Raw genomic sequence first — 56,381 nt, forward strand, 5'->3', positions numbered from 1 at the left:
TGCGTCGGGACATCTTGGACATCGTGTACCTCGTGGCCGTCCGGATGGGTTGCCTGACGGAGGATCCGGGCGGAATGCCGGAGCGTGCACATCCCCCTGCGCCCTCGGCAAAAGGGGGTGCCGGCGTCCACCGATACCATGGCGAGCGCCCTCGGAAGTCGTGCGGTGATGGGGGGAGGTAATTAGGTGAAAATTTATTAATGTATTAACAGGGGCAACCTCATTGTCAAGGGAGGCCTCCGGGGATGGGGTCGGCCAAGCGCCGGGTGCCCGCGGTGCCGCTCCCCACGCCTTCTCACGGGAGGCGGCCGGTGGCCCGGCCGGGCGCGGTTGACAAATGGGAGCCGATCCCTAGACTTGCTAATAAATTAAAAAATTCAAATCGATGGCGGGGTTCCCATGGCAACGACGAGCGACTACTTGGTGCAGAGGCTCTACGATTGGGGTGTGCGGACGGTCTACGGCTTCCCGGGGGACGGGATCAACGGGGTGATGGGAGCCCTCAACCGGGAAAAGGAGAAGGTCACCTTCGTCCAGGCCCGGCACGAGGAAGAGGCGGCCTTCATGGCCTGCGCCCACGCCAAGTTCACCGGCCAGGTCGGCATCTGCATCTCCACCTCGGGGCCGGGGGCCATTCACCTGCTGAACGGGCTCTACGACGCCAAGCTCGACCACCAGCCGGTGGTCGCCATCGTCGGGCAGCAGGCGACCGCGGCCCTGGGGGCGGACTACCAGCAGGAGGTGGACCTCATCTCGCTCTTCAAGGACGTCGCCCACAACTACGTGCACATGGCGACCAACCCGTCGCAGATCCGAACCCTGGTGGACCGCGCCATCAGGATCGCCCTGGCCGAGAAGAGCGTCACCTGCATCATCCTCCCCAGCGACGTCCAGGAACTCGATGCGGTCACCTCGCCCGACCGAAAGCATGGCACCACCTTCACCGGGCTCGGCTTCACCCGGCCGGACATCGTCCCCGCCCGCGACGACTTGAAGCGTGCGGCGGATGTCCTCAACGCGGGGAGAAAGGTCGCCATGCTGGTGGGGGCGGGCGCCCTCGGGGCTTCCGAGGAGATCGCGGTGGTCGCCGAGATGCTTGGGGCCGGGGTCGCCAAGGCGCTCCTCGGCAAGGCCGCCATCTCCGACGATCTCCCCTACGTCACCGGCTCCATCGGGCTCTTGGGGACCAAGCCGAGCTACGAGATGATGATGGAGTGCGACACCCTGCTGATGGTCGGAAGCGGCTTCCCCTATTCCGAGTTCCTCCCCAAGGAGGGGCAGGCGCGCGGGGTGCAGATCGACATCAGTCCCCGCATGCTCGGCCTTCGCTACCCGATGGAGGTGAACCTCCAGGGGGATGCGACGCTGACCCTGCGGGCGCTGGTTCCCCTTCTGCAGCGCAAGGGGGACCGCCACTGGCGGGAGGGGATCGAGAAGAACGTCAAGGAATGGTGGGAGATCATGCAGGCCCGGGCCATGCTCCCGGCCAACCCGATCAACCCGCAAAGGCTCTTCTGGGAGCTCTCGCCCAGGCTTCCCGAGAACTGCATCCTCACCTGCGACTCCGGCTCGTCCGCCAACTGGTACGCGCGCGACCTTAAGGTGCGTCCCGGGATGATGGCTTCCCTCTCCGGCGGTCTCGCCACCATGTGCCCCGGGGTCCCCTACGCCATCGCGGCCAAGATGAACTATCCCGACCGGCCGGTGATCGCCATGGTGGGGGACGGTGCCATGCAGATGCTGGGGATCAACAACATGATCACCATCTCCAAGAACTGGAAGAACTGGTCGAACCCCCGCCTGATCATCCTGGTGCTGAACAACCGGGACCTGAACCAGGTGACCTGGGAGCAGCGGGTCATGAACGGCGACGCCAAGTTCAGCGGTTCGCAGGATGTCCCGGCCTTCCCGTACGCCCGCTACGCCGAGATGATCGGCCTGGAGGGGATCGAGATCAGCGCACCCGACCAGGTAGCGGCAGCCTGGACGGTAGCCCTCTCGGCGGACCGGCCGGTGGTGATCGACGCCCACTGCGACCCGGACGTCCCCCCGCTTCCCCCCCATATCACCTTCGAGCAGGCCAAGGGGTTCCTCACCTCGCTCATGAAGGGTGATCCCAACATGGGCGGGATCGTCAGCCAGTCGGCCAAGCAGATGATGTCCACCTTCCTGACGAGAAGCGAGAGGAAGGAGAAGTAACAAAAGCTGCCCTCACCCGGCCTTCAGCCACCCTCTCCCCCAAGGGGGGCGAGGGGACAAGAGGCAACGTTTCCCCTTAGAGTGAACAATAGGAAGGGCGCTTCGACCACCTCTTACGGGGGGCGATGCCCCCCCTCGCCCCTTCAGGGGAGGGGTGAGGGGTGAGGGAGGCCTTTCTTCTCGTAATCCGTGGTCGCTTTGAACCTTGGGGGGCCGAGCGGCCGGCGTAAGGTTCCCTCCCCTTCAAGGGGAGGGGCAGGGTGAGGATGGGGTGAGAAGCCGCAGGGGGAATCGATGACCGCAGCCAGCATCGACCGCATCGAAGTGGAGAGCTACCGGATACCGACCGAGCGGCGGGAGTCGGACGGGACCTACGTCTGGGAGGCGACCACCCTGGTGGTGGTGCAGATGAGCGGCGGAGGCGCCGACGGGATCGGCTACAGCTATGCCGATGCGGCATCCGCCGCCCTCATCCGGGGAAAGCTCGCCGAAGTGCTGCGCGGTCGCAGCCCCTACGATATCCCCGCCTGCTGGAAGGCGATGATCGGCTCCCTCCGCAACCTCGGCGAGGCCGGGATCGGGATGCTGGCGGTCTCCTGCCTCGATGTGGCGCTCTGGGACCTGAAGGCGAAACTCAGCGGCCTGCCGCTCGTCGACCTGCTGGGGGGAGCGCGGGAGTCGATTCCCATCTACGGCAGCGGCGGGTTCACCTCCTACAGCATCGAGGAACTCCAGCGCCAGCTCGTCGGGTGGGTGACGGAAGGGATCCCGCGGGTGAAGATGAAGATAGGCCGGGATCCCCAGGCCGACCCGGACCGGGTGCGGGCGGCACGCGAGGCGATCGGGGCGGAGCCGGACCTCTTCGTGGACGCCAACGGCGGCTACGACCGCAAGCAGGCCCTCGACGTGGCGGAGGTGCTGGGAGGCTATGACGTCTCCTGGTTCGAGGAACCGGTCGTCCACACCGATTTCGAGGGGCTTCGTCTCATGAGGGATCGGGCCCCTCCGGGGATGGAGATCTCGGCCGGGGAGTACGGTTTCAGCGTGGACTATTTCCGGAGCATGCTGCAGGCGGGAGCGGTGGACGTGCTGCAGGCCGACGCGACCAGGTGCGGAATCACAGGTTTCCTCACCGCCGCCTCCCTCTGCGAAGCATTCCACGTGCCGCTCTCCTCCCACTGCGCGCCCTCCCTGCATATCCCCCTCTGCTGCGCGGCACCGGCGGCGCGGCATCTCGAGTACTTCCACGACCATGCACGGATCGAGCGGATGCTTTTCGACGGTGTGGTGGAGCCGGCCCACGGCGAGCTGGCGCCGGATCGTTCCCGCCCGGGGCTGGGGATCGAGCTGCGAGAGGAGGAGGCCAAGGGCTTCCGGATCTGATGGACAACTCCTTCAGGAGGTAACAACCCGATGGCGCGACCCGAGGAGAGCGAGAAGTTCGTGGCCGACAACCTGAATGCGGGCGCGCTGGAGGCCGACCTCAAGTACGAGGTCGACGGCGAGGTCCGTTTCGACTCAACCAGCCGGGCACTCTACTCGACCGATGCGTCCAACTACCGCCAGATCCCGATCGGGGTGGTCATCCCCCGGACCAGGGAGGCGGTGGTCAAGACGCTGGAGATCTGCCACCGCCACCGCGCCCCCGTGGTCTCCCGGGGAGGGGGGACCGGCCTCTGCGGGCAGACCTGCAACGTCGCCGTGGTAATCGACCATTCCAAGTACCTCAACAAGATCCTCGAGCTCAATGTGGAGGAGCGGTGGGCCCGGGTGGAGCCGGGAGTCATCCTCGACCACCTGCGCGACCTCGCCGAAGAGCACCACCTCACCTTCGGGCCGGACCCGGCCACCCACAACCACAACACGCTGGGGGGGATGATCGGCAACAACTCCTGCGGGACCCATTCCGTCATGGCCGGCAAGACGGTGGACAACATCCTGGAAATGGAGGTGGTCACCTACGACGGTGTCCGCCTGACGGTGGGACCCACCTCGGAGCGGGAGCTGAAGGAGATCATCGCCGAAGGGGGGAGAAGGGGGGAGATCTATGCCGGCCTGAAGGAGATCCGCGACCGCTACGGCGACGAGATCCGGGCCCGCTACCCCAAGATCCCGCGCCGGGTCTCCGGGTACAACCTCGACGAGCTTTTGCGGGAGAACGACTTCAACGTGGCCCGCGCCCTGGTCGGCTCCGAATCCACCCTGGTGACCGTCCTGGAAGCGAAGGTACGCCTGGTGCACAGTCCGCCTGCCCGTTCCGTGCTGGTCTGCGGCTATCCCGACGTCTACAGCGCAGGCGACCATATTCCCGATCTCATGAAGTTCAAGCCGGTGGCGCTCGAAGGGCTCGACAACCTGCTGGTGGATTTCATGAAGAAGATGGGGGAGCATCTCGAGGACCTCACCCTCTTGCCGTCCGGGGGCGGCTGGCTGGTCGCGGAATTCGGCGGGGACACCAAGGAGGAATCGGACGGCAAGGCGAAAAAGGCCATGGAGGTCCTCTTCAAGGCGGACAACCCGCCGGCCATGAAGCTCTACGTCGATCCCAAGGAAGAGACGCGGATGTGGGAGATCAGGGAGTCCGGGCTGGGGGCGACCGCCAACGTTCCGGGACTGCCGCTCAGCTGGCCGGGGTGGGAGGACGCGGCGGTGCCGCCGGACAAGCTCGGGGGATACCTGCGGGAATTCAAGCAGCTCCTCGACGACCATAAGCTGATCGCCTCGCTCTACGGCCATTTCGGGGATGGCTGCATCCATTGCAGCATTTCCTTCGAACTCGCCTCCCATGCAGGGGTGAGCAGCTTCATGTCGTTTCTGGACAAGGCCTCCGATCTGGTGGTGAAGTACGGCGGCTCCTTCTCCGCCGAACACGGGGACGGACAGTCCAAGGCGATCTTCCTCAGGAAGATGTTCGGCGACGACCTCATCGAGGCGTTCAGGAAGTTCAAGTTCCTTTGGGACCCGCAGTGGAAGATGAATCCGGGGAAGATCGTCGATCCTTACCTCCCGGACCAGAACCTCCGCCTGGGGCTGGATTACAACCCCAGGCAGCCGGACACCTGGTTCAAGTACCCGAGTGACCAGGGGAGTTACGCCACGGCGTCGCTTCGCTGCGCCGGGGTCGGCAACTGCCGCCGGACCCACGACGCCTTCATGTGCCCGAGTTTCCTCGCCACCCGCGAGGAGATGCACACGACACGCGGCAGGGCCCGGGTTCTCTTCGAGATGATGCGCAACAGCTTCATCAAGGACGGGTGGAAGAGCAAGGAGGTGCGGGAGGCGCTGGAGCTGTGCCTTTGCTGCAAGGGGTGCAAGGGTGAGTGCCCGGTCAACGTGGACATGGCGACCTACAAGGCGGAGTTCCTCTCCCACTACTACCGGCATCGCCTCCGTCCGCTGGCCGCCTACTCGATGGGGCTCTTCGGAGTCTGGGGAAGGGTGGGCGCCAGGATGCCGCGCATCGCGAATTTCTTCACCCACGCACCGTTTTTCAGCACGGTGATGAAGGAGATAGGCGGCATCGCCGGCGAGCGTGAAATGCCGGTGTTCGCCACCGAGAGCTTCACCGACTGGTACCGGCAGAGGGAGAAGCAGCCGGACACCGGCCGGAAGGTGGTCCTCTATCCCGATATCTTCAATGACTGCTTTTTCCCGGAAACCCTCAGGGCGGCGCTGGAGGTCCTGGAACGCTTCGGCTACAGCGTGATCGTCCCGGACGACCCTCCCTCCACGGTCCGCCCGCCCATGGACTACGGGATGATCGCCTACGCTAGAAAGCGCGTGTTGAAGGTGGTCGAGCAGATGAGCACCTTCACCCGGCGGGGGATCCCGATCGTGGTCATGGAGCCGAGCACGGCGGCGGTCTTCCGGGACGAGCTTCCCAACCTCATGCCGACCCACGAGGACGGCAAGCGGATGACCGCCAACACCATGGTGCTCGCCGAATACATGAAGAAGGAAGGGCTGGAGGGGCCGAAGTTCCCGGCCAAGGCGCTGCTGCAGACCCACTGCCACCAGAAGGCGGTCCTCGACGGGGAGGCGGAGCGCGAGGTCTTGCGGAAGATGGGGGTGGATTTCAGCGAGCCGGAGCAGGGATGCTGCGGGATGGCGGGATCCTTCGGGTTTGAGAGGGACAAGTACGAGGTGTCGATGAAGATCGCGGAACAGAACCTTCTGCCGGCGGTGAAAGGGGCCCCCACCGAAACCTTCATCATCGCCGATGGCTTCAGCTGCAGGACGCAGATCATGCAGGGGACCAACCGGCAGGTGATCCATCTGGCCGAGTTCCTGAAGCTCGCCTTCGACCGGGCGGAGGAGGCCGGGATGGTCACTCCCCGCGATATCCCCCCTGCCCTTAACGTTTGAGTCCCGCAGCTGCCGGACCGCTTGTTACTCTTTGCGCCTATGGAGAGGAGAACCTTATGAACAAAGCTGGCAGCCGTGAAGTGGTGGTAGTCACCGGGGCCTCGGCGGGACTTGGGCGCGCGATCGCCCACGCCTTCGCACGCGAGGGTGCGCGGGTGGGGCTGATCGCCCGCGACCTGGAGAGGCTGGAGGCGGTCAAGCGCGAGGTCGAGGAGCTTGGCGGCGAGGCCCTGCCGCTGGTGGCGGATGTCGCCGCCCCGGAGCAGGTCGAGCACGCCGCCTCCCAGGTGGAAGACCAGTTCGGTCCCATCGACATCTGGGTCAACAACGCCATGACCACCGTCTTTGCCAACTTCCGCGACATCAGGGCGGAGGAGTTCAAGCGGGTCACCGAGGTGACCTACCTCGGCACCGTGTACGGCACCTCGGCGGCCTTGAGCCGGATGATCCCCCGCGACCGCGGCGTGGTGGTGCAGGTCGGCTCCGCCCTTTCCGAACGCAGCATCCCCCTCCAGTCGGCGTACTGCGGCGCCAAGCACGGTATCCGCGGCTTCACCGACTCCATCCGCTGCGAGCTTCGCCATGACCGGAGCAGGGTCCACATCACGATGGTCCAGATGCCGGCTCTCAACACCCCGCAGTTCAGCTGGGTCATGTCGCGCCTGCCGAAGAAGGCCCAGCCGGTCCCCCCCATCTTCCAACCCGAAGTCGCGGCCCAAGCGGTAGTCTGGGCGGCCCATCACCGGCGGCGCGAGCTTTTCGTCGGGATGTCGACCGTGAAGGCGATGTTCGGGAACCGGGTGATACCCGGCCTGCTCGACCGCTTCCTGGCGGGGAAGGGGTACGACGCGCAGCAGACGGAGGAGCCGGAAGATCCAAACCGGCCGAATAACCTCTGGCATACGGTCCCCGGCTCATTCGGAGCCCACGGCAGTTTCGATGACAAGGCCCATAGCCGAAGCCCGGAGCTCTGGATGGCGGAACGGAAATGGTGGGGAATGGGGCTCGCGGCGGCGGGGGTAGCGACGGCCGCTGCCCTGATGCTCAGGAAGAACGGCCGGATGGCCGGCCGCGCACGAACCTCGGAAAGGGGGGGCAGCCATGGGAGCGATGGTGATTGGTAAACGGCACTGGGCGATCGCGGAAGGTTACATCCCGAGCTGGAGCCATGGACCGGAACCGGAGATGACCAGCCATGAGACCGCCTGCTTCTTGAATGCGAACCACGTCGAGGCGAAGGTGGAGATCACCATCTTCTTCAGCGATCGGGACCCGGTCGGCCCGTATCGCGTGACGGTCCCGGCGCGGCGGACCCTCCACCTTCGTTTCAACAACCTGGTGGATCCCGAGCGGATCCCGAAGGGTGTCGATTACGCGTGCACCATCGATTCCGACGTCCCCATCGTCGTGCAGCACACCCGATTGGACTCCCGGGAAGCGGAGTCCACCATCATGACAACCATTGCGTATGCCGAAGACTGACCCTCGTCCTCACCCTGTCCCTCCCCTTGAAGGGGTGGGAACCTATGCCACGCCCGCGTTTCCTCCTCCCCATCAGCCAGGCTGCCGAAGGCACTTCTTAAATATACCCTCGCCCCTTTACCTTTAGGGTGGCCGAAGGCACTTCTAGATATACCCTCGCCCCTTTAGGGGAGAGGGTGGCCGCAGGCCGGGTGAGGGAAGATTCTAGCCCCCCCTCCCTCCCCCTAACCCTAACCCCGCTTTTTCGTTGATCCTGCCCGAGTAATCGGATACATTCCCGCCATCGCCTGGAAAGGAGAAGACATGGACGTCATCCTCAACGACATCGAGGTGCGGGTGCTTGGTTCCCTCATCGAGAAGGAGCTCACCACCCCGGAGTACTATCCCCTTTCTCTCAACGCGCTGGTCAACGCCTGCAACCAGAAATCCAACCGCGATCCGGTGATGAACCTGGACGAAAGCGAGGTCAGCAAGGCGCTCGATTCCCTGAGGTTCAAGCAGTTCGCGTTGATCTCCGGGGCAGGGGGACGGGTCGCCAAGTTCCGCCACGCGCTGGTCGAGAAGTTCCGCTTCTCTCCGGCCGAGCTGGCCATCATCTGCGAGCTCCTGATCAGGGGGGCCCAGACGGTCGGCGAGCTGCGGACCAGGTGCGAACGGATGCACGCCTTTGCCGACCTCTCCGACGTCGAGGCGGTGCTGAACGACCTGATGGAGAGCACACCCCCGCGGGTGATGAAGCTCCCGCGCCAGCCGGGGCGCAAGGAATCCCGTTACTGCCACCTCTTCTCCGGCGAGCCCGACCTGGCCGCCCTGGAGAGCGCCGCGGCGCGGGAGACCGGCGGCGGTCGCGGTGGCGCGGACGAGGAGCGGGTGGCCCGGCTGGAAGGGGAGGTCGCCGAACTCCGTCAGGAGATCTCCGCCCTTCGCCAGCTGTTGGAGGATTTCAGGAAAACTTTCGAGTAAAATCCCGGACCGCCAGGTCCGCCTTTTTGGAGAACGCTTGCCAATGACGGTTACCAAAGAAGAAATGGCCACCAAGATCGACATCACCGACTGGTTTTCCCTCCGCGCTCACCTCGAAAGGGGAGGGGTCATCCTGGTCGACCCGATGCTCGATCTCGCCGAGGTCGGCGTCAGGATGGCCGAAGACGACGTGAAGACGCTGGAGCGCTGGGTTTCCAGCGGCATGGTAGGGAAGCCTTCGGCGGAGCAGATCGGGCGCTGGGATGCGGAAAAGAAGAAGGGCTTCCGCTGCGTGATCGTTTCGCCCTTCGTGTTGGTGCAGGAAGAGTCACCCGAGAAAGGGTAAAGGAGGGGGTATGGAAAACGAAAACGTCGGCGCGGTCTCCTGCTCGCGCTGCAGTGCGGTCTGGCAGAAGAGCGGCACCACCAACTGCTGGAGTGGCGACCCCGAAACCGCCCCTCCCCGTCCCGGTAACTGCCCGGCCGGCACCTGTCCGGAGCTCATCCAGGATGCCGCCGAAATGATGAAGGGGGAAGCCGAGGATGCCAAGCTCGCCTACGTGGCCGCCCGCGTGGAAGGGCTCTGCTACCAGCCCACCCCCGGCTCGGACGCCATCGTCGCCCGCTGGACCCGGGTCGAGGACACCATCGCCCTCGCCAAGCTGATGGGGTACCAGAAGATCGGCATTGCCACCTGCATCGGGATGCTCGACGAGTGCGAGCGGTTGGTCTCCATCCTCAAGGCACAGGACCTCACCCCCTTCAGCGTCTGCTGCAAGGCGGGAAGTCTCGACAAGAAGGAGTTCGGCCTCAAGGAGGAGGACAAGGTCCGCCCCGGCACCTTCGAGCCGGCCTGCAACCCGATCGCCCAGGCCGAGATCTGCAACTCCATCGGGACCGACATGAACATCATCCTCGGCCTCTGCGTCGGCCACGACATGCTCTTCAACAAGTACTCCAAGGCCCCGGTCACCACCCTGGTCGTCAAGGACCGGGTGACCGGCCACAACCCCATCGCCGTCCTCTACGGCCAGAACTTCTACTACAAGAGGCTCCAGAAACAGAAGATGAAGGTGGAGTGAACCTAACACCGGATCTCGGGAACAGGGGGGACTGGCAATGATGCCGGCCCCCCTTTTTATTTGGCAACGCTCCAGGTGCTGCCCGTGACGATATTTTGACTCTTAGGCGGGAGGTATCCTAACCCACTTTTTTGACAGGCAGTTCTCGGCCGGGTGGCAGCGGGCCCGGCGGTCGACAAATGGGTGGGTGGGAGAGGGGTGAGGGGCGATTTTTCCCGGCGGCGAACAATTTTTTTTACGAATCCCGAAGGCGATCATTCATTGAATAAAGACGGTTGGTTACCTAATGAAACGGGGGGCGATCGGAAAACAGATGAGGGAGATGGAAGGTCTAAACCGGCGGGCGGCGCACGGGGATTGGCACGCATGCTGAATGGAGGGGTGCCTATCGGCCGCAGAAGGCACACCGGCTAGAATCGCCGGAACCCAAAATCCAAGGAAGGAGTAAGCAACATGACCGTTAGCGACATCTCTCTCACCGCAGGCATGAGGACCAACCTCATGAACCTCCAGAACACGAGCCAGCTTCTGAACAGAACGCAGCAGAGGCTCTCGTCAGGCAAGGCAGTCAATAGCGCGCTCGACAACCCGACCAACTACTTCGCTGCGCAGAATGCCAACCAACGGGCCAGCGACCTCTCCGACCGCAAGGACGGACTGGGTCAGGCGGTCCAAACCGTTAATGCCGCCAACGCCGGCATTACCGCCATCACCGGTCTCATCAGTGCAGCAAAAGGTATTGCGCAGTCCGCCCTTTCCACCAGCGACACCAACGTCCAGTCCAAGCTGGCAGGGCAGTACGACACCATCCGCAGCCAGATCGACAACCTTTCCTCCGACTCCGGCTACAGCGGCCTCAACCTGTTGAGCTCGGTCAACACCCTGACCGTCAACTTCAACGAGAACGGCACCTCCGCGCTCAACGTGGTCGGCTTCCTGGCCAACGCCACCGGGCTCAGCCTCACCGGTGCCAGCAACAACTGGCAGACCACCTCGGACATCACTTCCGATACGGCGAAGATGGACAGCGCGGTCACCACGCTGCGCACCAACACCCAGACTCTGGCGGCCAACCTGAACATCATCACCACCCGCCAGAGCTTCACTGACTCCATGATCAACACCCTTCAGACCGGTGCGGACAACCTGACCCTGGCCGACATGAACCAGGAAGGTGCCAACATGCTCATGCTGCAGACTCGCCAGAGCCTCGGTACCACCTCCCTCTCCATGTCCTCTCAGGCCGCCCAGGCCGTCCTCAAGCTGTTCTAAGACCCGCAGTCGATCCGGAGGGGCATACCCTCCGGATCGATTACTTTTGAAGCACCCCTCCTCACCCTTTCTCCTTAATTTCCCAGCCCAAGACATATTTTTGACTTCCCCAGTCGCCAAGCTCGCGGTTGCCGACGAGCCGAGTCAATATTATGGCGCCGCCCCCACCCCCTCCCCCGGAAGGAGGGGCGAGGGGGTGGGGGATGCCTCTCGGCGGCTCTTCTCGAAGGTGTTCCGGCATCTTCCTGGCGGGGCCCGGGATCACGAGCCTCGTTGCTGATCGCTGGCGGTATAAACGGCTTCCTGCGTATGGAGGGCGCCGTTTCGGGAGAGGGTGCTCGAGTAGAGGACGAAGCGGTCGACCTGGAAGGTGGGGCAGACGAGCTCGAGATGCTCCTTCTCAAAGCGCTCGACCGCGTTGGGGGGAGCGTCCTTGAGCCGGGCCAGGGTGATGTGCGGGGAGAAGGGGCGGTCCTCCGGCGGGATGCCGGTTCCGATCAGCACCGCCTCGATGAACCGTTGAAGGGAAAGTAGCGGCTCGCACCGCGCCATTCCGACCCAGACCACGCGCGGGTGGCGCCCGGGAGGGAAGTGCCCGATGCTGCGAAGGGTCAGGGGGAATGCCGAGAAAGTTACCTGCTTGAGGGCGAGGGCGATGGCCGCGAAGGTATCGTCGTCCACCTCCCCGATGAAGCGCAGGGTCAGGTGGAGCTGGTCCGAGCTCACCCACCTGGCCATCGGGAGCCCGGCCGGCAGGGGGGCGAGGAGTTCTTTTACCTGGTCGGGGAGGTCGAGGGCGATGAAGAGCCTGGTCATGTTGTCCGATCCTCTCACCACCGGCCCGGCAAGTCATAATGGATGGGATAAAAGTATCAGTACGGGAGGTTGTTGGCAAAAAAGCCCTTGACGAACCCCGGTCCGGATGCTAGACAGTATAGCTTTGGTAATCGCGAAGTAAAGGTGACCTGGATGCTCGACGTCAAATACATACGCGAAAATCTGGAAACTGTCGAAGCCCGTCTCAAGACCCGCGGCGAAGGGGTGAGCCTCGCTCCTTTCCGTGAGCTCGACGATCGTCGCCGCGAACTGCTCCAGCAGAGCGAAAGCCTCAAGGCCATGCGCAACAAGGCCAGCGAGGAGATCGCCCGCCTGAAGGACAAGTCCCAGGCCGAAGAGCTGAAGACCAAGATGCGGGAGGTCTCCCAGCAGATCAAGGGGATCGACGAGGAGCTGAAGGTCGTCGAAGAGGAGCTCCAGAGCTTCCTCCTCACCGTGCCCAACACCCCGAACCCGACCACCCCGGTAGGCAAGTCCGAGGCGGACAATCCGGTGGTGAGGACCTGGGGCGAGCGCGGCAACTTCTCGTTCCAGCCGAAACCGCACTGGGAGATCGGCGAAGAGCTCGGCATCCTCGACTTCGAGCGGGGCGCCAAGCTGACCGGCGCGCGCTTCACCCTCTACCGCGGCCTCGGCGCCCGCCTGGAAAGGGCTCTCATTAACTTCATGCTCGACCTCCACACCGGCGAGCACAATTATATTGAAATGCTCCCGCCCTTTATGGTAAATAGGGAGTCCATGACCGGTACGGGTCAGTTGCCGAAGTTTGAGGAAGATCTCTTCCACCTGGAAGGGGTCGATTTTTTTCTCATCCCTACCGCAGAAGTCCCCGTAACGAACATCCATCGCGGTGAAATCCTGAAGGGATCGGACCTCCCGATCAACTACGTCGCCTACACCCCCTGCTTCCGCAAGGAAGCCGGTTCCTACGGCAAGGATACGCGCGGGCTCATCAGGCAGCACCAGTTCAACAAGGTTGAGCTGGTCAAGTTTGCCGACCCGGCGACCTCCTACGACGAGCTCGAGAAACTGCTCGCCAACGCCGAAGAGGTGCTGAAAAGGCTCGGGATTCCCTACCGCGTGGTCGAGCTCTGCACCGGCGACATCGGCTTCTCGGCCGCCAAGACCTACGACATCGAGGTCTGGCTCCCCGGCCAGGATTGTTACCGTGAGATCTCGTCCTGCAGCTGTTTCGAGGATTTCCAGGCCCGCCGGGCCGGGATCCGGTTCAGGCCGGAAGAAAAGGCGAAGCCGGAATTCGTCCACACCCTTAACGGGTCAGGACTCGCAGTCGGAAGAACCGTGGTGGCGGTGCTGGAGAACTACCAGCAAGCCGACGGTTCGGTGCTGATCCCCGAAGCGCTCAGGCCCTACATGGGCGGGGTGGAACGGATCGGCTAGGACTTTGGAGGAATGGCCGAGTGGTTGAAGGCGGCGGTCTTGAAAACCGTTGAACGAAAGTTCCGTGGGTTCGAATCCTACTTCCTCCGCCAATAATGGTTCACAGGCAACAAGCGGTAGCGGTTGATACGGAGAGATGGCCGAGTAGGTCGAAGGCGCTCGCCTGCTAAGCGAGTATACTGGGTAAACCGGTATCAAGGGTTCGAATCCCTTTCTCTCCGCCACTTATCGCTGAAGGCCCATAGCAGTAGCGGAGGTGTGAGTGACGCGATTGATGAAACTGCTGGTTTTGTCACTGCTCGCTCTGGCTGTAGCAGGTTGCAACGAAAAGGAAAGTAAGCCGCCGCAAGTATCGCACCCGCAGCCGGTTAAAACCGCCTCAGTAGTTGTAGTACCCGACAGCGTCAAGGGAAAGTGGAAGGCGGTCAAGATCCAGGTCGCCGACAAGTTCGCCAAAAGGCAGCACGTCTACACGCTTCCCATCGGATCCGAGTTCAAGCTTCCCGGTTCCGACCTGACGCTCCTGGTGGCCAATTTCCTCCCCCACTTCGTCATGGAGGGGACCACCCTGACCTCGCAGTCGAACGAGCCGAAGAACCCGGCCGCTCAGCTGGTGATCAAGGAGAACGGGAAGGAAATCTTCCGGGGATGGCTCTTCAGCCTGTACCCGACCACCCACGCGTTTCAGCATCCGCAGTACGGTTTCACCCTGGTCGACTTCATACCGGCCAGTTGATAAAAGTTGCGCCCGTAGCTCAGCTGGATAGAGCACCAGACTACGAATCTGGGGGTCAGGAGTTCGAATCTCTTCGGGCGCGCCATACAGAAGGAAAAGGGTTACGAGATCACTCGTGACCCTTTTCCTTTTTCGGCCTGGCCGACCTCCTCTCCTTCTCTCCAACCCGCCATTTGTTCCCGAGCCTCCCCTTTCTAATAATTCGAACGTTCGAAGAAATCTTGTAACACCTTAGTATTGTTAATAAAAATGGAATTTTTTTTGGAGGGCTGATTCGGTTGACAAGGGGCCGCGGCGAGATACAGTTTACTGGTTTTGTGGTTAATGAAGTTTAATTTACATCCCGCGACAGGGTCCCGGCGTACGGGACGGGGAGGTGGCCATGGTGCAAGGAGTAAAGAAATATCAGAAGGGAAAGCTCTACCAGGTAAGCCCCGCAGAGCTGAGTCCCGACCCGGACCAGCCGCGCAAGTACTTCGACCCCACGGCGCTCGAGGAGTTGACGGAGTCGCTCCTGAAGCAGGGAGTGCTGCAGCCGATCCTGGCCCGCAAGGTGCCGCCGGAGGGGAAACTGGTCGTCGTTTCGGGGGAGCGGCGCTACCAGGCGGCGGTGAAGGGGGGGCTATCGACGGTCCCGGTCATCGTGACGGACGGGGAGCCGCTGGAGGTTTCCATCGTGGAGAACCTGCTGCGGGAAAATCTGACCGCCATCGAGGAGGCCGAGGCAATCGAGCGCCTGAAGAGCCGCAACGACTACCAAATCACCGATCTCGCCGCCATGCTCGGCAAGTCCCAGGCCAGCCTCTGTGAAATCCTCTCCCTCACGAAGCTTCCCGCCAGCGTGAAGGAAGATTGCCGCAACGAGCCCAAGACCCCACGGTACGTCCTCGTTCAGATCGCCAAGCAGCCGAGCAGCAAGAAGATGGAAAAACTCTACCAGAAATACAAGGAGAGCGGGCTGACGGTAGGGGCGCTCCGTTCGAGCGAGCGGGGGAAACTCGCCCCGGGCGCGGCCGCCGTGGACATCGCCTTCATCGCGGCCTTCCTGAAGAAGCTCGACGGCCTCGACGTGGCAAGGCTGGACCCGCAGCAGGTCGCCCAGTTGACCGAGCATCTCGGCAAGCTGCAGTCCGCGGCGCTGGCCAAGCTGGGAGCGGTCAGCTCACTTCCCGCAGGGGGGACGATCCCTTCTTAGTGTTTTCAAATAGTTGCCGTGGCGCCGCCCTTGCCTTCCGAGGCCGGGGCGGTGTACCATGGATTCATGAGAGCCGAAGAGATCCATGCACGTCTTCACAATTACAGCAGGGCCGAGGAACTGGCCAACTGCTTTACCCACGGACTCGGGGTGCTGCTGAGCATCTTCGGAGGGGTGGCGCTCATTGGCCTGGCCGCCGGGCAAAACGACCAGAACCGCTTCTTTGCCGCCTGCGTCTACGGCATCGCGGTGGTCGTTTTCTACTCCCTTTCCACCGCCTACCACAGTGTCAGGAAACCCTACGCCCGCTATATATTCCGCATCCTCGACCACATCGCCATCTACATCATGATTGCCGGGAGCTATACCCCCTTTGCCCTCGTAACTCTGCGGGGACTGGTGGGAAAGGTGCTTTTCGGCACGGTCTGGGGGCTCGGCGCGGTGGGAGCGATCCTGAAGATCTTCACCGTACACCGGATGCGGGTGGCCGGGCCGATCATCTACCTCGGCATGGGATGGCTCGCGCTGGTGGTTCTCAAGCCGCTGATGGCGGCCATGCCGGCCACCGCGCTCCTATTCTTCTTTCTGGGAGGAGCGGCCTACACCATCGGGGTGATCTTTTACCTCTGGGACCGCCTTCCCTTCAATCACGCCATCTGGCACCTCTTCGTCCTGACCGGCAGTGCCTGCCATTTCTGGGCGATCTTCCACTACGTGACCCCCCTGCACCTGTAGGGTCGCCACCCCCGTGCCCACGCGGTACCAGGTCCCATCCTCACTCCGCCCAGAGGGAGTGCCGGCTGAGTCCGGGGAAGAGGTGAAGGAAGCGGTTGGGCCTTGGCCAAGGACAAAAAAAGGGCGAAGGCCAATCAGGCCCTCGCCCCGCGGGGTCGCTTACGCGGCGATGCCTACTTCTTGTGGCAACCGCTGCAGCCGGTGGGGCCTTTACCCTTTTCCTGGTGGCACCCTTTGCAGGTCTTGTGGGCCCAATCCTTGCCGAGGGCCGCGATTTTCCCGCCTTTCTCGGTCTCGTGGCAGGCGGTGCAGGCCATCATTTCCTGATGCTTCTTGTGCGGGAAGGTGACGTCCCCTTTAGAGGCATGGAGGATTACCGTGGCCTCGCCCGCTGCCAGGGCGGTACCGGCGCAGAAAATGGAAAGGGCAACGGCGGCGATGATTTTCTTCATTTGAGATCTCCTTTACACTGCTGATTGATAAAGTAAGTGACAAGAGAATACCCGCTCTTGCCAATTTTGCAAATCCTAACAGGCACTTTGTGCCTTGACAACCGCGGCCTGACAGTAAAAAGTACCCTTTCAGCCAATGACGATGCGGTGACCGCATGCACCGCGCAGGAAAACGACCGCTCCTTTGATCCGTTACGGTTCCTGCTCCCCGGTACTCCCGTGAAGAACAAGACAGAGCACGCCATCATACTTTCCCTGGGGGACTTCGCCCTCCCCGTGCCGCGCACCGGCAACCTTGAGGCCCCCTCCGGCTACGGGCGCTCGACCGCGCAGGGGCAGGAGATCCACCAGCGGGTCCAGCGGAAACGGGCCAAGACGGATCCCCTGTACCAGGCGGAGGTCGCGGTCACCCGTACCCTCACGGCCGGTGGTTTCTCCTTCCGGATCAACGGGAGGATGGACGGCATCTTCCGCCACGACACCCCGCTCATCGAGGAGATCAAGAGCACCTTCAACCTCGGTGAGCTCAAGCGCCGGCTGGCCGGGGACCCGCTGGAGCATCCCTACTCCCTGCAGCTATTGACCTACGGCTACTTCCACTGGCTCGAGCACGGCATCGTTCCCGCCCTCTCCTTCCACCTGGTTTCCTCCCGTACCGGCCACAGCGCGGAACTCTCGCTCGAGCTCGACCTCGAGCGCTACCAGCAGTGGCTCGACCTCCGCCTCGACGAGCTGGTGATCGAGGCGGAAAAGGGGCGCAAGCAGGCAATCCGCAGGCGCAAGCTGGCGGCCGACTTCGCCTTTCCCTTCTCCGCACCCCGCCCCGGCCAGATTGGCCTCATCGAGGAGATCGAAGCGGGGATGCAGGAGGGGAGGCCGATGCTGATCCAGGCGCCGACCGGACTGGGGAAGACGGTCGGGGTGCTCCATCCGGTTCTCAAGGAGGCGCTCTCCCGGGGACAGCAGGTCATCTACCTGACCCCGAAGAACAGCCAGCACGCCGTCGCCGAGGATGCCGCCGAGCGCTTTCGCGAGGGAGGCTCGGCCGTCCGCTCCACCACCCTCACCGCCAAGGCCAAGATCTGCCTGAAGGAGGAGCCGCTCTGCACCCCCGAGTACTGCGAGTATGCCCGTGACTACTACGGGAAGCTCGGCCGTGAAGGGGTCATCGATATTCTGGCCAAGAAGAGAAAGCTCAAGGCCAAGACCTTCCGGGAGGTGGGGGAGCGCTACGAGGTCTGCCCCTTCGAGCTGCAGATCGACTCGGCCAAGCTCTCCGACCTGGTGATCTGCGATTACAACTACGTCTTCGCCCCCCGCTCGGCGCTTGGCCGCGCGCCGGGACTCGCGGTGGACCAGGCGGGAAAGCCCAACCTGGTGATCGACGAGGCCCACAACCTTCCCGCCCGCGCCATGGAGTATTACTCGCCCCAGCTTTCGAGCCAGGTGCTGGAGGGATTCCGCGAGCCGCTCAGCTCACTGCCGGAGCGTTTCGCCCGGGAGGGGGTGGAACTCCTCGACGGCTGCCTGGCCACCCTCTCCTCCTGCCGCAAGGGGGGACAACCGACCCGGATCGATCCCCCCTTGGCCCCCTTTCTGGAGCGCGATGCCGCCCTCAGGACCTTTCTCGCCCGCTACCTGGAGGCGGACCACGAGCTCAAGGGGGAAGATCCGGTTCTGCGGCTGGCCGGCTACTGGGGGGAGTTCGCCCAGATGCTGGAGCTCGCCGTGCGTTCCGAGCGCCAGGAATTCTTCGCCACCTTCCATCCCCACGGCGGCGGGGGGAGCCTCCGGGTCACCTGCTGCGACGCCTCGGCGATGCTTTCCGACTGCTACGGCAACTACCAGCAGATAGTCGGCTTCTCCGCGACCCTCAAGCCCTTTTCCTACTACGCCACCCTCTCCGGCCTCGATCCCGCCAAGGTCCGCACCGCCGAGTTCGCATCGCCCTTCTCGCGAGAGAAGCGAAAGCTCCTGGTCATCCCCCAGGTCTCCACCCGCTACTCCCGGCGCGAGCAGAACTACGGCAAGGTGGCCGAGGTCCTTCAGCGGGTGGTCTCGCTGCACCCCGGGAACTACCTCGCCTTCTTCCCGAGCTTCGATTTCCTGGAGCGGGTGGCCGCGCTCTTCCGTCCCCCGGAAGGGTTTGCCCTGTTCAAGCAGGAGAGGAACATGAGGCAGGCCCGGGTGGACGAGATCCTCGACCATCTCAGGGAAGGCTCCTCCCCCACCGTGCTTCTGGCCGTGCAGGGGGGATCGTTCGCGGAGGGGATCGACTACCCCGGCGAGATGGTGATCGGCGTCTTCGTGGTGGGACCGCCGCTTCCCACCTTCGACCTCGAGCGGGAGGAAATGCGCGGCTACTACCAGCGTCACTACGGGGCGGGCTTCGACTACGCCTATGCCATCCCCGCCATGGCCAAGGCGGTACAGGCTGCCGGCCGGGTGATCCGCTCCGAGCACGACCGTGGCATCGTCGTGCTGATGGACGACCGCTTCCTGGACACGGAGTACCGCTGTTCCATGCCCTCCGACTGGTTCGACTCCCACCCCTCCGAGCTCGTCTCCACCTCCATCCTCAGCGACCTCGCCGCCTTCTGGAGCGAGGAATAAAAAAGCCCCCGATCTCTTCAAGGGGATCTTGAAGCGAAAGGGGGCAACCGTTCGGCGCTCCTCCTGCACTCATGACGGGGGAGGCTATCTACACCGGTGGCTTAGCTACCGGGTCAGTTCGATGGTGGTGCGGTCCTGCTTTTTGCCGATCTTGGACGAGCTGTAGTTGAGGAGCGCCACCCCCTTGATGTCGCGGTTGGAGGCCTCGGCGTCGATGGCGATCGCCAGGCCGTTTTTTACCGGCGAGCGGAGCGAGAGCTTCCCGTCCTTGCAGCTTCCCTCCAGGGGGAGGTCGGCGCCGATCCTGGTGAAGACCATCTTCCCAGTCACCGCCTCCCGATCCTGCCTGAGGGTAAAGGCGAGGTCGGGGAGGGTGCTTCCCGTCGCCGCCAGCGTGATCTTCCCTTTCCACTCTCCCGACAGATCGCTCGACTTGGTGCATCCGGTGGCAATAACCAGCCCAGCCAGCACGAGAGCGATCCCTTTCCTGCGGTTTAACATTCACCTGCTCCTCAAGGTTAATAGCGGGGAGGGCGCAAAGGCCGCTCCCTCCCCGCTGGTCGATTTAGTTGCCCTGCCCGGCCGCCATGACCATGAACGGCCGCATCATGTCGTTCTCCTCGTGGGAGAGGATGTGACAGTGCCACATGTAGGTCCCGATCCTCGGGAAGGTCATCCGGATCTTGACGTAGCCGGGGTTGACCACCGTCCCTGGACCCGGGGTGCCGGCGGGAGGGACCATCACGATATCCTTCCAGATGGTTTTCTCGTTGTCCGCCAGCCGGTACAGGGAGCCGGCCGGGGCGGATCCCGCGGCCCCTCCGGGTTCGGCGTCGGGAACGAAGGCGGCCGGATTGGCGACCTTAGGCATGGCAATGCCGTCGGCGCGGGTAAAGACGCCGGGGAAGTTCACCGTGTCGAGGTATCCCTTTTCGACCACCTCGAACTTGACCAGGTGCACATGCATCGGATGGACGTCGGGCGTGGTGTTGATCATCACCCACTCCTCGGTACTGTTCAACTGCGGCATCTCCGTGATGGGATCGCTGAAGAGGCGGTCGTTGAGGAGCAACTGGATGCGGGGCATCGCCTGACCGGTGGTCGGATCCAGGAAGGAGAAGGCCGGATCGGGGCGCTCCTGGAAGTCGAGGTAGCGCGGACCGGCGGCGCGGTCCGGGGTCAGGTGCGGGAAGGTGCCGTAGGGGACCAGGGAGCCTGGCTGCATGATCGATCCGCTGCCGGTTTCCGCCACCAGCGGCGAAGGAGTTCCGACCGTGTTGGCAACCTTGAAGAGCATGATCTTGCCGGTGGTCTTCGCGTCGATGGTGGTCGGGTCCTCGGCATCGGGTCCGAACTGCCCACCGAAGGGGGCCGGGCAGTCGTTGCGGAGGACGATGTTTCTCCCTTTGAAGACGGGGTGGCCGAAGTCGATGATGATGTCGGCGCGGGCACCGGGGGGAACCAGCAGGCCGTTGTGTCCCGGGCCGGTCGCGACCTCGACGCCGTGGTCGGCGTACCCCTGCTCGGCGGCGATCTGCACCACCGGCCAATCGAGGGTCGGGGCCACCGATTCGGCAAGCTCGGGGGTAATGACCTCGCCGGTGTCCTTATCCTGCAGCCAGAGGTTGTAGACGCGGGAGTCGGAGCCGTTGAGGATACGGAAGCGGTAGGCCTGGGTCTTCACGTTCTTGTAAGGCCACGCCTTGCCGTTCACGGTGATGACGTTACCGAACATCTCGGGGCGCAGCGACGGAATGACGTTGCCGTTGGCGTCGTGCAGGGCGGCGTAGGTGTAGTCGCTCAGGTTGTTGAAGGTCGGGAAGACCAGCGAGCCGTCGTCGGCGAAGTCCTTGTCCTGGATCACGATGGGGAGATCGAACTCGTCCGATTGCAGGCTCGGCACCACCGGATTCGCATAGCGCCCTTTCGGGAGGTTGGCGAGGTTGCCGCTTCCTTCCACGGCGGGGTCCTTGATCAGGTAAAAGGCAGCCACGCCGGCGTAGGCGTTGAGCCGGGTGATCCCCATCGAGTGATCGTGGAACCAGAGGGTGCAGGCCTCCTGGCTGTTCGGATAGAGGTAGGGGGGCTGCTTGTTGGTCGAGGGGCGGCCCGGGAAGCCCATGGACGGGTCGGCCGGGGCGGCCCAGAGCGCCTGGACGGCGGGATCGTTGGCGACCCAGGCGTTGGGGTGCCCGTCCGAGGTCCATTCGACGTCGCCGCCGTGCAGGTGGGGGACCATCCGGCACTCGGGCTCGCCCATGTTGGTCCCGTCGATGGTCGGGTCGACCTGCAACAGGTGCTTGGTGAGGTACGGTCCGGTTCCCTTCTGGCCGTTGATCTCGGCGCGGAGGTCGTTGGAGTAGTTGAAGGTCAGCTGGGTCCCCTTGGTCGCCTCCACGGTCGGCCCGTAGATCCCGAGGAAGACGCCGTTGACGTCGTACCCCCAGGTGGTGGTCACGATCGGCTTCCCGGTGTCGGGATTGATGATCGGGGTTCCGTCCATGTTCCGCAGGCCGAAGTCCCAGCTCCCCTGACGCATCGAGACGTTGTAGGTGGTGGGGTTGCCGGGATTGACCGGTGCGATCGGGATCTCCACCAGCGGGTTGGCGAACTGCTGGAGTTTCTGCGGGGAGAGCGGGGCGCGCTGCGTCGTGCTTCCCGTCTGCTGGACCACCCCCGCCGCGGGGGTACCGTTACTGCACCCTTGAAAGAGCAGGGTGGCACTCGCGAGCAAAGCGAGTGCGGCGATTGTCTTGAGCTTTTCCATCCGTGACCTCCTGAGCCTCCCGGCCGATCATGTTGCTGACGGGCCGGATATCATGATGCCGGGCTTCTCCCTCACCGGATGGTGGAAAGCGCGCGGCTGGGATTGCATTGGTTTTACAAGGGGGACACAGAGGTAGCGTGCGGGTGCCGCTCTACCTAGAGCAGGTACCGTACCAATCGCGTAAAGATTGGTAACCGCTTGATCTGTGGAGGGAAAAAGGGGTATCGGAAAATTAACGTATGCAGGAAGGGGTGCTAATTAAATTACTCCCCCCTTGGAGGGGTGGCGGCTAAGGTGCCGGATTTCAGCCGGATTTCCTCCCTCGATGGCAAAGAACGTCCGGTTACTTTTTCTCACCCCTCCGGCAGAGGGAGAGATAGGCCGGATGGGGAGTGGCACGGGCAGGATAGGGCAGAGGTGAAAGGAGTGGGCAGCTGAGGTGGCTCCGGCGGATCGGGGGTGAGGTGGCTTCCGCGGGCTCTGGGGAATGGGGAGGCTCCCCGCGGTGGGGGAGCCGGTCTTTTCCTGCTGGGGAAATGAGAGACGCCGACCGGCGTCATCAGAACCTTCAGCCACCGCCCGAGGAGGGGCGGCAGGAGCCGGAGCCCGAGGCCGGGGCGGCGAAGGAAGACATCACCTTCCGGACCTCCGATGAGCCGCAAGCCGGGCAGGTAGCCGCCTCGCTACCTTCCGATTTGCAGAGTTTTTCGAAACGGTGATCGCAGGAGACGCACTGGAACTCGTAAATGGGCATAGGGTACCTCCAAAAGGTATATATCGATTTTCATATATAACCAGATGCGCCCCCGCTGTCAAGAAATCTCGCAGGGATTGAAGCCGCCGCGATCGAACGTACAATGCATGGAGGTACTTCCCGGCATCCCTTCGCGTGATAACGGTGAGGGGGAAGGAGGAAGCGATGAGCAAAGTGCCGCTGAAATGGGCTCCCCTGCTGGTCCTTTTGCTGCTGGCGGGTTCGGTCGCGGTTGGGCAGGCCACCTGGTCGCCCCCCCCGGGGCGGTCGGTCCCCTGGCAGGGGAACGTGGGGGTGCTGCACGATCTGCCGCTTCGCTCCGCCATCCACGCCACTTTGTATCCCTCCGGCGGGGACGACGCCCAGGCCATCCGAGGCGCCATCGCCGGTTGCCCCGCCGGGAAGGTCGTCATGCTCGGCCCCGGCGTCTTCTCGCTCGGCTCGGCGGTCTCCGTCACCTCCGGGGTCACCCTGCGGGGATCGGGGATGGGGATTACCGTTTTGAGGGGAAGGCGGGGGATGGCCGGCCCCTTCGTGGTGGGGATCGGCGACCCCGCCTTCGGCGAGGAGAGGGGGGTGCCGCTTCGGGGAGCCCTCTTCAAGGGTGGCGACACGGTCACCACGGCTTCCCCTCACGGCTGGCGTGCCGGCGATCTCGTCATGATCGACCAGCTGAACGACCCCAAGGGGGATCCGCCGGTCACCAACGTCGGGGTGGGCACCTCTTCCTGGAACGGCCGCGCACCTGACCGCTCCCTAGGCCAGCTGGTCTCCCTCAAGGAGGTGACCTCCACCACCGCCACCCTCGAGATCCCGCTCTACTGGAGCTTCGTCTCCCGCCTGCGGCCGGCGGCGGCCAGGATTGGCGGGGTCACCTCGGGAGCGGGGATCGAGGAGATCACCGTCGACAACGGGGAAAGCGGCAGTCCCGCCCAAAACGACAGCGGCGGAACCATCGTGATGAAGGGGGTGGCCAACTGCTGGCTCCACAGGGTGGAGGTGATCGGCTCCTGGCAATCCGCCGTCCGGGTGATCGCCGCCTACCGGAGCACGATCCGCTCCTGCCGCATCCACGAGGGGATTCCCGCCCTTCCCGCCGGCGGGCCGCAGTACGGCCCCCGCCGCGCCTACGGCATCTTCATCAGCCCCTACGCCTCGGCCAACCTCTTCGAGAACAACGAGATCTACCACCTGGTCTCCCCGTTCCTGATCGCCGGGGCGGTCTCGGGCAACGTCATCGCCTACAACTACCTTCCCGACCCGTACTACAGCGATCCAAACTGGATCCAGGTCACCATCGGCTTCCACGGCCCCCATCCGGTGATGAATCTCATCGAGGGGAACTACTCGGTCGGCCGGATGGCACCGGACAACTACTGGGGAAGTTCCAGTCACAACACCTTCTTCCGTAACCGCAACCGTCTCCCGGAAGGCAAAAGGGGAGCCCCCTGGAACTTCGATCTCCAGCATCACGCCCACTACTACACGCTGGTGGGAAACGTTATCGGCGAGCCGGGGACGGAGGAGGTCTACCAGTTGCAGGGTGTCGACCTGGCCGGGGAGAAGGCCGTCTACCGACTCGGGTACCACTCGGACGGCGACGGCTCTCGCGAGGGGAACGACAAGGGGGTCGGCGCCACCCTCCTTCGCCACGGCAACTGGGATAGCGTCCATGGTGCCACAGTCTGGAACGGGACCGAGGACCGCTCGCTGCCGCCCAGCCTCTACCTGGCCGGCAAACCGGCCTGGTGGGGGGATGCGCCCTGGCCGCCGATCGGGCCGGACCGGGTGCCGATGTATCCCCCGGATCCGGGAGTGGGGAGAGGGACGCCATGGAGCCTGCAAGGGGGATAGCCGGTGAGCCGCCCCGGCGCGAAGCGGCTCTCTAAGAGGATCCCCCTGCCCCCCTTATCAAGGTGGGGACGGGCTATCTGGCGGAGATGTGCGGGAGGACGTCAGGTACGGTTCGCTGAGAAGTAGACGAGGAGGGCGACGAGGGAGCCGTAGAGGAGGATGCCGAGCGGCCGGGAGGCGGCCAGCTTGAAATCCTCGCGGGAGGGGATGGAGCTGTAGCTCAAAAGGTAGACCGTCACGTACATCCCCAGGGTGTGCAGCAGATCGGGGCGGAACCAGCTCCACCAGTGCTCGTAGAGGTAGAAACTGACGCCGAGCAGGGCCAGGGGCGCCAAGGCGGTGGGGAGCGCGGAGATCGGGCTTGGGCGGCTGACGGTGACCGAGCCGAGCACCCAGCGCTGGTTGAAGCCGGACCCTCCCCCGGGACGCGGGAAGATGCTGAATCCGACCGGGCGCCCTCCGGTGACCAGGGCGACCAGCAGGTGCGAGAGCTCATGCAGGATGGTCCCGGGGAGCGACCAGAGGATCATCCAGATCGGGCCGACCCTCCCGACCTGGACCTGCCAGATGCAGAGGAGGATGACCAGCAGGATGCCGGCGAAGTGATGCCAGCTGGCCGGGCCGCCGGCCAAGAGCGTGTGTGGAAGGGTTAGATGCATTCGGTTCCCCGTAACAGTTGCGGGGGAGGATACTATCATTTCCGGAGAGTGACAACGGGTAAGCTCACTACGTCCGGGCCTGGTTGCTCACAGCGGTCCCCTCTGTTATGGTTGTAACTTGTAATCGTTACGTCTGAAAGGAGGAGTGCATGCTGCAGGAAGGACAGAAAGCACCGGATTTCGAGCTGGAAGGAAGCGACGGCAAGAAGCACACCCTCAAAGAGTACGCCGGGAAGCTCGTCGTCCTCTATTTCTACCCGAGGGACAACACCCCCGGCTGCACGAGCGAGGCAGTGGCCTTCAGGATGCTCAAGCCGGAGTTCGACCAGCTGGGGGCGGTGCTGGTGGGGGTGAGCAAGGACTCGCTCAAGGCGCACGGCAAGTTCATTGCCGATCACCAGTTGAACTTCACCCTCCTCTCGGATCCCGACGCGGCGGTCATGACGGCCTACGGCGCCTTCGGTGAGAAGGTGATGTACGGCAAGAAGACCACGGGAATCATCCGCTCCACGGTCGTCATCGCCCCGGACGGCACGGTGGTCAAGCACTGGGCCAAGGTCCCCAAGGCAGCCGAGCACCCCGACAAGGTGCTGGAATTCGTGAAGTCGCTGGCCTGAAACCACCTAAGCCTACCCCGCGAGAGTGGGTGGAGTGTCCCGATGACCGATAGAGAGCTGATCGACAACCTCTTCTGTGCCGCCCTGGCGGCGGTGGATCCCCTGACCGCGCTCCCCCGTCACCTGAGGGAGGTGGCGGAACTCTACCCGTCCGGCCCCTTCGACCGCCTGCTGGTCGCGGGGTTCGGCAAGGCCGGGGGGGGCATGGCACTGGCCGCGGAGGAGTGCCTCGGGGAGATGATCACCTCCGGGCTGGTGATCGTTCCCCACGCGTCGAACCTCTCCCCGCTGCCGCACCGCATCGAGCTTGCCGCCGGCGGGCACCCCTATCCCGATGCCGAAGGGGTGGCCGCCACCTCCCGGCTGATGGAAATGGCCCGGGGCGCGGACGACAGGACCCTGCTGCTGGTGCTGATCTCCGGTGGCGGGTCGGCGCTCTGCTCCGCTCCCGCGGAGGGTATCACCCTGGAAGAGAAGCAGGCGACCTGCCGGCTGTTGATGGAGGCCGGCGCCGACATCCGGGAGCTCAACACGGTGAGAAAGCACCTCTCCCGGGTCAAGGGGGGGCAGCTGGCCGCCCTGGCCATGCCGGCCCGCACGGTGGCGCTGACCATTTCCGACGTACCCGGGGACCTCCCGGAGATCATCGCCTCCGGCCCGGTGGCTCCGGATCCTTCCACCTTTGGGGAGGCTCTCGCGGTGATGGAGCGGCTCGGGATCTCGGGCCGGGTGCCGGAAGCGGTCCTCAGGCGGCTGCGTCTGGGCGCGGCAGGGGAGATCGCCGAGACACCCAAGCCGGGAAGCGCTCTCTTCGACGCGGTGACCACGGTCATCGCCGCCTCCAACGGCTGCGCCCGGGCCGCGGCCGCCCATGCCGCCCACCAGCGGGGGATCCGGCTACGGGTGCTGGACGATCCCGTCTGCGGCGAGGCGAAGGGGGCCGGCCGGCGTCTCGCCGAGCTTGCCCTGGCGGAGAGGAAGAAGCTCGCCTCCGGCGAACGGCTCTGCATCGTCAGCGGCGGGGAGACCACGGTGCGGGTGACGGGAAAGGGGAAGGGGGGGAGAAACCAGGAGCTGGCGGTCGCCTTCGCCCTCGGCATCGAGGGGGTGGACGGCATCACCTTGCTGTCGGCAGGAACCGACGGCATCGACGGCCCGACCGACGCGGCGGGGGCGATCGTGGACGGCACCACGGCGGCCAAGGCGACGGGGGCCGGCTTCGATCCGGTCGCCTCCCTGGAGGAGAACGATACCTACCGCCTGCTGGAGAGTTGCGGAGCCCTCTTGAAAACCGGCCCTACCGGCACCAACGTCATGGATCTCCAGATCATCCTGTTACGGGGGTGATCCACGCAAAACTCCCCGTACCCGACTCCCGTTTGGGAAGTGGGGCTCGGGGAGTTTTGCGTGGGAAGTCGATCGGAGGGTGGTCAGTCCACGTAGTTGAAGTTGGTCTCGGCGTCAAGAATCTTGACCAGCGTCTCGGGGGTGTACGGGTACTCGGGCAGCCTCTCCTCCATCTCGGCGTTTTCCGGTGGAGAGTAGAGGATGACGTAGCTGCCATCTCCCCGGTCCACCCTGGTTGCCCGCCCTTTGGTCCGCTCCTCGATAACCTGCCACATCTCCTCCTGGTCGATCAGGTTGAACCCGGAGATGTCGGTACCGTAATCCACGGTGTCCAGAAAACGCGCCACCAGGTCGAAATCGATCCAGTCCTCCTCGTTGCGCCACCATTTGATGAAGACCCTGTCCGGATGTTTACTTCTCTCCGTGCGGATGCTCTTTGCCAGTTCATACCCTTGCATGGTCAGCCTCCATGGGAACCGATGTCCTCATACCAGAGCCGGCTACTGTCATAAGAGTTGCGGATGAAGAAAGCGCCGGATGCCTCTGCCGGGTGTCTGGGCGGGTGGCAGTAACTCTGGATGAGGCATCCCCCTGGTTCAATTATAATTAGCTGCCGGTATATTGCAATGGGCTCCTGGTGAACAATTAATGCCATGTTTTCGGGTGGTTGCGGCCATAGCCCGATGGTCGGCCGGCACATGAGCGGGGCTCGGCCCAGCCGTTCATGGGACGAAGGCCAAAATCCCCCCTGGCCCCTGCTCGCAAAGGGAGGATCCGTTAGCACCGCTGGCCGGGGTGCGGTCGGGGGATGAGGACGTACCTCCCTCCCGTGACTCCTTCTCCTTAGCAGAAAAAGCAGCCGTCTCTCTTTGTTATAGGCCCACCCCACCCGCCCCGGCGCGACTTCGACCCTCCCCGGCCGGCAAACCCCCAGCCTGGCCGGTATCCACCGTGTTTCATGTTGACATTGTCCGGCGTGCACTCTAAATTATCGACGCCAAAAAGATTTCCCGGAGATTCAACGGCGACTGAGACAGAGGGGATGCCATCCTCTGACAGTCGGTACGGCGGCCTTTGATTGCCGCCGAGGCGAATCGACGGTTCAATGAGGAACGGCAGGGGGGATTTGCAGATGAAGTTAGGCGAGCTGCTGGTAAGTGCGGGGAAACTGACCCCGGAACAGGTCGAGGAGACGCTGAAAGGGCAGGCGATCTTCGGGGGAAGGTTCGGCACCAACCTGGTGGAGATGGGGTACATCGACGAGATCGAGCTCGCCCACTTCCTGAGCAGGAAGACCGGCGTTCCCGAAGTCTCCCCCGACCAGCTCATGGACGTCCCTCCGCAGGTCCTCAAGCTCGTCCCCGAGGAGATGGTCCGCAAGTACCGGGTCATCCCGGTGGGGCTCAACAACCGCAAGCTCATCCTGGCCATGGCCGATCCCTCCGATTTCGCCGCCATCGACGAGATCTCCTTCGTGACCGGGTACATCATCCGGCCGGTCATCACCCCGGAGCTCCGCCTGATCACCGCCCTGGAGAAGCATTACAACATCCGGCGCGAGATGCGCTACATCAAGGTGGAAGGGGGGGGACGCAACCGCGGCCGCCAGCTGGGAGCCCAGCAGGAACCCGCCCAGACCGCCCAGGCCCAGGCGGTGGCGGCCAAGGCGGCCGCTGCGCTGCAGGCGCAGGAGGATGAGGAGGTCCTGGAGCTTCCCCTCCTGGGCGAACTCGACAGCTTCCCCGAGCTGGAGGAGCTCGAGTTCCAGATGCAGCTGAGAACCGAGCCGGCCGCCCCGCCGGCCCAACCCGCTCCGGTCTCGCCCGCGCCGTCGGCGTTCGCGCCGCCTCCGGCTCCCGCCCCGGCTGAGAAGGACTATACCCTCAACGGCGTCTTGCGCGGTTTCACCAAGGCCGACGACCGCGACGACATCGGGGACCTGATCGTCAACCACCTGGGACGCCAGTTCAACCGGGTCGGCCTCGTGCTTCTCAAGGGGGGGAGGGCCAACGGCTGGTTCGCCTGCGTCAACAAGCAGCCGGTGGCCGATTTCGACCGGCTGGAGATCTCCCTGGACGAGCCCTCCATCCTCAAGCTGATCGTCGACAGCAAGGATTACTACCTGGGCCCCATGCCGGTTACTCCCGCCAACACGGCGCTGGTCGGGGCGCTCGGGGGAGGGACTCCGGTCAACAACCTGCTGGTCCCGCTCATGATGGTCGGTCGGGTGGTGGGGGTGCTCTACGTCGAGGGTGGGATGACCAACCTGCTCGACCAGGTGGCCCCGCTGCAGAAGCTTTTGGGCAAGGCATCGATGGCCTTCGAAATCCTGATCATGAAGAACAAAATCCTTTTGACATAGCAGGAAATCGCTGTCATAGTGCGCCTGAGCACGGGATATGAGAAAGCTCTGATGTACAGGACTTTTCCCGAGTCCGGCTGCCAAGTACTGTACCAGGTAGGTCCGCCTGCCTGGATCTGTCTTACTTTTCCCCACAACATGTTGGACTAGTGTTTTCCCCTCCGTCTTCTGAAAGCATGAACGTGTTTTCGGCCGGCCGGCCCGGCCCGTTTTTAAGCATCGTAAACGCTATCATCACACAGAACCGTCTTCCCAGCACCAAAAGCAGCAGCGTGAAATACCTTCCAGTCTGCGAAAACTGAAGCCGGCACCGTTGACTTTCCCGGTCTCTACGCTAGATTTAAACGGTATCTATCCTCCGGGTATCACTCACAGAATTGGAAAGGGCGCCATGCCGGTATCCGCACAGCAAGTCGAACTCATTCCTCTTGCCGTCTATACCCTGATCGCCGTTGGACTGATCGGCGGCCTGCTTATGGCTGCCTGGCTCCTCGGGTCCGGCAAGGACGCGCCCGACAAGGGGATACCCTACGAGTCGGGGGTGATCCCCACCGGCACCGCCCGTCACGCGTCCCAGGTCCCCTTCTATCTGATCGCCATCTTTTTCATCGTCTTCGACGTCGAAGGTGCCTTCATCCTCACCTGGGCGACGGCGTGGGACCTTTTGGGCCTTTCCGGGCTTCTCCACATCACCGTTTTCATCGTGGTGCTCTTGCTGGGGCTCGTCTGGCTCTGGATGAAGGGGGGGCTCGACTGGGGACCCTCCGCCTCGCGCGGGAAGCGGCCGACTCGTTAGATTTGTGACCGAATTTTCGGGATCTTCCCAATGGTCCCGGACGGTTATCCCTGGATTTCGGCCGGCCGAAATGGGGGGCAAATAGGGTGGCACCCCGTGCCCACGCGGAACTGGAATGGAACTGCAATGCCATAAACTGGAGAACCCTTGAGTCCGACCGACGAGAAAATACCGGACGGCGTCATCCTCGCCTCGCTCGACGACCTCATCAACTGGGGACGCGCGAACTCGCTGTGGCCGATGTTCTTCGGCCTTTCCTGCTGCTTCGTCGAAATGATGACCTCCTTCACCTCCCGCTACGACATCTCCCGCTTCGGCGCCGAGGTCCTGCGCGGCACCCCGCGCGAGGCGGACCTGATGGTGATCGCCGGCACCGTCTTCAAGAAGATGGCCCCCAGCATCCTGAGGCTCTACGAGCAGATGGCCGAGCCGAAATGGGTCATCTCCATGGGGAGCTGTGCGAACTCCGGCGGGATGTACGACGTCTACAGCGTGGTGCAGGGGGTGAACCAGATCCTCCCGGTGGACGTCTATGTCCCGGGATGCCCGCCGCGTCCCGAGTCCTTCCTGGAGGGGCTCATCCTCCTTCAGCAGAAGATCAAGAGCGACGAGCGGCCGACCCGCCGGGTCCTCCACATGCAGGGGGGGACCCAGGGGACCACGGCGCCGGTCCTGGTGGACGGGGTGAGCAAGTCGAGAGACCCGCGCGGCACCGGCATGGAGGGGATCGCGGTGCGGGGGAGCGAAATGCAGCAGCCGTACTTCCCGGCCCCCCGCTCGGACGAGATGTGGCGTCCCCCCCAGCCGAAGCTACCCTACCCGGACTTCGGCCTCGCCGAGGAGATGAAGGCCCTGTTCGGCGGCGAGGTACGGCTGGACGAGGCGGCCTGCGACATGCAGACCTACCGAGCCCCGGCCCGGCTGGTCCCGGATGTGCTGAAATTCCTGAAGCATCACGGCAGGGTGCCGTTTCGCAGGCTGGAGGACATCGCCTGCGTGGACGAGTCCTGCCGCCGCGACCGCGACCGCTTCCCCGATTTCACCCTCAACTACCATCTCACCTGCTTCGAACGGCCGGGCAGGCTGCGGATCAAGACCGATCTGCACGGCGACTACCCGGAGACCGCCAGCATCACCCCCGTCTATCCCGTGGCCAACTGGTATGAGCGCGAGGTCTACGACATGTTCGGCGTCCGCTTTGCCGGGCACCCGAACCTCTCCCGGATCCTCATGCCGCACGACTGGGAAGGTCATCCGCTTCGCAAGGAGCACCCGTCCAGGGGGACTGAGCTTCCGCCGTACACGCGGGAGGACGCCTTGAGGCACAAGGCGGTGCCGGCCGGTGACTTCTTCGACCGGGTGGACGAGGAGACCCTGATTCTCAACCTCGGCCCCCAGCACCCCGGCACCCACGGCGTCATCCGCTTCATCCTGAAGCTCTCCGGCGAAGAGATCGTGGACATGGATTCCGACATCGGCTACCACCACCGCGCCGCCGAGAAGGTGGGGGAGCGCCAGAACTGGCACCAGTTCATGCCGTACACCGACCGGATCGACTACCTGGCCGGGGTGCAGAACAACCTCGCCTACGCGAGCTCGGTGGAGGGGCTCTGCGGGATCGAGGTCCCCGAGCGGGCCCAGTACATCCGGGTCATGCTCTGCGAGCTCTTCAGAATCGCCAACCACCTGGTCTGGCTCGGGACCTTCGCCGCGGACATCGGCGCCATGACCCCGGTCTTCTACACCTTCACCGACCGGGAGAAGATCTTCGACATCGTGGAGACCATCACCGGCGGCCGCATGCACCCGGCCTGGTTCCGCATCGGGGGCGTGGCGGAGGATCTCCCCGAGGGGTGGCAGGAGAAGGTGAAGGCACTCCTCGAGTGGCTCCCGCCGCGGATCGACGAGTATGAGCGGCTCTTGACGGGAAACCCGATCTTCCAGGCACGGCTGAAGGGGGTCTCGGCCATCACCCTCGACGAGGCGCTGGAATGGGGAATCTCCGGGCCGAACCTCCGTGCCTGCGGCTTCGATTGGGACCTGAGGAAGAAGATGCCCTACGGCGGTTACGACCGCTTCAAGTTCGAGGTGGCGGTGGCTGAGGGGGGAGACTGCTTCGCCCGCTACCTGGTCAGGGTGGAGGAGATGCGCCAGTCGCTCTCCATCGTGCGGCAGGCGGCCGAGGGGATGCCGGGAGGGCGCTGGATCTCCGGCGACTACCGCTACGTCCTTCCCCAAAAGCGCGACACCCTGAACGACATCGAGTCGCTCATCCACCACTTCGTGAACTCCACCCGCGGTATGTCCCCTCCCAAGGGGGAATGCTACTGTCCCATCGAGGCTCCCAAGGGTGAAAACGGCTACTTCGTCGTCTCCGACGGGCTGCACACCGCCTACCGGATGCGGATCAGGACGCCGAGCTTCCCGCACATCCAGGCGCTCCCGGTCTTGAGCCGCGGCTGGCTGGTGGCGGACTTCATGGCCATTATCGGGTCGCTGGACTTCGTGCTGGCGGACCTCGACAGATAGGAGCAGGGGATGATCCCTGAGGAATTGAAAAAATCGCTGCAGCACCGGGTCGCCACCGCGGTCACCGCGCGCGAGGCGGCGGTGGACGTGATGAAGGAGCTGCAGTCCCACTACGGCTGGCTGACCGACGAGGCGGTGGGGGAGGCGGCGGAGATCCTGGGGCTCTCCACCCTGCAGGTGGACGAGCTGGCGACCTTCTACGAGATGATCTACCGGCGTCCGGTGGGAAAGAAGGTGATCCACGTCTGCGACTCCATCTCCTGCTGGTGCGCCGGGTTCGAGCGGATCATGGAGCACCTGAGGGTGAAACTCGGGGTCAAAGAAGGGGAAACGACCGCGGACGGCATGTTCACCGTGATCCCCTGCTGCTGCATGGGGATCTGCGGCGACAGCCCCGCGATGACCGTGGGGGGGAACTTCTACGGATCGGTGACGCCGGAGAAACTGGACGAGATCCTGGAGAAAGAGCGAAAGGATACCGGCGGGTAACACCGTAAAACCAATAGAACGCGGATGACGCGGATTGAGCGGATTTACGCGGATAAACCAAAACTCCGGGTTAAACCATAACGTAGGGTGGGCACCCCGTGCCCACGCGGATCTTTGAGCCTCTCAATCCCCTCGCCCCTTTAGGGGAGAGGGGCAGGGGTGAGGGAGGTTTTAAAATCTACCCTCACCCGGCCTTCGGCCACCCTCTCCCCCAATGTGGGCGAGGGAAGAGGAACCGGATCTTGGAGACACGGTGGGCAGAGGGCTGCCCACCCTACACTGGTACCATCCCCTTCAAGGGGAGGGACAGGGTGAGGATGAGGTTACTGACCTAACTTAATGGAACTTCTTCTCTTCAAACATAACCGCCCCGGGCGCGTCTGTACCTTCGAGGAATACTGCGACGGCGGCGGGTTCGTGGGGCTCAAGAAGGCCATAGCGATGGCTCCTTTGGAGGTCCAGCAGGTGGTCATCGACTCGGGCCTGCGCGGGCGCGGTGGCGCCGGCTTTCCGACCGGCAAGAAGTGGTCCTTCGTCCCCCGCGACCTTCCCGGCCCCCGCTGGCTCATCTGCAACTGCGACGAGATGGAGCCCGGCACCTACAAGGACCGGGCGCTCCTGGAGGCCAACCCGTACAGCCTCATCGAGGGGATGACCATCGCCTGTTACGCCTTGGGGGTCAGGCACGCTTTCATCTTCATCCGCAAGGGGTACGAGACGGCGGCCGCCAACCTTGCCAGGGGGATCGAGGAGGCCAAGAAGGCGGGCCTGCTGGGTGAGCGGATCCTGGGGACGGAGTTCTCGGTGGATCTCGACCTGCACCTCTCCGCCGGCCGCTACATCTGTGGCGAGGAGACCGCGCTTATCAACGCCCTGGAGGGGAAGCGCCCCAATCCCCGCGTGAAGCCGCCGTTTCCGGCCATCAAGGGGCTCTGGAACAGCCCGACGGTGGTCAACAACGTGGAGACTTTGGCCAACGTCCCGGAGATACTGGCCAACGGCGCCGCCTGGTTCAAGGGGCTCGCCAAGAATCCGGAAGGGGCAGGGAACAAGCTCTTCTGCGTGAGCGGCTCGGTCGCCAAGCGGGTCTGCGTCGAGCTACCGATCGGTACGACGCTCAGGGAAATCATCGACGTCCATTGCGGCGGCATGCGGGACGGGAAGAAGTTCAAGGCCTGCATCCCGGGCGGCGCCTCGACCCAGTTCCTGACCGCCGACCATCTCGACGTCCCGATGGATTTCGACACGGTTGCCAAGGTGGGATCGCGGCTCGGTAGCGGCGGGGTGATCGTCTTCGACGAGACCCACTGCCTGGTGGCCGCCACCCTGAACCTGATCACCTTCTTCGCCCGCGAGTCCTGCGGCTGGTGCACGCCGTGCCGGGAGGGGCTCCCCTTCATCAAGGAGATCCTGCAGCGGATCGAGGTGGGGCGCGGCGAGGAGCGGGATCTCGAGATCCTGCGGGAGCATATCAAGTACCTGAACTACTCCTTCTGTGCGCTCGCACCCGGCGCGGTGGCCCCGCTCGACGGGCTGCTGAGAAGCTTCGATGACGAGGTGCGCGAGCACATCCTGAAAGGGAGATGCCCCTTCAAAAACGAGAGAGTGTAACAACCCCTCGCCCCTTCAGGGGAGAGGGTGGCCGAAGGCCGGGTGAGGGCGGTTGTTGCCCTCGAACCTAGAACCGATTTTGAGACCTACATGCCGAAGCTAACTATCGATAACATACCGGTTGAAGTCCCCCAGGGGACCAGCGTGCTGGAGGCGGCCCGCAGCGTGGGGATCACCATCCCCCACTTCTGCTATCACCCGGCCCTTGCCATCGCCGCCGCCTGCCGCCTCTGCGCCGTCAAGCTCCTGGACGGGCCGGTCAAGGGAATCCAGATGTCCTGCTCGCTGGCGGCGCAGGACGGCATGGTCGTCTCCACCACCGACCCGGAGGCGATGAAGCTCCGCAGCCTGGTGATCGAGTGGCTGATGATCAACCATCCCCACGACTGCCCGGTCTGCGACGAAGGGGGCGAATGTCTCCTGCAGGATTTCACCATCGCGGGAGGGCATGGCCGGCGCCGCTACCAGGGTAACAAGCGGACCCACATGAACCAGTATCTCGGGGAAGGGATCTGCCACGAGATGAACCGCTGCATCCAGTGCTACCGCTGTGTCCGTTTCTACCAGGAGTACGCGGGAGGGACGGACTTCGGGGTGATGGGAAGCGCGGGGCGGGTCTACTTCGGCAGGTTCGAGGAGGGACAGCTGGAATCCCCCTTCTCCGGCAACCTGGTCGACATCTGCCCCACCGGGGTCTTCACCGACAAGACCGGGAGGTTCCGGGCGCGCTACTGGGATTACCAGTTCTCTCCCGCGGTCTGCCAGCACTGCTCGGTCGGGTGCAACACCTCGCCGCAGGCCTTCCAACGGGAGCTGATCAAGATCGTGGGGCGGCGCAATGACAACGTGAACGGCTGGTTCATCTGCGACCGGGGACGCTTTGACAAGGAGTACCTGAACACTCCCCTGCGCCCCCGGGACCCGATGGTGGACGGCACTCCCTGCGAGTTCGAGGAGGCGCTGGCGGCGTTGGCGGCCCGCATTGCCGATCTCGCCAAGGTACACGGCCCGGAAAGCATTGCGGTGGTCGGTTCCCCGCGGCTGTCCCTGGAGAGTGCCCTCATGCTCACCGAGCTGGCCGAGCACCTGAAAGGGGCGACCCTCAGTTTCTATGCCGACGCGGCTCGATCGGAGGTAAGCCTGGGGGCGGTCAAGCTCTTGAACGAGCAGAATGCCGCCACCGTCCGGGATCTGGAGGGGGCGGACTGCGTGGTCCTCTACGAGCTCGACCTGATCGAGGAGGGGGCCATGCTCGCTCCGGCGGTCCGGAAGGCCGCTGTGCGGGGAGCCCAGGTCTACCTGGTGTCGTCAGGGCCGCTTACCCTCTCCAAGCCGCTCCCCTTTGCCTACCGCCAGGTGGCCTCGCTCGACGAGGTGATCATCGAAGGAGGAGCGAAAGGGGTGGTCATCTGCGGGGCGGCTCCCAAGCCCGCCGATGAAATGGCCCAGATCGCCTCACTTGCCGCGAAGCTCATGCTGCTTCAGCCGGGCCCCAACGGTTTCGCGGCGGCAATGGTGGCGATCGAGTCGCGGGCGGTACCGCTTGCCGAGGTGCTTTCGTCGGGAAAGGTGAAGGCGTTGCTGGCCTTCGAGCCGGAGTTGCCGGACCGGCTGCCGGAGGGGGTGACTCTCCTCGCCTGCGCGGACTGGCGGGCGAGCGAGTTGAGCAGGCAGGCGGCAATTTTCCTTCCCACCGCCACCTGGATCGAGTCGGATGGTACCGCCGTCAACTTCGAGGGGAGGGCTCAGCGCTTCCAGCGTAGCTTCAGGGCCGGTCTCCCTCTGAAAGGGCTCGATCCCAAGTACTACCAGCACCAGGGTCCGGTACCGCCGCACCCTCCGCGCATACCACATGGTGAGATTCCCGGCGGCAAGGAGCGGGATTGCTGGAAAGTGGTTGCCCAGCTGATCGAGAAGATGGGTGGCGGGAGCATGACCGAGCCCTTGACCGGAAAGTGGGGGAAGTTGAGAGAGCTCGACCCCGAGGCGGGCGGGGTTCGGGTGTTTGGGCTAAACGAAACATAGGCAGGGGCCCTTCCTGAGGTCCCCCCCTTGATAAAGGGGGGAGTGTGGTGAAGGGGTACGGCAGAAGGAAAAGGGATGACCTGGAATTACATCGACATAGCGCTGATGCTGGTGAAGATCCTGCTGGTGTTCTTCGTCATCCTCACGCTCGCCGCCTACCTCGTGCTGGCCGAGCGGCGCATCCTCGCCTGGATCCAGGACCGCATCGGCCCCAACCGTGTCGGCCCCTTCGGACTTTTGCAGCCACTGGCCGACGTGATAAAGATGCTCACCAAGGAGGACCTGATCCCGACCTCGTCCGATCGCCTCCTCTTCTCGCTGGCCCCGGCCATGGCGGCGATTCCCGCCATCCTGACCTTCTCGGTGGTTCCCATGGGTGCTCCCCTGCATATCATGGGGCACGAGGTGAGCCTCCAGGTGACCGACCTCGACGTGGCCGTTCTCTTCTTCCTGGCCCTCTCGTCGATCGCGGTCTACGGCGTCGCCCTCGGCGGATGGGCGTCGAACTCGAAGTACGCGCTGCTCGGGAGCATCAGGGGGCTGTCCCAGCTGATCTCCTACGAGCTTTCCATGGGGCTCTCCCTGGTGCCGGTCGTGATGCTCGCCAAGTCGCTCAGGATGAGTGACATCGTCAACGCCCAGGCATCCATGCCGTTCATCGTCTACCAGCCGCTGGCCTTCCTGATCTTCCTGGTGAGCATCTTCGCCGAGTGCAAGCGGATACCCTTCGACCTCCCGGAGGCGGAAGGGGAGCTGGTGGCCGGCTTTCATACCGAATACTCGGGGATGCGCTTCGGGCTCTTCTTCGTCGGGGAATACATCAACATCATTGCTTTGGGCGCCCTTGCCTCGGTCTTTTTCCTGGGGGGATGGCGCGGCCCGTTACTGCCGCCGATCGTCTGGTTTTTCATCAAAGTTGCCGTCTTTTCCTTCCTGTTCATTTGGGTCAGGGGCACCCTGCCACGTCTCCGCTACGACCAGCTCATGCACCTGGGCTGGAAGTTCCTGACACCGCTTGCGCTGATCAACATTCTTGCCACCGGATGGTGGCTTGCTCTGCGATAAGTGGCGATGTATTGACGAGGACACTCACCAAAGGAGGAACACGATGAAAACGCACGTGGAAGTCGAGTCTGGGGAGGGTTTCATCAAGCAGGTGGAGATGGTGGACAAGGACGGGCACACATCATTAATGATTGCCGCCAAGGCTGGTGACCTTGAAGCAGTCAGCGCACTTATCGATCGCGGAGCAAGTCTGGAGGCAAGAAGCAACAAGGGGAAAACGGCGCTCCACTACGCCGCGGCCCACGGGCAGGCGGAGGTGGTCCGTCTCCTTTTGGGCAACGGAGCCAAGGTCGATCCTCGCGACCGTGACGGCTTCACCCCGTTGATGCTTTCGGCCAATTACGGCTGCGACGAGACCAGCGAGATTCTGCTGAATAACGGCGCCGACCCGATGGCCATGTCGTACTCCGGGACCACCGCTCTCGGGTACGCGCAGAACAACCGGCACGCCAATACCGTCGGCATCCTGATGGGGACCCTTCGTTCCCATTAGCACCACCGGCGTGGCGTCCATAGGGTAAATCCCTCTTATTCATGCTCTTTTTCTAAAGGGATGCATCCTCGAGAAGGCGGCAGCTTGGGCCGTCACCCTCTAGGTTTGCGCCAAAAAAACCAAAGCTACCCTCACCCGCCCTTCGGGCACCCTCTCCCCTGAAGGGGCGAGGGGATAAAGTGATGCCCGCTCCCTACAGGGGCGAGGGGAGGCGTCAGGAAAACAATGGGCGTTCTCAGGGACATCAAGGAGATCATCACCGGGCTGGCCATCACCTTCGGCCACATCTTCCGCAAGCCGGTGACGGTGCAGTATCCGGAGGAGCAGCGGCCGATGCCGGCGCGCTTCCGGGGGAGCATCGTTTTGACCCGCGACCCGGATGGGCAGGAACGCTGCGTCGCCTGCTACCTCTGCTCCGGCGCCTGCCCGGTCGACTGCATCTCCATGGCCGCCGCCGAAGGTGAGAACGGCCGGCGCTATGCGGCGTGGTTCCGGATCAATTTCTCCCGCTGCATCCTCTGCGGACTCTGTGCCGAGGCCTGTCCCACGCTCGCCATCCAGATGTCGCCGGAGATGTTCCACTGCAAGCGGGAGATCATGAACATGGTCTGGGAAAAGGAGGATCTCCTGATCGATGGAACGGGGAAGGACCCCAACTACAATTTCTACCGCCACGCGGGGATTGGCGTCGTCAATCTCCGCGGCGAAAACCCCGGCGAAGATCCGCCGGTAGACGTGAGGACGCTGCTGCCGTAACCAAGAAAAAATCCCCCCTGTCCCCCCTTCGCAAAGGGGGGGACCATGGGGCCAGCGGTTCTTTCAGGATCAGATGTGACAGTGAGGCCTGCGCCTCCAAAGGTTTAAGACACGATGGAAGCCATTCTCTTCTACATACTTTCCGCGGTGACCCTCACCGGGACTCTCTGCGCGATTACCGCGCGGCAGGCGGTGCGGGCCATCGTGTACCTGGTGACCTCCTTCTTCTCACTGGCGCTCATCTTTTACCTGCTCGGCGCCCCGCTGGTGGCGGCCTTCGAGGTCATCATCTACGCGGGCGCCATCATGGTACTTTTCATGTTCGTCATCATGATGCTCGACCTGGGGCACCCGGAAAAGCTGACCTTCCCGAAGATCAGGGACTGGTGGCCGGCCGTTCTCCTCCTTGCCGTCATCGCCGGATCGGTCCTCATCCTGGCCGTGAGCCGCGAACCAGCCACCGCCCCGGGGTTCACCGCCATCACCGTGCGTGAATTCTCGCAGGCCCTTTTCAGGCGGTACGGGGTGGCGGTGGAGATCATCTCGATGCAGCTCCTCTTCGCCCTGGTGGGAGCCCTTTATCTCGGGAGGCGCAGATGACGATCCCGTTCTACCACGTCCTCATCCTCGCCTCGCTCCTGTTCGGGATGGGGCTCGCCTGCGTGGTGGCCTGGCGAACCAACGTGATCATGATGCTGATCGGGATCGAAATCATGCTGAACTCGGTCATGCTCACCTTCGTCGAAGGCTCCGCCCGCTGGGGGATCGCCGATGGCCAGCTCTTCTCGCTGATGCTGATCGCCCTGACCTCCGCGGAGGTCTCGCTGGCCCTGGCCATGGTGGTGTATCTTCACAGGCGTAAGCAGTCGGTCAATACCGACGACTTCGCCTCCATGAAAGGCTAGATGGTAAAGTCCCCCTTTGCAAAAGGGGGATTTAGGGGGATTTCGAGTTTTGAAAATCCCCCCTGCCCCCCCTTTTACAAAGGGGGGAGATAAGGCAAGGAAGGCTGAATGACCCTCTACCTCGCACTCATGCTCCTCTTCCCCCTGGTCGGGGGGACCGTCAGCGCCGTGGCGGGAAGGAAACTTCCCCGCCGGTTGGTGGAGGTCGGCGTTTGTGCCGCGGTCTGGGCCAGCTTCGTCTGTGCGGTTCTCGCGGCGGCGGCCTACCGGGGTCCGGTCTCGGTGGAGCTTGGCCGCTGGCTCTCCGCCTTCGACCTCAAGGCCCCCATCCTCCTCTATCTCGACCCCCTCTCGCTCTCGCTGTCGGTGATGATCTGCTTCGTCTGCGGGCTCATCCACGTCTATTCGGTCTACTACATGGCGGACCAAGGCGATTACTCCCGCTTTTTCGCCCTTTTGAACCTCTTCGTCTTCGCGATGCTGACCCTGATCCTGGCCGAGAACCTGCCGCTTCTCTACCTCGGGTGGGAAGGGGTGGGCCTTTGCTCGTACCTGCTGATCGGCTTCTGGTACACCGACAGCAACAACGCCACCGCGGGCAGGAAGGCCTTCATCACCACCAGGATCGGCGACACCGCGCTGCTGGTGGGGATCGCCTGGCTGTTCCAGCTGTTCGGAACCTTCTCGATCCCCCAGATCAACGGGATGGGCTTCCTCCTTCCCCCCGGCATCGTCACCGCCATCGGCATCCTCTTCCTGGTCGGCGCCATGGGGAAATCGGCCCAGGTGCCGCTCATGGTCTGGCTTCCCGACGCCATGGCCGGTCCCACGCCGGTCTCGGCCATGATCCACGCCGCTACCATGGTCACCGCCGGCGTCTACCTCCTCTCCCGTATGTTCCCCTTCATCGGGGGATCCGCCGTTACCTGCGCGGCCATCGCCCTCACCGGGGGCGTCACCGCCTTTTACGGGGCCACCTGCGCCTTGGCGCAGCGTGACCTGAAGAAGGTCCTCGCCTTCTCCACCATCAGCCAGATCGGTTACATGATGCTCGGGGTGGGGGCGGGTGCCATCACCGCGGCGACCTTCCACCTGCTGGTCCACGCCTTTTTCAAGGCGCTCCTGTTCCTGGGCGCCGGCTGCGTCATCACCGCCATGCACCACGAGCAGGACATCTACAAGATGGGGGGGCTGAAGGAGCGGCTCCCGCTGACCTTCTGGCCGTTTCTGGCGGGAGCGGCATGCCTGGCGGGGATCCCGCTGACCGGCGGCTTCTTCAGCAAGGACAGCATCCTGGCCGCCGTTTTCCTGAAGGGGGGGGAGCTGTACACCTCCCTGTACCTGCTGGCGCTCCTCACCGCCCTTTTGACCTCCTATTACAGTTTCCGGCTCATCTACCTCGTCTTCTTCGGCAGCCAGGTGCACGTGCACACGCACGGGGAATTGAAGGTGATGCAGTGGGTGCTGGTCCCGCTCGCCCTGTTTGGCCTCTTCGGCGGCGTGCTCAATCTTCCCGGTTACCTCGGGGGGGGATTCCTCGACAGCTTCTTCGGGCACCAGGCGAGCGGGGAGGTGGGGCATTCAGCCGCCCAGGAGGTGGCACTGCAAGGGGTGGCCGCCACCCTGGCGATCTTCGGCCTGCTGGCCGCCCACTGGCGCTACGGCGGAAAGTCGCGGGTCGACCGGGTCCGGGAAAGCAGCACCCGCCCGTCCCCCTTGTACGCGTTCTTGTTGAACGGGTGGTATTTCGACCGTCTCTACCGCGCGATCCTCATCCGTCCCTACGAGTTCCTTTCCGGAATCTTCTGGGAAAAGGTGGACGAAGGGGTGATCGACGACTCGCTGGATGGGATGTCCAGCGGGCTGGGGAGCACCGGAAGCTGGCTCGGGCGCTGGAGTAACGGCAAGGTTTCCCTCTACATCCTGAGTTTCGCCGCGGGGAGCGCCCTGGTGCTCGGCTACCTCGCCTGGCTCAACCTGTAACCGAATTTTGCGGCGCGTAAGGCGCCGAGCTCAAACGGGACCAATTCCAGATGCCGACCGACTTTCCGATACTGACTCTGCTGGTATTCCTTCCCCTCGCCGGGGCGCTGGCGCTCTTTGCCGTCCGCAGGAGCGAGGAGCTGGTGAGGACGGGAGCGCTCGTGGTCACCCTCCTCGAGCTTGCCCTCAGCGTCTGGGCGTGCGGAGCGGCGGGGGCGGGTGCGGCAGGGGCTCCGGCGGGGTTCTTCCTCTACCAGGATGCGCAGTGGATCGACCGTTTCGGGATCCGTTACACGCTGGGGATGGACGGCATCAGCCTGGTCATGGTGCTCCTCACCTCCTTCATCACCGTGATCGCGGTGGGGGTGTCGTGGCGGGGGATCAAGGAGCGGGTGCCGTTGTACTACTCGCTGCTGCTGGCGATGGAAAGCGGCATCCAGGGGGTCTTTCTCGGGCTTGACCTGTTCCTGTTCTACCTCTTCTGGGAGGCCATGCTGATCCCGATGTTCTTCCTGATCGGTATCTGGGGGCACGGGCGGCGGATCTATTCGGCGGTCAAGTTCTTCCTCTATACCTTCTTCGGCTCGCTGCTTATGCTGGTGGCCATCATCTCGCTCTATCTCCGCCACGGCGCCCAGACCGGCAGCTACAGCTTCTCGCTCTTCGAACTGATCCACACCACCGTCCCCTATGAAGTCGCGGTCTGGCTCTTCGCGGCGTTCCTGTTCGCCTTCGCCATCAAGTTCCCGCTCTTCCCGCTGCATACCTGGCTTCCCGACGCCCACACCGACGCACCGACCGCCGGAAGCGTGATCCTGGCGAGCCTCCTTTTGAAGACCGGCGCCTACGGCCTCATCCGGTTCGGCTTCCCGCTCTTCCCGGAGGCCGCCCGCGCCTGCGCGCCGCTTATCTACACCGTCTCGGTGATCGGCATCTCCTGGGGGGCCTGGATCGCCTTCGCCCAGCGCGACATGAAACGGCTGGTTGCCTATTCCAGTGTGAGCCACATGGGCTTCGTCGCCCTTGGTATCGCAGCCTGGAGCCCGGTAGCCCTCTCCGGCGCGGTGATGCAGATGGTTAACCACGGGGTCACCACCGGCGCCCTCTTCGCGCTGGTCGGGATGCTGGACGAGCGGACCCACAGCCGGGAGATCGCGACCTACGGAGGGATCTGGGGCAAGATACCCGCTCTCTCCTTCTTCTTCCTGTTGTTCTGTATGGCGTCTGCCGGGGTGCCTGGGCTGAACAACTTTGTCGGTGAGTTCATGGTCCTCATGGGGACCTTCAAGGTTTCCCCCGGTGCGGCTGCCGGCGCCTTCTTGGGGGTAGTGCTGACCCTGATCTATACGGTGAGGCTCGTGCAGGAGATCCTGTTCGGGAAGGAGAAGAAGCCGCTGGAACTGGCCGATCTGTCGGTAAGGGAGGGGGGCGTGCTGGCGGTTCTCGGCGTGGCGGCCATTTACCTCGGCGTCCACCCGGCCCCGGTGCTCGATATCATCAAGGTGCCGATCGCCCTTTTGACTGGCGTGAGGTAACCGTAGGGTGGGCACCCCGTGCCCACGCGGATCAGACAAAAGAGGTGGGCAGAGGGCTGCCCACCCTACGAATCTGTTGAACCTCCCAAGGAGTTGTGATGTCCCTGAGTGATGCGCTTGCCATAATGCCGATCCTGATCGCCGCCGGAGCCGCGCTCTTTGTGCTGCTGGCGGGGCCGCTTTTACAGGCGCGCTCGATCAGCTGGATCGCGGTCATCGCCGCGGCCGCCGCCGGCGTGTGGGCGGTGGTGTATCCGGCGGCAGGCGCCACCGTCACTTTGCCGGGGCTGGCATTCACATCGCTATCGCAGTTCCTTATCCCCGTCTTCTCGGCGGCAGCCACTTTGACCCTGCTCTTGTCCCACGACTACAACCAGCGTCGCGGCATCAAGGGAGAGGAATTCCAGGCTACCGTCCTCTTCACCCTCTTCGCCCTCTGCGTGCTCGCCTGCGCGACCAACCTCTTGATCCTCTTCCTCGCCATCGAGTCGGTTTCCTTCGCCTTTTACATCCTGGTCTCGCTCGACCTGGAGCGCGAGGAGTCCGGAGAGGCGGGGCTCAAGTACCTCTTGATGGGGGCGGTGGCAGCGGCCATCGTGGCCTTCGGGATCTCCCTCATCTTCGCCGGGACCGGCACCCTGGCCCTCACCGGCGCCTTCGCTCCGGCGGCCACCCGCCCCATCGTCTCCGCCGGATGGGGGCTGGTCGTGATCGGCATCGCCTTCAAACTCTCGCTGGTGCCCGCCCACCTCTGGACGCCTGACGTCTACCAGGGGGCACCGGCGCCGGTGGCGGCCTTTCTCTCCACCGGCTCCAAGGTCGCCGCGGCCGCCTTTTTCCTGCTCCTTTTGGCCTTCTCCCGCCCGCTGGCCGAGATCCACCTGCCGCTCTATCTCCTTTCGCTGGGCTCCATGGTGATCGGCAACCTCGCAGCGCTCCTCCAGAAGAACATCAAACGCATGCTGGCCTACTCCTCCATCGCGCACATGGGTTACCTGGCGTTGGCGCTTCTCACCGGTAGCCGGGAAGGGTACTCCGCCGTCCTTCTCTACGGGGCCATCTACACCGCCATGAACCTGGCCGCCTTCGGCGCCATCGCCTCGCTTTCCGGTGCGGAAGAGCGGGGAGAGCTGACCGCCTACACCGGGCTTGGGCACACCGCCCCCTTCCGGGGGGCGATACTCGCCCTGGCGATGCTGGCCCTGGCCGGCATCCCTCCGACCGCCGGATTCCTCGGCAAGTTCTACATCTTCTACGCCGCCATCCGCGGCGGCGAAACCACCCTGGCCATCATCGGCATCGTCACCGCCGCCATCTCCGCCTATTTCTATCTGAAGGTGGTGGTCCAGCTCTACATGCGCGAGCCGGAAGGCGCCGCACCCGCCGCTCCGCACCCAGGTACACCGGCCGAATCGCTGGCCCTCACCTGTGCCGCGGTAGCCATTCTCTTCATCGGTATCTACCCCTCCCCGCTTCTGCGCGCCCTCGACGCCGCCCTCCTCCCGTAGCGTGCTTGTATGCCTCTCCGGCACCCTGCCAAAGTGATGGTTGTAATCTGTTCTCAATAATGCTGCAAATGTAGTAATTTTGAGAACGCAATGGGGGCGGTCGAGATGAAAGCTTCAACTCTTGCTGAAACTCTTTTCAGTAGCTATCGGCGTCGGGTCCTGGCGCTGGCCCTCCTACGCCCTGACGAGCATTTCCACGTCAGGGAGATTGCTCGACTTACCGATGTCCCAGCCGGATCACTCCACCGTGAGTTGAAAGTTCTAGCCGAGGCGGGGTTATTGGTCTCCCATGCTGCCGGCAATCAAGTCCGTTACCAGGCGAACAAGAATTGCCCCATTTTTGAGGAACTGGCCGGAATCTTCATGAAAACCTCGGGGCTGGCGGATGTGGTGCGAGACGCATTGCTGCCGCTATCGGATCGAATCGACGTCGCCTTCATTTTCGGCTCGGTAGCACAGGGGAAAGAACGCGTCACCAGCGATGTCGATGTCTTCCTGATTGGTACACTTTCTTTCTCCGATGCAGTACAGGCTCTGGCTATGACGCATGAGCGACTGGGGCGTGAAATTAATCCGGTGGTGATGGCGCGGGAGCGTTTTATAGACAAGTTTGCGGCTGAGGATCAGTTCGTGCGGCGGGTAGTGGATGAATCCAAAATCTTCCTGTTAGGAGGCGCCGATGACCTTGGAAAACTTGTTGAAGATCGGTCAGCTTAAATCTCACGCGACAGGTAAGAGTGAGGTGGGGAAACTATTAAACGCTGCACGACGCAATATCGCCGACGCCGAGGTCGATGTAATCAGTACAGAGACCCGATTTGACAGCGCGTATAAAGCGGTCATGCAAAGCGCCCTTGTTGCCTTGATGGCTAATGTTTTCCGGCCGGACACGAACCGTCCAGGACACCACATGACCGTCATCCAGACTCTTCCGACGACGATAGGGCTACCGAAGGGACGCATGGTGGTTCTCGATGCTCTACGCCGCAGAAGGAATATGACGGACTATACCGGCGATGGAGTTGATGAAGGAACAATGGAGAGTTGCATCGAGGAAGCAAAGGCGCTACTGAGGGACGTCGAGAGGTGGCTAATGGACAACACACCGGAGTTGTTGGAAGGTTGAAGAAAGATTAAGCCGTCGTGTCGTACATAAAAAGGGGCCGCAATTTGCGGCCCCTTTCGTTTTTTCACCTTTGGTTTCCTACCAGGTCTCGTCCGGCTCGCCCCAGAGGTTGTGGGCGATGTCGTCCAGGAGCGCCTCGATCCCTTCGCCGGTGGCGGCGGAGATCGGGAACACCTTGATCCCCCGCTCCTCGAAGTAGGGGAGAATCTCTTTCAGGTTCTCCCTCACGTTGGGGAGGTCCATCTTGTTGATGACCACGGTCTGCCGTTTCTCGGCGAGCTCCGGGTTGAAGAGCGCAAGCTCCCGATTGATCGCCTCGTACTCTGCGATGGGATCGCGCTCCGGCATCCAGGAAAGATCCAAAAGGTGCAGCAGCTGCCCGGTACGTTCCAGGTGCTTAAGGAAACGGTGACCGAGGCCGGCCCCTTCGCTGGCGCCTTCGATGAGCCCCGGGATGTCCGCCATCACGAAGGTCCGGTAGTTCTTGTAGCGCACCACGCCGAGATTGGGCACCAGGGTGGTGAAGTGGTAGGCGGCGATCTTCGGGCGGGCCGCCGAGACCTTGGTGATCAGGGAGGATTTCCCGACGCTCGGCATTCCCAATAGCCCGACGTCGGCCATCAGCTTCAGCTCGAGCCTGATCCAGAGCTCCTCGCCCGGCTCCCCCGGCTGGGCGAAGCGGGGCGCCTTATGGGTGGCGGATTTGAAACGGGTGTTTCCCTGGCCGCCGCGCCCGCCCTTGAGGAGCACGATGGAGGAATCGGCCTGGTCGAGATCGGCGAGGATCTCATCGGTCTCGGCGTCCTTGATCACCGTTCCCTGCGGAACCAGGATCTCCAGAGGCTGGCCGTTGGCGCCGTGGCGCTCCTTCCCCATCCCGTTTCTTCCCTTGCCGGCCTTCTGGTGGGGATGCTGGCGCAGGTCCAGCAGGGTGGAGAGTTGGGGCGACACCTTGACCACCACGTCCCCCCCCTTGCCGCCGTCGCCGCCGTCCGGTCCGCCGAACTCAATGAACTTTTCATGCCGGAAGGAGACGCATCCCGCCCCTCCGTCGCCGGACTTTACGTGAATTTTTACTTCATCGATGAAACTCATGACGTGTGGTTCCCATGCAAACGGCAAAAGCCCGGACCATTGTGGCTCCGGGCTTTTGCACTGGTATGTAGCGGCTATTAGCTGGCCGGGTAAACGGAGACCTTCTTGCGGTCTTTACCCATCCGCTCGAACTTCACCACGCCTTCGATAAGGGCGAAGAGGGTGTAGTCCTTGCCCAGCCCGACGTTGTTGCCGGGGTGGATTTTGGTGCCGTGCTGACGGTAGATGATGTTGCCGGCTTTAACCGTCTCGCCGCCGAACTTCTTGCAGCCTAGTCTTTGGCCGTCGGAGTCACGTCCGTTCCTGGAGCTACCGACGCCTTTCTTGTGTGCCATTTCACTTTCCTCCTGCGGGAGGTTCCGCCTTTATCAGTGCGGGTACCGCGCCGCCTTTTTTAAAATTACCAATTAGGCGTTGATCTTTTCGATCTTCAGGATGGTCCTGAGCTGGCGGTGCCCGTTAAGCTTCCTGGAATCCTTCCGGCGCTTGGACTTGAAGACCAGAATCTTCTTGTCTTTGCCCTGCTCGACAATTTTGCCGACCACAGAGGCGCTGGGCACTAAAGGTGTTCCGATAACGACCTTATCGCCGCCAACCATCAGGACTTCGGAGATCTCGACGGTATCACCTACCGCGCCCTCCAATTTCTCGACTTTCAAAAAGTCGCCCTCGGAAACTTTGTACTGTTTCCCTCCGGTTTTGACTACTGCGTACATTCGACTTCACCACCTTTACTCTGGATTTACTCTGAGCGGCAAACCTTATCTTGAAAAAGACCCAAAGTCAAGGGGTTTTCAGGATCAGGCGAAATTTTGTAAGGGGACTGGCTCCGTCAGGTGCCTGTCCCCCTGTCCTGGAGCCTTACGCCACGTCGACGTAGATCTCGTCGCCGCGGATTTCCACCGGGTAGATCTTCAGCGTGCATTCCGGGTGCCCCTCGCAGGCCCCGGTTTTCAGGTCGAAGCGGTAGCCGTGCCGCTGGCAAGACAGTTTCCCGGCCTCCTTGACGACGGCACCTTCCAGCGGGGCTCCCTGGTGCGGGCACTCGCGCTCGCACGCGTACACCACCCCTTTCATCTTCAGGAGCAGGACCTGCTGGCCGGCAATCTCGACCAGTTTCTTGCCCCACTCCGGGACATCAGCAACTTTGGCAGCGAGAATCATGAATTCCTCCCTTGGTGTTTCCACTGGGTCGGGCGGAGGGTGGCAACGTAGGTGCCGCCCCTACCGCCATCCTCGCCCTGTCCCTCCCCTTGAAGGGGAGGGGACGACGGGCAACCTGCTCAGCCGGCACTATTTACTATCGGCACCGGGAGCGAGCTAGACGTTGGCGATGGTGACGGCGTGGGCAGACTCTTCGGCACGCTTCCTCGCATCGTCGGTGTCTTTGCCGAAGCAGAGGGCAACCCCCATGCGGCGCCCTTTGCGGGTGTCCGGCTTACCGAACAGCCTGATCTTGGCGGTCGGGACCGACAGCGCGTCGGCGACTCCCTGGAAGGCGACCTCTTCGGCCGTGTCCTCGGCCAGGATGACGTGGGAAGCGGCGGGGCCGAGGTTCTCGATGGTGGGAACCGGAAGCCCGAGGATCGCGCGCACGTGGAGCTCGAATTCGGAGACGTTCTGGGAAAGAAGGGTGACCATGCCGGTATCGTGCGGGCGGGGAGAGACTTCGCTGAAGAAGACCTTGTCCCCCTTGATGAAGAACTCGACGCCGAAGATGCCGCGCCCCCCCAGGGCGGTGGTGACCGCCTCAGCCTGCCTTTGGGCCTCGGCCAGGACGGCCGGATCCATCCCCATCGGCTGCCACGACTCGTGGTAGTCGCCGTCGATCTGGCGATGGCCGATGGGAGGGCAGAAGGAGGTGCCGTTCTTGGAGCGGACGGTGAGGAGGGTGATCTCGTAATCGAAGGGGATGAACTCCTCGACGATGACGGTATCGGAGGCGCCGCGGGCCCCTTCCAGGGCATAGTTCCAGGAGCGCTCGAGAAGCGCCCGGTCGCGCAGCACGCTCTGCCCTTTCCCGGAGGAGCTCATGATCGGTTTCACCACGCAGGGAACGCCGATGGCGTCCACCGCGGCCCGGAACTCTTCCAGGGTGGAGGCGAAGCGATAGGCGGCGGTCGGCAGCCCCAGTTCCTCGGCGGCCAGGCGGCGGATCCCCTCGCGGTTCATGGTGAGGTTGGTGGCCCGGGCGGTCGGGATGACGTTGAACCCTTCCTTTTCGAGCTCCAAGAGGTAGGTGGTGTCGATGGCCTCGATTTCCGGGACGATGTAGTCCGGCTTCTCCAATCGGACCACACGCTCCAGTTCGGCGCGGTTGAGCATGTCGATGACGTGGCTGTTGTGGGCCACCTGCATGGCCGGTGCGTTGGCGTAGCGGTCGACGGCCACGACTTCGATACCCAGCCTCTGGGCCTCGATGACAACCTCTTTGCCAAGCTCGCCCGAGCCCAGCAGCATAATCTTGGTGGCGCCTTTCTTAAGCGGTGTTCCGATCATTGCCTCTCCTTTGCGAAAATCCTACTCGTGAAAGTTCAAAAAGTCCCCCTTTGGGAAAGGGGGATATAGGGGGTTGTATCTCTTTGCGGGCGGTGCCGAATCCCCCCCGGCCCCCCTTTTTCAAGGGGGGCGTGCTTAGAAAAGGGGGAGGGTAGGGCGGCGCAAGGCGAGCCTAGCTGACGGCGACCTCGAACTGCTCCTGGTGGAACCCGGGCTTGGCGCGGACGGTGATCCGCTTCTTGAAGTTTTTCTCCAGCTCTTCCAGGCCGCGGCGCTCCTCGTCGTAGAGGAGGTCGGCCACCTGCGGATGCACGGTCAGCATCACCTTGGTGCCTCGGATGTCCAGCATCTCCCGGCGCAGCTCGCGGAAGATCTCGTGGCAGACGGTGATCTTGGACTTCACGTAGCCCCTTCCCTCGCAGTAGGGGCACGGCTCGCACATCATCCGCCCGAGGCTTTCGCGGACCCTCTTCCTGGTCATCTCCACGAGGCCGAGCTCGGAAATCTTCAGGATGTTGGTCTTGGACTTGTCGCTTTTGAGCGCCTCCTCCAGGGCACCGTAGACCTTCTCGCGGTTCACCTCCTTCTCCATGTCGATGAAGTCGATGATGATGATCCCGCCCAGGTTCCTGAGCCTCAGCTGGTAGGCGATCTCCTTCACCGCCTCCAGGTTGGTCTTCAGGATGGTGTCCTCGAGGTTGTGCTTTCCGACGTAGCGCCCGGTGTTCACGTCGATGGCGGTCAGCGCCTCGGTCTGCTCGATGATGATGTAGCCGCCGCTTTTGAGCCAGACCTTGCGCCCCAGCGCCCGGCTGATCTCCACCTCCAGGCCGAAGTGGTCGAAGATCGGCTCCTCCTCGTCGTAGAGCTCGATCGAGTACTTCATCTTCGGCATGAAGGTGCTGATGAACTGGACGATCTTGTCGTGCTCGGGCTTCGAGTCGACCACGATCCGCTCGACCGACTCGGTCAGGATGTCGCGCACCACCTTCTGGGTCACGTCCAGGTCCGAATGGATCAGGGTGGGGGCCCCCGCCTTGTCCTTCTTTTTGACGATCTCTTCCCAGAGCTTGGTGAGGTAATGGAGGTCGGCGACCAGGTCTTCTTCGCTTTTCCCGTCGGATACGGTGCGGACGATGAAGCCACCCCCCACCGGCTTGATCCGGTCGACGATCTCCTTCAGGCGCTCGCGCTCGACCTCGTCCTCGATGCGTCGTGAGATCCCGACATGGTCGACGGTCGGCATGTAGACCAGGTGGCGCCCGGGGAGCGATATGTGGGCGGTGATGCGGGCCCCCTTGGTGCCGATCGGCTCCTTGGATATCTGCACCAAGAGCTCCTGCCCCTCCTGGAGCAGCTCCTCGATCGGGTGGAGCGGGTGGGGCACCGGCTCCTCACCCTCCCGTTCTATGAAGGTGTCGTACTCCTCGACCGAGTCGAAGACGTCCGCCACGTAGAGAAAGGCGGCCTTCTCCAGCCCGATGTCGACGAAGGCCGCCTGCATGCCGGGCAGCACCCTGACGACTCTTCCCTTGTAGATGTTGCCGATGATCCCCTTGACCCTGCTCCTCTCTACGTACAGCTCCGCAATGGTGCCGTTTTCGATGAGGGCGATACGGGTCTCGTGGGAAGTTGTGTTGATGACCAACTCGTTTCCCATACAAACCCCTTCTGCATCATATATTTGAAATTAAAAAATAAACCGATTGGGAACGAGTCCGTCCCGGGCACGCCGGGGTTACTGCTCGTCGCTGAAGATGACCTCGAGCTTCTCCAGGCGGGCGTCTTTCAGCTCGTCGGTGGAGACCCCCAGGATGGCGGCGGCGTACTCGGCCGGCTTGCCGCGCCCGACCACCATCTCGATGGTCCGCCCTGTCCCGGAAAGCTCGGAGAGCTCCTCCCGGAGGTCGAACTCGATCACCTTCCCTTTCTTCTCTCGGCGAAGCGGGCAGGAGTCGAGCGCCAGGAAGCTGGCCACCTTCTCCTCCAACCCGGCTTCCATCCCCTCGGGGAGGGTCACCCGGTAGCGCACCCGCTCCATTATGACGGAGAGTGCCGGCGCCTTCAGGCCGATCTCCCGCGCTTCCACCACCCGCACCCCTTCGGGAAGGGCGGCGTTAAGGGCGGTCTGCAGCTGCTCCGCGCCGTATCCCTGCTCGACCTCAAAGTCCATGTACTCGGCGTAGGACTCCACCCCCACCGAGAGCGCGGTGGCGAAGGAGAACTTCGGGTGGGGATGGAACCCCTGCGAGTAGCGGATGGGGATCGCCGCCCGCCCGACCGCGCGGGTGAAGAGGGTCAGCATCTCCAGGTGGCTCAGGTAGCGCATCCTTCCCAGCTTCTCGAAACGGATCCGGATCCGCTGCCCCTGCTCGCCCGGCTCCTGCCCGGCGTCCTGGCAGGCATAGGTGTCGAAGGAAACCGCCTCGTGGAGTCTCAGCCTGATGGTGTCGAAGTCGCAGACGCCGCAGCCGGTGCAGACGCCGTCCCGGCAATCAGGTGTGGCGGCTTCCACGAGGGCCGCCTGCCGCTCGGCCGCCAGGAATTCGCGGGTGACGCCGCAGTCGATGTGGTCCCAGGGGAGCGGCTCGTCCAGTTCGCGCCGGCGGTGATAGAAGCGGGGATCGAGGCCGGTGGCCGCGAACGCCTGATTCCACTTCTCGCGGTCGAAATGCTCCCACCAGCCGTCGAAGCGGCAGCCGGCCCGGTGCGCCTCCACCAGGAGCTTGCCCAGCCTACGGTCGCCGCGGGCGAAGACACCCTCCATGACGGAAAGAGAGGACTCCTGCCACTTCATGATGAGCTTCTTCTGCTTGAGCGCGCCCCTGAGCCAGCGCTGCTTCTCGACGATCTCCTCCTCGGAGATCTGCGCATCCCACTGGAAGGGGGTGTGGGGCTTGGGGACGAAGCTGGAGACGGAGACGTTGACGTCGCCGCCTGAGCCGGCGAATTTCCCCTGCCGCTTCACCTCGCGGGAGAGATCCACGATCCCCTGCAGGTCGTCCATGGTCTCGGTCGGGAGCCCGATCATGTAGTAGAGCTTGATGAGCCGCCACCCCGAGCCGAACACCGCCCGGGCGTTGTCGAGCAGGTCCGCCTCGCTGATCCCCTTGTTGATGACTTTTCTCAGCCGCTCGCTCCCCGCCTCCGGGGCGAGGGTGAAGCCGGTCTTCCTGACCCGCCTGATCTCCTCGGCCATCTCGGGACTGAGGCTCCCGACCCGCATGGAGGGGAGGGACACCGCCTTCTTGCGGGCGGCGTAGCGGTCCATCAGCCCCTTCAATAGGGGAGTGAGGCAGCCGTAGTCGCCGGTCGAGAGCGAGAGGAGGGAAACCTCGTCGTAGCCGGTGTTTTTGAAGGCCTCTTCGGCGATCTCCAGCACCCGTTCCGGGCTCCGCTCGCGGACCGGGCGGTAGATGTACCCCGCCTGGCAGAACCGGCAGCCGCGCGTGCAGCCGCGGGAGATCTCCACGCTGACCCGGTCGTGCACCGTCTTCAGGAAGGGGACCACCGGATCGGTCGGGTAGTAGGCACTGTCCAGGTCGGCCAGGAAGCGCCGCCGCACACTCCGGTAGCCCGGCTTGAGCGGGGTGATCTCCTTGATCCGCCCGTCGTCCTGGTAGCTCACCTCGAAGAAGCTGGGGACGTAGACCCCCTCGATGCGGGAAAGCCGCTCCAAGAGCTCGGCCTTGGAGAGACCCGCCTCCTTGGCGCTCCGCACGCAGTCGGCCAGCTCGACGACCGCCTCCTCCCCGTCGCCGATCAGGAAGGCGTCGAAGAAGTCGGCCAACGGCTCCGGATTGTAGGCGCAGGGGCCGCCGCCGATCACCAGCGGGTAGCCGCCGTCCCGCTCCGCCGCCAGCAGGGGGATCCCGGCCAGGTCGAGCATGTTGAGTATGTTCGTGTAGGAAAGTTCGTACTGCAGCGTGAACCCGAGGATGTCGGCGGAGGCGAGCGGGAGCCCGCCTTCCAGGGTGGTCAGCGGCCGCTGTTCTGCCCGCAGGATCGCCTCCAGGTCCGGCCACGGGGCATACACCCGTTCCGGGGCGATCCAGGGAACTCCCTTCAATACACCGTAGAGCACCTGCAATCCCAGGTGGCTCATCCCTATCTCATATACGTCGGGAAAGGCGAGGACGAAACCGATCCCCTCTCTCTTCCCGGTGGTGGCACCCATTTCGCCGCCCATGTAGCGGGCGGGCTTCTCAACTGTCAAAAGCAGGTTGTCGCTCAAAAAACCCCCGAATTTCTTTTACAATGACCGGCCATATTACCAAATATGCTTCCCCGCTGGCAAGCAATATGCCCGAGGCGCAGGGAGAAGCTGGCCGGCCAAAGTTATCATGAGTATACCTCATTTGCGGTATTCATTGGCGGATATCGGGTTCGTTTGGTGCGGTGGCGACAGTGGCTAGCGGATTCTTCTCATGAAAAGTGCAAAGAAACAGGGATTTGTGACATTCATGAAAATTTGGCATGCCGCGTGCTAATGGAAAGGCTATCTAACATTTCTCAAAGGAGATTCAAAATGAAAAAAGTTCTGTCCTCCGTAGTTGCCGCTCTCGTTGCTGTTGCTTTCGCTGGTGTTGTTTTCGCTGCTGACGCTGCTCCGGCTGCTGCTCCGGCCGCTGAGAAGAAAGAAGAGAAAGCTGAGAAGAAAGCTCCGGCTAAGAAAGCCAAGAAAGCAAAGAAAGCCAAGAAAGCCAAGAAAGCTGAGAAGAAAGCCGAGAAGAAAGAAGAAGCTCCGGCTGCTCCGGCCGCTCCGGCTGCGAAGTAATTCTCTTTCCGGAGAATTCGAAAAGGCCGCATCGAAAGATGCGGCCTTTTTTTTCGTCCAGCTTTTGCCCACAAAAAAGGGGGATCAAGATCCCCCCTTGCCATTTCCTCTCGGTCACCGGCCGCTATGGCCGCTCCAGGTTACCCTTTCTACTCCTTGCGCCACACGTACGGGGGATCGATCAGCGGATCGTAGAACCCCGGAGTCGACACGAAGAAGGTCATCGTTTCGGCCACGCCGGAAATCGTCCGTACCAGGGTCATGCCGATACCCTTGAGCGGGCCGACGGCAATCCCTTTGCCGACCCCTTCCTCCTTGGAGGTGTTCACGATCTGTTTCGGGAATTCGAGCCAGCCGGTGGCGATGTTGGCGACCCCGCGGGCGAACTTGTTGGCCATCCCGTCCACAACCTCCTGGGCGGAGGCGTTTTCGATGGTCTGGCTTTCCAGCGCTCTCGCCGAAGGTGCGCAGGTCAGCAGGCAGGTGGCCAGGACCACCGCCGGCAGCGTCAGGCGTGCCATCTTCATGTTACTCCCCCTTGTTCTCGGCACTCTGTTCCGGGCTCTTTTGCCGCGGCTCGACCCGCTTCTCATCCCAACCCTGCCAGACGAATTCCGGCTGGATCATGGAGTCGTAGTACCCCGGCTGCGGAACGGCGAAGAAGACGGTCTCGGTAAGGCCGGTAAAGAACCGGTAAAATCCCATCCCGAGTCCCTTGAGAGGCCCGACCACGTAAGCGATGCCGCCGCGGTCCCGTGCCATCAGGTAGGACTGTTTGGGTATCTCCACCACCGAGGTTACCGTGTTGGTCACGCCTCGCACGAGCTTGAACGCCATCTTCTCGGCGATCGCCTCCGGCTGCGGTTCGTCCAGGGCAAAGGACGGTGTGGCAGAGAGCATGACCAGCAACAGGGGAAACAGCATGACGTTCCTACGCATCGTCTTCCTCCACACGGGTACCTGGCGGTTAAAAGCTATGTCCTTTTAACATAGTTGCCCCTCATTGGCAAGCCGCAAGGGGATTTACGGCGCTGGAGAGGCCGGCTTGCAAGGGGCTCTCTGGGGGGGGGAGCCTTCCCTAAAGAGGTTGCAGGAAGGGGGGCTCGCCCAAGGGGCTACAAAAAGAAACGGCGCGGCCCCCTGCCAAGGGCCGCGCCGTCTCGAGAAGAAGGATCCGGAACGAAATTTATTTGCCGCTACCGTGAGTTCTCTTCAGGTAGGTTTTTACTCCTTCGTTAGATGCCTTCATAGCTTCGTCACCTTCCTGCCAGTTGGCCGGGCAGACTTCGCCGCCGTGGGTCTCGACGAACTGGAGCGCGTCCAGCATCCTCAGCGCCTCGCTGACGCTCCTGCCGAGCGGGAGGTCGTTGATGACCGAGTGACGGACGACGCCTTTGGTATCGATGAGGAACAGGCCGCGCAGGGCGACCGACTCGTTGAGCAGGATCCCGTAGGAACGGGCGATGTTCTTGTTGAGGTCCTCGACCAGCGGGTACT

The 56,381-nt window shown here is 63.2% G+C and carries 52 protein-coding genes and 3 tRNA genes (2 of these 55 cut by a window edge); 37 read left to right on the forward strand and 18 right to left on the reverse strand.

The window, feature by feature from the left end:
- Window positions 1-13 carry the start of a 4Fe-4S dicluster domain-containing protein gene (locus ACYVL5_RS05285; RefSeq protein WP_460594511.1) on the reverse strand. The gene continues 2,888 nt to the left of window position 1, outside the view, so only the first 13 of its 2,901 coding nucleotides appear in the window; it begins with the start codon at window positions 11-13; the stop codon falls past the left edge of the window.
- 386 nt (window positions 14-399) lie between these two features.
- Between ACYVL5_RS05285 and ACYVL5_RS05290 the strand changes: the two genes are divergently transcribed.
- The 9 genes from ACYVL5_RS05290 to ACYVL5_RS05330 all read left to right on the forward strand — a co-directional run bounded on the left by ACYVL5_RS05290 (window position 400) and on the right by ACYVL5_RS05330 (window position 11,363).
- A complete protein-coding gene (locus ACYVL5_RS05290; RefSeq protein WP_460594512.1) occupies window positions 400-2,199 on the forward strand; it encodes a pyruvate oxidase in 1,800 nt (599 codons plus the stop codon).
- A 294-nt stretch (window positions 2,200-2,493) separates the two neighbouring features.
- Window positions 2,494-3,582, forward strand: a complete 1,089-nt coding sequence (locus ACYVL5_RS05295; protein WP_460594513.1) for an enolase-like domain-containing protein — start codon at window positions 2,494-2,496, stop codon at window positions 3,580-3,582.
- A gap of 30 nt (window positions 3,583-3,612) precedes the next feature.
- Window positions 3,613-6,564 carry an FAD-binding and (Fe-S)-binding domain-containing protein gene (locus ACYVL5_RS05300; protein WP_460594514.1) on the forward strand — a complete coding sequence of 984 codons (2,952 nt, stop codon included), beginning with the start codon at window positions 3,613-3,615 and terminating at the stop codon, window positions 6,562-6,564.
- A gap of 56 nt (window positions 6,565-6,620) precedes the next feature.
- Window positions 6,621-7,688: an SDR family oxidoreductase gene (locus ACYVL5_RS05305; RefSeq protein WP_460594515.1), complete on the forward strand. Its 1,068-nt coding sequence runs from the start codon at window positions 6,621-6,623 to the stop codon at window positions 7,686-7,688.
- On the forward strand, window positions 7,666-8,046 hold the full coding sequence (locus ACYVL5_RS05310; RefSeq protein WP_460594516.1) for a sensory rhodopsin transducer: 381 nt from the start codon (window positions 7,666-7,668) through the stop codon (window positions 8,044-8,046). Before ACYVL5_RS05305 ends, ACYVL5_RS05310 begins: the two co-directional genes overlap by 23 nt.
- Before the next feature lie 303 nt (window positions 8,047-8,349).
- On the forward strand, window positions 8,350-9,009 hold the full coding sequence (locus tag ACYVL5_RS05315; protein ID WP_460594517.1) for a YceH family protein: 660 nt from the start codon (window positions 8,350-8,352) through the stop codon (window positions 9,007-9,009).
- A gap of 43 nt (window positions 9,010-9,052) precedes the next feature.
- Complete coding sequence (locus tag ACYVL5_RS05320) at window positions 9,053-9,355, forward strand: DUF2288 domain-containing protein (RefSeq protein WP_460594518.1); 303 nt, start codon at window positions 9,053-9,055, stop codon at window positions 9,353-9,355.
- Window positions 9,356-9,365: 10 nt separating this feature from the next.
- Window positions 9,366-10,091 carry a DUF1847 domain-containing protein gene (locus ACYVL5_RS05325; RefSeq protein ID WP_460594519.1) on the forward strand — a complete coding sequence of 242 codons (726 nt, stop codon included), beginning with the start codon at window positions 9,366-9,368 and terminating at the stop codon, window positions 10,089-10,091.
- Between the two features lie 453 nt (window positions 10,092-10,544).
- Window positions 10,545-11,363: a flagellin N-terminal helical domain-containing protein gene (locus ACYVL5_RS05330; RefSeq protein WP_460594520.1), complete on the forward strand. Its 819-nt coding sequence runs from the start codon at window positions 10,545-10,547 to the stop codon at window positions 11,361-11,363.
- Window positions 11,364-11,624: 261 nt separating this feature from the next.
- Here the strand turns inward: ACYVL5_RS05330 and thpR are convergent, their stop codons facing one another.
- Window positions 11,625-12,179 (reverse strand): 2'-5' RNA ligase family protein, encoded by a 555-nt coding sequence (gene thpR, locus ACYVL5_RS05335; protein ID WP_460594521.1) that lies wholly within the window; start codon window positions 12,177-12,179, stop codon window positions 11,625-11,627.
- Window positions 12,180-12,332: 153 nt separating this feature from the next.
- On the opposite strand from thpR, the gene serS reads away from it, so the two are divergent.
- The 7 genes from serS (at window position 12,333) to trhA (ending at window position 16,267) form a co-directional block, all read left to right on the forward strand.
- A complete protein-coding gene (gene serS, locus ACYVL5_RS05340; protein ID WP_460594522.1) occupies window positions 12,333-13,601 on the forward strand; it encodes a serine--tRNA ligase in 1,269 nt (422 codons plus the stop codon).
- Between the two features lie 6 nt (window positions 13,602-13,607).
- Window positions 13,608-13,693: transfer RNA gene (locus ACYVL5_RS05345), tRNA-Ser, on the forward strand.
- 38 nt (window positions 13,694-13,731) lie between these two features.
- A tRNA-Ser gene (locus ACYVL5_RS05350) sits at window positions 13,732-13,825 on the forward strand.
- Between the two features lie 38 nt (window positions 13,826-13,863).
- Window positions 13,864-14,337 (forward strand): DUF2155 domain-containing protein, encoded by a 474-nt coding sequence (locus ACYVL5_RS05355; protein ID WP_460594523.1) that lies wholly within the window; start codon window positions 13,864-13,866, stop codon window positions 14,335-14,337.
- A gap of 8 nt (window positions 14,338-14,345) precedes the next feature.
- Window positions 14,346-14,422: transfer RNA gene (locus tag ACYVL5_RS05360), tRNA-Arg, on the forward strand.
- Between the two features lie 297 nt (window positions 14,423-14,719).
- Window positions 14,720-15,532: a ParB/RepB/Spo0J family partition protein gene (locus tag ACYVL5_RS05365; protein ID WP_460594524.1), complete on the forward strand. Its 813-nt coding sequence runs from the start codon at window positions 14,720-14,722 to the stop codon at window positions 15,530-15,532.
- 66 nt (window positions 15,533-15,598) lie between these two features.
- Window positions 15,599-16,267, forward strand: coding sequence for a PAQR family membrane homeostasis protein TrhA (gene trhA, locus ACYVL5_RS05370; RefSeq protein ID WP_460594525.1), 669 nt, complete (start codon window positions 15,599-15,601; stop codon window positions 16,265-16,267).
- A 173-nt stretch (window positions 16,268-16,440) separates the two neighbouring features.
- On the opposite strand, the gene ACYVL5_RS05375 is transcribed toward trhA, so the two are convergent.
- Complete coding sequence (locus ACYVL5_RS05375; RefSeq protein ID WP_460594526.1) at window positions 16,441-16,719, reverse strand: cytochrome c3 family protein; 279 nt, start codon at window positions 16,717-16,719, stop codon at window positions 16,441-16,443.
- Between the two features lie 219 nt (window positions 16,720-16,938).
- On the opposite strand from ACYVL5_RS05375, the gene ACYVL5_RS05380 reads away from it, so the two are divergent.
- Entirely contained in the window at window positions 16,939-19,332 is a 2,394-nt protein-coding gene (locus tag ACYVL5_RS05380; RefSeq protein WP_460594527.1) for an ATP-dependent DNA helicase, read from the forward strand.
- Window positions 19,333-19,437: 105 nt separating this feature from the next.
- Here ACYVL5_RS05380 and ACYVL5_RS05385 read toward each other — a convergent pair whose 3' ends face one another.
- The 3 genes from ACYVL5_RS05385 to ACYVL5_RS05395 all read right to left on the reverse strand — a co-directional run bounded on the left by ACYVL5_RS05385 (window position 19,438) and on the right by ACYVL5_RS05395 (window position 22,853).
- On the reverse strand, window positions 19,438-19,833 hold the full coding sequence (locus tag ACYVL5_RS05385) for a hypothetical protein (protein WP_460594528.1): 396 nt from the start codon (window positions 19,831-19,833) through the stop codon (window positions 19,438-19,440).
- Between the two features lie 64 nt (window positions 19,834-19,897).
- Complete coding sequence (locus ACYVL5_RS05390; RefSeq protein ID WP_460594529.1) at window positions 19,898-22,099, reverse strand: multicopper oxidase family protein; 2,202 nt, start codon at window positions 22,097-22,099, stop codon at window positions 19,898-19,900.
- Window positions 22,100-22,667: 568 nt separating this feature from the next.
- Window positions 22,668-22,853, reverse strand: coding sequence for an FmdB family zinc ribbon protein (locus ACYVL5_RS05395; protein ID WP_460594530.1), 186 nt, complete (start codon window positions 22,851-22,853; stop codon window positions 22,668-22,670).
- Window positions 22,854-23,018: 165 nt separating this feature from the next.
- Between ACYVL5_RS05395 and ACYVL5_RS05400 the strand changes: the two genes are divergently transcribed.
- Window positions 23,019-24,707, forward strand: a complete 1,689-nt coding sequence (locus ACYVL5_RS05400) for a right-handed parallel beta-helix repeat-containing protein (RefSeq protein WP_460594531.1) — start codon at window positions 23,019-23,021, stop codon at window positions 24,705-24,707.
- A gap of 101 nt (window positions 24,708-24,808) precedes the next feature.
- On the opposite strand, the gene ACYVL5_RS05405 is transcribed toward ACYVL5_RS05400, so the two are convergent.
- Window positions 24,809-25,366 carry a hypothetical protein gene (locus ACYVL5_RS05405; RefSeq protein ID WP_460594532.1) on the reverse strand — a complete coding sequence of 186 codons (558 nt, stop codon included), beginning with the start codon at window positions 25,364-25,366 and terminating at the stop codon, window positions 24,809-24,811.
- A gap of 149 nt (window positions 25,367-25,515) precedes the next feature.
- Here ACYVL5_RS05405 and ACYVL5_RS05410 point away from each other — a divergent pair, with 149 nt between their 5' ends.
- Together ACYVL5_RS05410 and ACYVL5_RS05415 are read left to right on the forward strand one after the other, a co-directional pair.
- Complete coding sequence (locus tag ACYVL5_RS05410; RefSeq protein ID WP_460594533.1) at window positions 25,516-25,983, forward strand: peroxiredoxin; 468 nt, start codon at window positions 25,516-25,518, stop codon at window positions 25,981-25,983.
- 42 nt (window positions 25,984-26,025) lie between these two features.
- On the forward strand, window positions 26,026-27,330 hold the full coding sequence (locus ACYVL5_RS05415; RefSeq protein ID WP_460594534.1) for a glycerate kinase type-2 family protein: 1,305 nt from the start codon (window positions 26,026-26,028) through the stop codon (window positions 27,328-27,330).
- Between the two features lie 83 nt (window positions 27,331-27,413).
- On the opposite strand, the gene ACYVL5_RS05420 is transcribed toward ACYVL5_RS05415, so the two are convergent.
- Window positions 27,414-27,788: a hypothetical protein gene (locus ACYVL5_RS05420; RefSeq protein WP_460594535.1), complete on the reverse strand. Its 375-nt coding sequence runs from the start codon at window positions 27,786-27,788 to the stop codon at window positions 27,414-27,416.
- 674 nt (window positions 27,789-28,462) lie between these two features.
- Here ACYVL5_RS05420 and ACYVL5_RS05425 point away from each other — a divergent pair.
- The 16 genes from ACYVL5_RS05425 (at window position 28,463) to ACYVL5_RS05500 (ending at window position 46,513) form a co-directional block, all read left to right on the forward strand.
- Complete coding sequence (locus ACYVL5_RS05425; RefSeq protein ID WP_460594536.1) at window positions 28,463-29,692, forward strand: GspE/PulE family protein; 1,230 nt, start codon at window positions 28,463-28,465, stop codon at window positions 29,690-29,692.
- Window positions 29,693-30,083: 391 nt separating this feature from the next.
- Window positions 30,084-30,488, forward strand: coding sequence for an NADH-quinone oxidoreductase subunit A (locus ACYVL5_RS05430; protein ID WP_460594537.1), 405 nt, complete (start codon window positions 30,084-30,086; stop codon window positions 30,486-30,488).
- A 147-nt stretch (window positions 30,489-30,635) separates the two neighbouring features.
- Window positions 30,636-33,017 (forward strand): NADH-quinone oxidoreductase subunit B/C/D, encoded by a 2,382-nt coding sequence (locus ACYVL5_RS05435; RefSeq protein ID WP_460594538.1) that lies wholly within the window; start codon window positions 30,636-30,638, stop codon window positions 33,015-33,017.
- 9 nt (window positions 33,018-33,026) lie between these two features.
- On the forward strand, window positions 33,027-33,506 hold the full coding sequence (nuoE, locus tag ACYVL5_RS05440) for an NADH-quinone oxidoreductase subunit NuoE (protein WP_460594539.1): 480 nt from the start codon (window positions 33,027-33,029) through the stop codon (window positions 33,504-33,506).
- A 339-nt stretch (window positions 33,507-33,845) separates the two neighbouring features.
- A complete protein-coding gene (gene nuoF / locus ACYVL5_RS05445) occupies window positions 33,846-35,117 on the forward strand; it encodes a complex I 51 kDa subunit family protein (RefSeq protein ID WP_460594540.1) in 1,272 nt (423 codons plus the stop codon).
- 90 nt (window positions 35,118-35,207) lie between these two features.
- Window positions 35,208-37,142, forward strand: coding sequence for an NADH-quinone oxidoreductase subunit NuoG (nuoG, locus tag ACYVL5_RS05450; protein WP_460594541.1), 1,935 nt, complete (start codon window positions 35,208-35,210; stop codon window positions 37,140-37,142).
- Between the two features lie 75 nt (window positions 37,143-37,217).
- Entirely contained in the window at window positions 37,218-38,207 is a 990-nt protein-coding gene (nuoH, locus tag ACYVL5_RS05455) for a complex I subunit 1/NuoH family protein (protein ID WP_460594542.1), read from the forward strand.
- Between the two features lie 43 nt (window positions 38,208-38,250).
- On the forward strand, window positions 38,251-38,700 hold the full coding sequence (locus tag ACYVL5_RS05460; RefSeq protein WP_460594543.1) for an ankyrin repeat domain-containing protein: 450 nt from the start codon (window positions 38,251-38,253) through the stop codon (window positions 38,698-38,700).
- Window positions 38,701-38,925: 225 nt separating this feature from the next.
- Window positions 38,926-39,456 (forward strand): NuoI/complex I 23 kDa subunit family protein, encoded by a 531-nt coding sequence (nuoI, locus tag ACYVL5_RS05465; protein WP_460594544.1) that lies wholly within the window; start codon window positions 38,926-38,928, stop codon window positions 39,454-39,456.
- Between the two features lie 114 nt (window positions 39,457-39,570).
- Entirely contained in the window at window positions 39,571-40,056 is a 486-nt protein-coding gene (locus tag ACYVL5_RS05470) for an NADH-quinone oxidoreductase subunit J family protein (protein WP_460594545.1), read from the forward strand.
- The gene (nuoK, locus tag ACYVL5_RS05475) at window positions 40,053-40,361 is read left to right on the forward strand and encodes an NADH-quinone oxidoreductase subunit NuoK (RefSeq protein WP_460594546.1); all 309 of its coding nucleotides are present in this window, start codon (window positions 40,053-40,055) and stop codon (window positions 40,359-40,361) included. The genes ACYVL5_RS05470 and nuoK overlap by 4 nt, the downstream gene beginning before the upstream one ends.
- 108 nt (window positions 40,362-40,469) lie before the next feature.
- Window positions 40,470-42,344 carry a proton-conducting transporter membrane subunit gene (nuoL, locus tag ACYVL5_RS05480; RefSeq protein WP_460594547.1) on the forward strand — a complete coding sequence of 625 codons (1,875 nt, stop codon included), beginning with the start codon at window positions 40,470-40,472 and terminating at the stop codon, window positions 42,342-42,344.
- A 50-nt stretch (window positions 42,345-42,394) separates the two neighbouring features.
- Complete coding sequence (locus tag ACYVL5_RS05485; protein ID WP_460594548.1) at window positions 42,395-43,879, forward strand: complex I subunit 4 family protein; 1,485 nt, start codon at window positions 42,395-42,397, stop codon at window positions 43,877-43,879.
- Window positions 43,880-43,977: 98 nt separating this feature from the next.
- Window positions 43,978-45,387, forward strand: coding sequence for an NADH-quinone oxidoreductase subunit N (locus ACYVL5_RS05490; protein ID WP_460594549.1), 1,410 nt, complete (start codon window positions 43,978-43,980; stop codon window positions 45,385-45,387).
- 90 nt (window positions 45,388-45,477) lie between these two features.
- Window positions 45,478-46,104, forward strand: coding sequence for a hypothetical protein (locus ACYVL5_RS05495; protein ID WP_460594550.1), 627 nt, complete (start codon window positions 45,478-45,480; stop codon window positions 46,102-46,104).
- Window positions 46,067-46,513 carry a HEPN domain-containing protein gene (locus ACYVL5_RS05500; protein ID WP_460594551.1) on the forward strand — a complete coding sequence of 149 codons (447 nt, stop codon included), beginning with the start codon at window positions 46,067-46,069 and terminating at the stop codon, window positions 46,511-46,513. The genes ACYVL5_RS05495 and ACYVL5_RS05500 overlap by 38 nt, the downstream gene beginning before the upstream one ends.
- A 78-nt stretch (window positions 46,514-46,591) precedes the next feature.
- Here the strand turns inward: ACYVL5_RS05500 and obgE are convergent, their stop codons facing one another.
- The 7 genes from obgE to ACYVL5_RS05535 form a co-directional block, all read right to left on the reverse strand.
- Window positions 46,592-47,608, reverse strand: coding sequence for an Obg family GTPase (obgE, locus tag ACYVL5_RS05505; RefSeq protein ID WP_460594552.1), 1,017 nt, complete (start codon window positions 47,606-47,608; stop codon window positions 46,592-46,594).
- A gap of 77 nt (window positions 47,609-47,685) precedes the next feature.
- Window positions 47,686-47,943 carry a bL27 family ribosomal protein gene (gene rpmA / locus ACYVL5_RS05510; protein ID WP_460594553.1) on the reverse strand — a complete coding sequence of 86 codons (258 nt, stop codon included), beginning with the start codon at window positions 47,941-47,943 and terminating at the stop codon, window positions 47,686-47,688.
- Window positions 47,944-48,015: 72 nt separating this feature from the next.
- Window positions 48,016-48,324, reverse strand: coding sequence for a bL21 family ribosomal protein (gene rplU, locus ACYVL5_RS05515; RefSeq protein ID WP_460594554.1), 309 nt, complete (start codon window positions 48,322-48,324; stop codon window positions 48,016-48,018).
- A gap of 145 nt (window positions 48,325-48,469) precedes the next feature.
- Window positions 48,470-48,772 (reverse strand): Rieske (2Fe-2S) protein, encoded by a 303-nt coding sequence (locus tag ACYVL5_RS05520; protein ID WP_460594555.1) that lies wholly within the window; start codon window positions 48,770-48,772, stop codon window positions 48,470-48,472.
- A gap of 156 nt (window positions 48,773-48,928) precedes the next feature.
- Window positions 48,929-50,107 (reverse strand): phosphoribosylglycinamide formyltransferase 2, encoded by a 1,179-nt coding sequence (purT, locus tag ACYVL5_RS05525; RefSeq protein ID WP_460594556.1) that lies wholly within the window; start codon window positions 50,105-50,107, stop codon window positions 48,929-48,931.
- A 172-nt stretch (window positions 50,108-50,279) separates the two neighbouring features.
- Window positions 50,280-51,767, reverse strand: coding sequence for an Rne/Rng family ribonuclease (locus ACYVL5_RS05530; protein ID WP_460594557.1), 1,488 nt, complete (start codon window positions 51,765-51,767; stop codon window positions 50,280-50,282).
- A gap of 78 nt (window positions 51,768-51,845) precedes the next feature.
- Entirely contained in the window at window positions 51,846-54,341 is a 2,496-nt protein-coding gene (locus ACYVL5_RS05535) for a TIGR03960 family B12-binding radical SAM protein (RefSeq protein WP_460594558.1), read from the reverse strand.
- A gap of 294 nt (window positions 54,342-54,635) precedes the next feature.
- Here ACYVL5_RS05535 and ACYVL5_RS05540 point away from each other — a divergent pair, with 294 nt between their 5' ends.
- Window positions 54,636-54,884 carry a hypothetical protein gene (locus tag ACYVL5_RS05540; RefSeq protein ID WP_460594559.1) on the forward strand — a complete coding sequence of 83 codons (249 nt, stop codon included), beginning with the start codon at window positions 54,636-54,638 and terminating at the stop codon, window positions 54,882-54,884.
- A gap of 149 nt (window positions 54,885-55,033) precedes the next feature.
- Here the strand turns inward: ACYVL5_RS05540 and ACYVL5_RS05545 are convergent, their stop codons facing one another.
- The 3 genes from ACYVL5_RS05545 to ACYVL5_RS05555 all read right to left on the reverse strand — a co-directional run.
- Entirely contained in the window at window positions 55,034-55,411 is a 378-nt protein-coding gene (locus ACYVL5_RS05545) for an exosortase system-associated protein, TIGR04073 family (protein WP_460594560.1), read from the reverse strand.
- Window position 55,412: 1 nt separating this feature from the next.
- Complete coding sequence (locus ACYVL5_RS05550; protein WP_460594561.1) at window positions 55,413-55,823, reverse strand: exosortase system-associated protein, TIGR04073 family; 411 nt, start codon at window positions 55,821-55,823, stop codon at window positions 55,413-55,415.
- Window positions 55,824-56,070: 247 nt separating this feature from the next.
- Window positions 56,071-56,381, reverse strand: the 3' portion of a protein-coding gene (locus tag ACYVL5_RS05555; protein ID WP_460594562.1) for a peroxiredoxin. The gene runs 298 nt beyond the window's last position; the window shows 311 of its 609 coding nt (coding positions 299-609); the start codon falls outside the window, past its right edge — the gene reads right to left on this strand; the stop codon is at window positions 56,071-56,073.

Source organism: Geomonas sp. Red276 (assembly GCF_054784495.1).

Coding starts and splice junctions, on each gene's coding strand:
- ACYVL5_RS05290 (WP_460594512.1), top strand. CDS start 400: ATGGCAACGACGAGCGACTACTTGGTGCAGAGGCTCTACGATTGGGGT.
- ACYVL5_RS05295 (WP_460594513.1), top strand. CDS start 2,494: ATGACCGCAGCCAGCATCGACCGCATCGAAGTGGAGAGCTACCGGATA.
- ACYVL5_RS05300 (WP_460594514.1), top strand. CDS start 3,613: ATGGCGCGACCCGAGGAGAGCGAGAAGTTCGTGGCCGACAACCTGAAT.
- ACYVL5_RS05305 (WP_460594515.1), top strand. CDS start 6,621: ATGAACAAAGCTGGCAGCCGTGAAGTGGTGGTAGTCACCGGGGCCTCG.
- ACYVL5_RS05310 (WP_460594516.1), top strand. CDS start 7,666: ATGGGAGCGATGGTGATTGGTAAACGGCACTGGGCGATCGCGGAAGGT.
- ACYVL5_RS05315 (WP_460594517.1), top strand. CDS start 8,350: ATGGACGTCATCCTCAACGACATCGAGGTGCGGGTGCTTGGTTCCCTC.
- ACYVL5_RS05320 (WP_460594518.1), top strand. CDS start 9,053: ATGACGGTTACCAAAGAAGAAATGGCCACCAAGATCGACATCACCGAC.
- ACYVL5_RS05325 (WP_460594519.1), top strand. CDS start 9,366: ATGGAAAACGAAAACGTCGGCGCGGTCTCCTGCTCGCGCTGCAGTGCG.
- ACYVL5_RS05330 (WP_460594520.1), top strand. CDS start 10,545: ATGACCGTTAGCGACATCTCTCTCACCGCAGGCATGAGGACCAACCTC.
- thpR (WP_460594521.1), bottom strand. CDS start 12,179: ATGACCAGGCTCTTCATCGCCCTCGACCTCCCCGACCAGGTAAAAGAA.
- serS (WP_460594522.1), top strand. CDS start 12,333: ATGCTCGACGTCAAATACATACGCGAAAATCTGGAAACTGTCGAAGCC.
- ACYVL5_RS05365 (WP_460594524.1), top strand. CDS start 14,720: ATGGTGCAAGGAGTAAAGAAATATCAGAAGGGAAAGCTCTACCAGGTA.
- trhA (WP_460594525.1), top strand. CDS start 15,599: ATGAGAGCCGAAGAGATCCATGCACGTCTTCACAATTACAGCAGGGCC.
- ACYVL5_RS05375 (WP_460594526.1), bottom strand. CDS start 16,719: ATGAAGAAAATCATCGCCGCCGTTGCCCTTTCCATTTTCTGCGCCGGT.
- ACYVL5_RS05385 (WP_460594528.1), bottom strand. CDS start 19,833: ATGTTAAACCGCAGGAAAGGGATCGCTCTCGTGCTGGCTGGGCTGGTT.
- ACYVL5_RS05390 (WP_460594529.1), bottom strand. CDS start 22,099: ATGGAAAAGCTCAAGACAATCGCCGCACTCGCTTTGCTCGCGAGTGCC.
- ACYVL5_RS05395 (WP_460594530.1), bottom strand. CDS start 22,853: ATGCCCATTTACGAGTTCCAGTGCGTCTCCTGCGATCACCGTTTCGAA.
- ACYVL5_RS05400 (WP_460594531.1), top strand. CDS start 23,019: ATGAGCAAAGTGCCGCTGAAATGGGCTCCCCTGCTGGTCCTTTTGCTG.
- ACYVL5_RS05405 (WP_460594532.1), bottom strand. CDS start 25,366: ATGCATCTAACCCTTCCACACACGCTCTTGGCCGGCGGCCCGGCCAGC.
- ACYVL5_RS05410 (WP_460594533.1), top strand. CDS start 25,516: ATGCTGCAGGAAGGACAGAAAGCACCGGATTTCGAGCTGGAAGGAAGC.
- ACYVL5_RS05415 (WP_460594534.1), top strand. CDS start 26,026: ATGACCGATAGAGAGCTGATCGACAACCTCTTCTGTGCCGCCCTGGCG.
- ACYVL5_RS05420 (WP_460594535.1), bottom strand. CDS start 27,788: ATGCAAGGGTATGAACTGGCAAAGAGCATCCGCACGGAGAGAAGTAAA.
- ACYVL5_RS05425 (WP_460594536.1), top strand. CDS start 28,463: ATGAAGTTAGGCGAGCTGCTGGTAAGTGCGGGGAAACTGACCCCGGAA.
- ACYVL5_RS05430 (WP_460594537.1), top strand. CDS start 30,084: ATGCCGGTATCCGCACAGCAAGTCGAACTCATTCCTCTTGCCGTCTAT.
- nuoE (WP_460594539.1), top strand. CDS start 33,027: ATGATCCCTGAGGAATTGAAAAAATCGCTGCAGCACCGGGTCGCCACC.
- nuoF (WP_460594540.1), top strand. CDS start 33,846: ATGGAACTTCTTCTCTTCAAACATAACCGCCCCGGGCGCGTCTGTACC.
- nuoG (WP_460594541.1), top strand. CDS start 35,208: ATGCCGAAGCTAACTATCGATAACATACCGGTTGAAGTCCCCCAGGGG.
- nuoH (WP_460594542.1), top strand. CDS start 37,218: ATGACCTGGAATTACATCGACATAGCGCTGATGCTGGTGAAGATCCTG.
- ACYVL5_RS05460 (WP_460594543.1), top strand. CDS start 38,251: ATGAAAACGCACGTGGAAGTCGAGTCTGGGGAGGGTTTCATCAAGCAG.
- nuoI (WP_460594544.1), top strand. CDS start 38,926: ATGGGCGTTCTCAGGGACATCAAGGAGATCATCACCGGGCTGGCCATC.
- ACYVL5_RS05470 (WP_460594545.1), top strand. CDS start 39,571: ATGGAAGCCATTCTCTTCTACATACTTTCCGCGGTGACCCTCACCGGG.
- nuoK (WP_460594546.1), top strand. CDS start 40,053: ATGACGATCCCGTTCTACCACGTCCTCATCCTCGCCTCGCTCCTGTTC.
- nuoL (WP_460594547.1), top strand. CDS start 40,470: ATGACCCTCTACCTCGCACTCATGCTCCTCTTCCCCCTGGTCGGGGGG.
- ACYVL5_RS05485 (WP_460594548.1), top strand. CDS start 42,395: ATGCCGACCGACTTTCCGATACTGACTCTGCTGGTATTCCTTCCCCTC.
- ACYVL5_RS05490 (WP_460594549.1), top strand. CDS start 43,978: ATGTCCCTGAGTGATGCGCTTGCCATAATGCCGATCCTGATCGCCGCC.
- ACYVL5_RS05495 (WP_460594550.1), top strand. CDS start 45,478: ATGGGGGCGGTCGAGATGAAAGCTTCAACTCTTGCTGAAACTCTTTTC.
- ACYVL5_RS05500 (WP_460594551.1), top strand. CDS start 46,067: ATGACCTTGGAAAACTTGTTGAAGATCGGTCAGCTTAAATCTCACGCG.
- obgE (WP_460594552.1), bottom strand. CDS start 47,608: ATGAGTTTCATCGATGAAGTAAAAATTCACGTAAAGTCCGGCGACGGA.
- rpmA (WP_460594553.1), bottom strand. CDS start 47,943: ATGGCACACAAGAAAGGCGTCGGTAGCTCCAGGAACGGACGTGACTCC.
- rplU (WP_460594554.1), bottom strand. CDS start 48,324: ATGTACGCAGTAGTCAAAACCGGAGGGAAACAGTACAAAGTTTCCGAG.
- ACYVL5_RS05520 (WP_460594555.1), bottom strand. CDS start 48,772: ATGATTCTCGCTGCCAAAGTTGCTGATGTCCCGGAGTGGGGCAAGAAA.
- purT (WP_460594556.1), bottom strand. CDS start 50,107: ATGATCGGAACACCGCTTAAGAAAGGCGCCACCAAGATTATGCTGCTG.
- ACYVL5_RS05530 (WP_460594557.1), bottom strand. CDS start 51,767: ATGGGAAACGAGTTGGTCATCAACACAACTTCCCACGAGACCCGTATC.
- ACYVL5_RS05540 (WP_460594559.1), top strand. CDS start 54,636: ATGAAAAAAGTTCTGTCCTCCGTAGTTGCCGCTCTCGTTGCTGTTGCT.
- ACYVL5_RS05545 (WP_460594560.1), bottom strand. CDS start 55,411: ATGAAGATGGCACGCCTGACGCTGCCGGCGGTGGTCCTGGCCACCTGC.
- ACYVL5_RS05550 (WP_460594561.1), bottom strand. CDS start 55,823: ATGCGTAGGAACGTCATGCTGTTTCCCCTGTTGCTGGTCATGCTCTCT.